The organism is Blastococcus sp. CT_GayMR20 (assembly GCF_004570345.1).
Window position 1 is genome coordinate 1 of record NZ_SPQM01000025.1, and the last position, 42,722, is coordinate 42,722.

Here is a 42,722-nt window from a genome sequence, read left to right on the forward strand (position 1 = left end):
GGCCGCGCCGATCATCACCTGCGGGTTGGAGGTGTTGGTGCAGGAGGTGATGGCCGCGATCACGACGTGTCCGTGGTCGACCTCGGTCTCCGTGCCGTCCTCCATGACGACGCGCGTCGGCTTCGAGGGCCGGTCGCCCGTCACCGGGCCGTGGGAGGCGCCGTGCGGCTTGCCCGACTCACCGTTGCCGTGCGCGAAGGGGCTGGCCGGGTCCGAGGCCGGGAAGGTCTCCTCGACCGCCTCGTCGACGGCGGACCCGGCGTCGCGGGGCGCGTCGTCGTCGTCCTTCTGCATCTCGTCGATCGGCGCGTACGTGGGCAGCGCCTCCCGGAACGAGGCCTTGGCGTCGGTGAGCGCGACGCGGTCCTGCGGGCGCTTGGGGCCGGCGATCGACGGGACGACGGTGGCCAGGTCGAGCTCGAGGTACTCGGAGAAGGCCGGCTCGCGGGACGGGTCGTGCCAGAGGCCCTGCTCCTTGGCGTAGGCCTCCACCAGGGCGACCTGCTCCTTCGAGCGGCCGGTCAGCTCCAGGTAGGTGACCGTCTCCTCGTCGATCGGGAACATCGCCGCCGTGGAGCCGAACTCCGGGCTCATGTTGCCGATCGTGGCGCGGTTGGCCAGCGGGACGGCGGAGACGCCGGCGCCGTAGAACTCCACGAACTTCCCGACCACGCCGTGCTGGCGCAGCATCTCGGTGATCGTGAGGACCAGGTCGGTCGCGGTGGCCCCGTCCGGCAGCTCGCCGGTGAGCTTGAAGCCGACCACGCGCGGGATGAGCATCGACACGGGCTGGCCGAGCATGGCCGCCTCGGCCTCGATGCCGCCGACGCCCCATCCCAGGACGCCGATGCCGTTGACCATCGTGGTGTGGGAGTCGGTCCCGACGCAGGTGTCGGGGTAGGCGATGACCCGGTCCCCCTCCTGCCGCGGGAAGATCACGCGCGCGAGGTGCTCGATGTTGACCTGGTGCACGATCCCGGTGCCCGGGGGGACGACCTTGAAGTCGCTGAACGCGCCCTGACCCCAGCGGAGGAACTGGTAGCGCTCCCCGTTGCGCTGGTACTCCAGGTCGACGTTGCGCTCGAACGAGTCCGGCGTGCCGAAGATGTCGGCGATGACCGAGTGGTCGATGACCATCTCGGCGGGCGCGAGCGGGTTGATCTTCTGGGGGTCGCCGCCGAGCTCGGCCATGGCCTCGCGCATCGTGGCGAGGTCGACGATGCAGGGCACGCCGGTGAAGTCCTGCATGACCACGCGCGCCGGGGTGAACTGGATCTCCTGGTCCGGCTCCGCGTTCGGGTCCCAGTTGGCGATCGCCCGGATGTGGTCGGCGGTGATGTCCTCGCCGTCCTCGGTGCGCAGCATGTTCTCCAGCAGGACCTTGAGGCTGAAGGGCAGCTTCTCGGAGCCCTCCACCGCGTCGAGCCGGAAGATGTCGTAGTCGTTGCCGTCGACGGTGAGCGTCGCCCGGGCTCCGAAGCTGTCCTTGCTGGCTGCCACTCTTCTGCGCCTACCCCTCGGTCGTTCCTCGCGCTCGGTTGTCCACCCGCGATCATCCCAGGTCAGCGCCCGCGGCATCGGGTGAGGCGACCCTTGCTTCACCCGGTGACCTCGATCACCCGTCCGGAAACCTCGGTGCCTACGGTGGAACGGTGACCGGCGCAGTCCCGCACCCGCTCCCCGCGTGGCTGACGAGCGCCCGGCGGATCACCGTGCTGACCGGTGCCGGGATCTCCACGGACAGCGGCATCCCCGACTACCGGGGTCCGAACGGCGTGTGGACCAAAGATCCGGACGCCGAGAAGCTCGTGACCCTGTCGTACTACCTCGCCGACCCCGACATCCGGCGCCGGTCGTGGCTCCTGCGCCAGGCCATGCAGCGCGCCGACCCGCAGCCGAACGCCGGCCACGCGGCCCTCGTGGACCTCGAGCGGCAGGGGCGGCTGCGCGCGCTGGTCACCCAGAACATCGACGGGCTGCACCAGGCGGCCGGGTCGGATCCGGCGCTGGTGCACGAGATCCACGGCACGGTGCACGAGGTCGTGTGCGTCGACTGCGACGACCGGACGACGATGCGGGCGGCGCTGGACCGGGTCGCGGCGGGGGAGCCCGACCCCGTGTGCCTGGTGTGCGGCGGCATCCTGAAGTCGGCCACCGTCTACTTCGGGCAGCTCCTCGACGAGCGGGTGGTGGCGGCGTGCACCGCGGCTGCCGCTGACTGCGACCTGTTCCTCGCGGTCGGCACGTCGCTGCAGGTGTGGCCGGCCGCGGGGCTGTCCGACGTCGCCGTCGGCGCGGGCGCCCGGCTCGTCGTCGTCAACGCGCAGGCGACGCCCTACGACGACGTCGCTGATCTCGTCGTCCGTGAGCCGATCGGCACGGCGTTGCCGGGAGTGGTCGCGCGCGCCTGACCGTGGCGGTTAGCGTGACAGGCATCAGATCCTCCGCACCCCGGGAGCCGGCATGCGCGTGCCCTTGACCACCCGCGACTTCCTCGACCGGGCGGAGCTCGTCTACGGCGACCGCGTCGGGATCGTCGACGAGCCGACGCAGCCCGCGCCGTCCCTGGGGGACGTGAGCTACCGCGAGGTCGCCCGCCGCGGCCGGGCCCTGCAGGCCGGGCTGGACGAGCTGGGCATCGGGGAGGGCGAGCGGGTCGCGATCGTCAGCCACAACTCCGCGCGCCTGCTGGAGCTGCTGCTGTCGGTGCCGTCGTCGGGGCGGGTGGCGGTGCCGATCAACTTCCGACTGTCGCCCGAGGAGGTCAGCTACATCGTCGGCCACTCCGGCGCCCGCGTGCTGCTGGTCGACCCGGAGCTCGAGTCGACGCTGAAGGGCATCGAGGCCGAGCACCGGTTCGGCACGGGCGAGGAGTACGAGCAGCTGCTGCGCTTCGACACCGAGCCGCGCGCGTGGGCCGAACCGGACGAGGAAGCGACCGCGACGATCAACTACACCAGCGGGACGACCGCCCGGCCCAAGGGCGTGCAGATGACCCACCGCAACCTGTGGGTCAACGCGGTCACCTTCGGCATGCACATGCAGGTGAGCGACCGCGACGTCTACATGCACACGCTCCCGATGTTCCACTGCAACGGCTGGGGTCTGCCGTACACCATGGCCGGGCTCGGGGCGCGCCAGGTCGTGATCCGCAAGATCGACGGCGCCGAGATCCTCCGCCGGGTCGACCGGCACGGGGTCACCGTGCTGGCCGGGGCGCCCGCCGTCTGGAACGCCGTCCTCGAGGCCGCCGCCGACTGGGACGGCGAGATCCCCGGCCGGGACAGGGTGCGGATCATCGTGGCCGGCGCCCCGCCGCCGTCGAAGACCATCGCCCGGGTCGAGGCCGAACTGGGCTGGGAGTTCAACCAGATCTACGGACTCACTGAGACCGCGCCGCTGCTGACGATCAACCGCCCGCGCGCCGAGTACGACGAGCTGGACGCCGACGAGCGCGCCAAGCGGCTGTCCCGCGCCGGCGTCCCGGCGCTCGGCACCCGGCTGCAGGTCAGCGAGTCCGGCGAGGTCCTGGCCCGGGGCAACACGGTGCTCGCCGGCTACTGGGAGAACCCGGACGCGTCGGGGGAGGCCCTGGAGGGCGGCTGGTTCCACACCGGTGACGGGGGCACGATCGACGACGGCGGCTACCTGACGATCTCCGACCGCAAGAAGGACGTGATCATCACCGGCGGCGAGAACGTGTCGTCCATCGAGGTGGAGGACGTCGTCTTCAGCCACCCGGCCGTCGCGGAGGTCGCCGTCATCGGCGTCCCCGACGACAAGTGGGGCGAGATGGTGACCGCGATCGTCGTCGTGGGGGAGGGCGAACAGGTCACCGAGGAGGAGATCATCGCCCACTGCCGCGGCAAGATCGCCGGCTACAAGATCCCCAAGCGCATCCATTTCCGCGACGAACTGGCGCGGACGGCGACCGGCAAGATCCAGAAGTTCAAGCTCCGCGAGTCGTTCTGGAAGGACTCCGAGCGCCAGATCAACTGACGGACCCCCTCCTCCCCACCCCTCGGCCTGCTCGGGGCGGTGCCCGGGAGGGCGAGGACGGGGTCCGTCAGCTCCCCCTTCGGGGTGAGACGCGTTCAACGGATCACCCGATCCGGTCGATCTCGAACCCAGCGGTGCCCTCCCGGGTGCCGCTGGGTCGAGTCGGAAGAGGTCGGGCGACGTGGACAGCGGTACGCGGAGCAGTTCTGTGCGGCGCCTGGTCGGCGCCGCCGTCGGAGCCGCGATCCTGATCGGTCTGACCCCCGCGGTGGCCGATGCGGCCCCGCGCCGTCCGAGCGACTCCGAGATCGCGACCGCGGAGGCCAAGGCCCGCGAGGTCGAGGCGCGGATCGGCGAGCTCTCCGGTGCGCTCGAGGCGGCCCAGGACCAGGTGGACGCAGCCCGGTCGCGATCGGTGATCGCACTCGACGAGTACCAGGCGATGCAGGCGGCCTACGAGGTCGCCCAGCAGCAGGCGGACGCCGCGGCCGCCGCCGCCGCCCAGGCCACGGCCGACCTCGGCGTGGCGCGGGCGAACCTCGTCGCGTTCGCGCGCCGCAGCTACATGGACGGCAGCACCTACTCCGGTGCTGCCGCACTGATCACCGCCGGTGACCCCGCTCAGCTCATCGAGCGGGCCGCCCTCCTCGAGGCGGCCGGCAGCCACCGCAGCGACGTCCTGGACGTCGTCACCGTCCTCCAGGAGCAGGCGACCGCGGCCGACACCGTGGCCCGCGAGGCGGTCACGGCGGCTGCCGGACTGCAGAAGCACGCCGAGGAGAAGCTGGTCGAGGCGCAGGCGGCCGAGATCGACGCCCGGGCCCAGGCTGGCGCCCTGGCCTCCCAGCAGGCGCAGCTGACGACCGAGCTCGCCGCCGCCGAGCAGGAGCTCGAGTCGCTCGTCGGCGCACAGGCCGCCGCCGACCGCACCGCGCAGATCAGCCGGCCCGCTCCCGCCCCGCCGCGCGCTCCGGCGCCGCCCTCGGGCAACCAGAACCAGGCCGGCTCCGGCGACGCGTCGGCCGCGTCGACGGCGATCGACGCCGCCATGGGCTACCTCGGCACGCCGTACGCCTGGGGTGGCGGCGGGACCCGCGGACCCGGACCGGGCCTCGACCCGGACGAGGGGGTCGTCGGCTTCGACTGCAGCGGTCTGACCCAGTACGCCTATGCCCAGGCCGGGATCTCGATCCCGCGCAACAGCCGCGCGCAGTACGCGGCGCTGCCCAAGGTGGCCAGCAACGCGCTGCGCGCCGGCGACCTGGTGTTCTGGGCCGACGACCCGTCCGACCCCGACACGATCCGGCACGTGGCGATCTACCTGGGCAACAACAAGGTGGTCCAGGCGCCGCAGAGCGGCGACGTCGTCAAGGTGTCGACGATGTGGTGGGGCGACTACGCCGGCGCGGTGCGGCCCAGCGCCTGAGCCTCTTCGGTACTCGGACCCGGGAGCGGTCACCGGGTCCGGACGTCAAGGCGTCGGGCAGCCACGGGGGGAGCTGCCCGACGCGTTGCCAACGGTAGCAGCCGCTCCGGCTCACGGGCAGGGGTGTGGACGCGCGTCTCCGGCACTTTTCGGATCGACTTCTCGGCACACCGGCGACGCCTCCCCACGGCTCCCCGGCGCCCGGCCACCCGTCCCAGGAACCTGTAGGACACTGGCCCCAGGACGGGACGCACCGTCCCGTCGACGGCTCTCCTACGCCGGGGGGTCAGTGACCGGCACGACCAGGGAGTTCCGTGAGCACCGCTGCCAGCACGCCGATCGAGACGTCTCCCGCGGGTTCGGCCGCACCGGTGCCACCGTCGGTGGACGCCCAGCGGCTGGAACGGGTGCTGTTCGAGATCAAGCGGGTCATCGTCGGCCAGGACCGGCTCGTCGAGCGGATGCTCGTCGCGCTGCTGGCCAAGGGGCACGTGCTGCTCGAGGGCGTGCCCGGCGTCGCGAAGACCCTCGCGGTGGAGACGCTCGCCCGCGCCGTCGGCGGTTCGTTCGCCCGCCTGCAGTTCACCCCTGACCTCGTGCCCGCCGACATCATCGGCACCCGCATCTACAAGGCCGGCCAGGACGCCTTCGACGTCGAGCTGGGCCCGGTCTTCGCCAACTTCGTCCTGACCGACGAGATCAACCGCGCGCCGGCGAAGGTGCAGTCGGCGCTGCTGGAGGTCATGGCCGAGCGGCAGGTCTCCATCGGCGGCGTGACCCACCCGCTGCCGAACCCGTTCCTGGTGCTGGCCACGCAGAACCCGATCGAGTCCGAGGGCGTCTACCCGCTTCCCGAGGCCCAGCGCGACCGCTTCCTCATGAAGGTGCTCGTCGACTACCCGACCCCGGAGGAGGAGCGCGAGATCGTCTACCGCATGGGCTCCGAGCCGCCGGTGGCCGAGACGGTGCTCGGTCCCGACGAGCTCAAGCGCCTCCAGGGGACGGCGTCCCAGGTCTTCGTCCACCACGCGCTCGTCGACTACGTCGTCCGCCTCGTCGTCGCGACCCGGTCCCCGCGGGAGCACGGCATGGAGGACGTCGCCACGTGGGTGTCCTACGGCGCGAGCCCCCGGGCCTCGCTGGGCCTGATCGCCGCGAGCCGCGCGCTGGCGCTGGTCCGCGGGCGCGACTACGTGCTGCCGCAGGACGTCCTCGACGTCACCGCCGACGTGCTGCGGCACCGGCTGGTGCTGTCCTACGACGCGCTGGCCGACGGGGTGCCCGCCGACCACATCGTCAAGCGGATCGTGCAGACCGTTCCGCTGCCGCAGGTGGCGCCCCGGCAGAACGCCGGCGGCTTCGGGCCGAGCGCGCCGGGCGGCCCGCACGTTCCGCAGGTCCCGCAGTTCGGTCCGCCTCAAGGCCTCCAGCCCGGCGGGCCGCAGGACGTCGGGCGGCACGGCGCGCCGGGCTCCAACGGGTTCGCGCAGGGGCCGGCGCAAGGGCCGCACCCGGCGTGATCCTCCGTCGTCGCGGCGCGGCACTGCAGCCGACCGCCGCCGAGCCCGCCCCGGAGCACAAGGGGCTGCTCCTGCACCCGGCGACGCCGGGCTCCGGGATCGAGCCCGGCTCGGGCGACGGTGCTCCGCCGCGCTTCACCGACGGTCCCGCCGACGTGCTGCTGCGCCGGCTCGAGCTCACCGTCCGGCGGCGTCTCGACGGGCTGCTGCAGGGCGACCACCTCGGGCTGGTGCCCGGGTCGGGCTCCGAGGCCGGTGACTCGCGCACCTACCACCCGGGGGACGACGTCCGGCGCATGGACTGGCCGGTGACGGCGCGCACCCAGGTGCCGCACGTCCGAGAAACCATCGCCGACCGCGAGCTCGAGACGTGGGCGGTCGTCGACCTGTCCGCGAGCCTGGACTTCGGCACCGCCAACTGCCAGAAGCGAGACCTCGCGATCGCCGGGCTCGCCGCCGTCGGCCACCTCACCGTGCACGGCGGCAACCGGCTGGGCGCCGTCGTCACGACGGGGGAGCGGGTCGACCGGTTCCCGGCCATGCCGGGCCGGCTGGCCGCCGAGCGGCTGCTGCGCTCGGTCGTCGCCACGCCCCGGGCGGCCGGGGGACGGCGCGGCGACCTGGCCGCCGCCATGGAGACGCTGATGCGGCCGCCGCGCCGGCGCGGGCTGGTCGTGGTCATCTCCGACTTCCTCGGCGACAGCGACTGGGAGCGCCCGCTGCGGCGGTTGTCCGCCCGGCACGAGCTGCTCGCGATCGAGGTGGTCGACCCGCGGGAGCTGGAGCTCCCGGACGTCGGCCTGCTGACCGTCGTCGACCCGGAGAGCGGCCAGTCCCTGGAGGTGCCGACCGGCAACCCGGAGGTCCGCGCCCGGTTCGCCGAGGAGGCGGCCGCCCAGCGCGCGGAGATCGCGACCGCGCTGCGCCGGACGGGTGCAGGGCACCTGCAGCTACGGACCGACCGGGACTGGCTCATGGACGTCGTCAGATTCGTGGCCGATCGACGCCGGGCCGGCAGCGGAGGGGCTTCCCGATGACCTTCCAGTCCCCGCTGTGGCTGCTGGCCCTGCTCGGCGTCGTCGCGCTGGTCGCCTTCTACGTGCTGCTGCAGCTGCGCCGGAAGGCCTACGCCGCCCGCTTCACCAACGTGGCGCTCCTGGGCGCGATCGTCCCCAAGCGACCGGGCTGGCGACGGCACCTCGCCTTCGGCGTCATCGCCCTCGGCCTGGCGACGCTCGTCGTGTCCCTCGCCGTCCCGAGCACCGAGGTGCGGGTGCCGCGCGAGCGGGCGACGGTCGTCATGGCGGTGGACGTGTCGCTGTCCATGCAGGCCACCGACATCGAGCCCGACCGCTTCCGGGCGATGCAGACCGCGGCCAAGGAGTTCGTCGAGGTCCTTCCCGAGAGGATCAACCTCGGCCTGGTGTCCTTCGCCGGCACGGCCACGACGCTCGTGCCGCCCACCACCGACCGGGCGCAGGTCGAGAGCGCGATCGACAACCTCGACCTCGCCGAGTCGACGGCGATCGGCGAGGCGGTGTTCACCTCGCTGACCGCGATCGAGAACTACCAGTCCAGCCTCGAGGCGGACGAGGCCGAGGAGGTGCCGGCGCGGATCGTGCTGCTGTCGGACGGCTACAACACGGTCGGCCGCGAGGACACCCAGGCGATCGACGCGGCGCGCGCCGCCGGTGTCCCGGTCTCGACGATCGCCTTCGGCACCGACTACGGCACCCTCGACCTCGACGGCGAGACGGTGCCGGTGCCGGTCGACCGGCAGACGCTCGAGGAGATCGCCGACCAGACCGGCGGGAGCTACAGCGAGGCCGCCAGCGCTGCCGAGCTCGAGCAGGTCTACGCCGACCTGGGGAGCCAGATCGGGTACACGACCGAGCCGCAGGACATCAGCCCGTGGTTCGTCCGCACCGGCGTCGTCCTCGCGATGCTGGGCGCCGTCCTCAGCCTGCTCTGGACCAACCGCCTGATCTGAGCACGGCGCGGGTCAGGCCGGGCGCTCGCTGCCCGGCAGGACGGGCACCAGCAGGTGGGAGTCGTAGCGGCCGCCGGTGTGCACCCGGTGCGTGCCGCGATTCACCGTGTCCTCGTGGCGTGCGTAGGTGAGGGGCTTCGGGTAGCGCATGACGTCACTGCCCTGGACCACGAGCAGCAGCCGCTCACCCGCCTCGAAGCGGGTTCCCGACGGCAGGACCTCGATGTCGAGACGGACGACCTCGTCGGGCCGGACCGGCAGCTCGCGCTGGTGGGCGAGCACGGGCAGGTACTCGGTGGAGCGCTCCTCGTCCAGTTCCCGGTGCGAGGCGCGCTGCCATCCGACGGCGACCGGGCCGTCCTCGAACTGGGCGTAGTACGGGAACCCGACGGGCCGGCCCTCTGTGTCGAGCTTGAACAGCGCCACGAAGACGTCCATGTCGTCGCCCTCGGAGGCGGACACGTGCAGCGCAGCCGTGATGTGGCCGACCAGCTCCACCGGCTCGGTGAAAGCGATCTCGAAGGTGGCCCGGTGCGGGTTCAGCCCGCTGCCCAGGCCGTCGTAGCCCACGCTCTCCTCGCTCTCGACGGGGGACCAGCCGAGGGAGCCGTCACCCGACCGCAGGTGGAGCTTCCGGTACTGGACCGCCTCCAGCGGCCATTGGGTGGCGGTCCGGTGCTCGCCGTCGTAGTAGGAGTTGCGCACCTCGACGCGCACGCGCGGCCAGTCCTGGATCCCGGTGTCCTTGCCGAGCAGGAAGTGGTCGAAGAACGCCCGCTGCCGCTCGACCTGCTCGGGCTCGTAGTAGTACGCCCACTTCTTGCGCCCGTGGACGTCCAGCCACTTCTGGGAGGAGGACATCCGCCGGAACCCCTCGAGGGTGCCGCGGGTGTGCAGACCCTGGTCGGACCAGCTGGCCACGACGAACGCCGGCACCCGGATCTCCTCCAGCCGGGCGCTCTTCGACTGCCAGAACGCGTCGTAGAACGGATGTGCCGCCGTCTCCGCCTCGAGGTCCTCGATCTCGGTGACGCTGGCGCCCCAGCGCTCCCAGATGTAGGGCCAGAAGGAGGTCTCCGGGACCCCGCCGTGGCGGGCGACCTCCCGGTAGGTGTCGCTCCAGCCCTCCCAGGGGTTGATCGCCGCGAGGTGCGGCGGATCGAGCTCGGCGACCCGCCACTGCGACACCGTCAGGTACGAGACGCCGGACAGTCCCACCTTCCCGGCGCTCCACGGCTGCGTCCCCGCCCACTCGACGAGGTTCGCGAACGCCTGCGCCTCCTGCGGCGAGCAGTAGGTCGCGGGGCCCTCGCAGTACCAGGTGCCCGGGATGTCGGCGATGACGATCGCGTAGCCGTGCGGGACCCAGTACTCCGGGTCGGGGGCCTCGAACGTGGTCAGCTCGCCGGTGTGCTCGGGCAGCACACCGGCGGCCGGGTAGATCACACCGATGGGCGCCGGGTTGTGCTTGCCGTACGGCGACCAGCTGATCAGCGGTGCGGCGGGGACGTCGGTGTCCGGCCGGTAGACGTCGACGTAGATCCGCTCGCCGGAGGGCCCGACCGGAACGGCGACGTCCCGCTCGATCACCATCCCGGGCCGGTGCTCCTGGCGGTACTGCGGCGGGCGGCCTGCCCTCGACTCCGGCGTGCTGCGCGGAGCCCGGAACAGCAGGTCGACGTCGTCGGGCGTCACAGGTCTCCTCGGAAACTACGGGTTCAGCGGGTGGGGTCGAGGACGAGCTTGCCGGTCGAGCGCCGGGAGAGCAGGTCCTCGTGCGCCTGCCGGACGTCCGACAGCGGGTAGCGACCGCCCACGACGGGCGTCAGCAGACCGTCGGCCACCATCGGCAGCAGTTCGTTCATCGCCGCGTCCATCATCTGGGGGCGCGCCATGCAGTGGGCCAGCCAGAAGCCGATGACGGCTCGGCTGGTGCCCATGAGCGAGGGCGCCTGCACCGGCTTCGGCGGCACCCGCCCGGCCATGCCGTACGCCACCAGCCGCCCGAACGGGGCCAGTGCCGACATGGCGCCGTCGAACACGTTGCCGCCGGTCATCTCCAGGACGATGTCCACCTTCTTGCCGCCGTTGGCCTCCCGCAGGGCCCCGGTGAAGTCCTTCGGGTCGTTCTCGGCGAGCGCCGGGTCGACCGTGGCGTGGGCGCCCAGCTCCTCGCACAGCGCTCGCTTCTCCGGGCTCGACGCGGTCGCGATGACCCGGCCGGCACCCCAGTGCCGGGCCAGCTGGACGGCGAGGCTGCCCACGCCACCCGCGCCGGCGATGACGACGACCGACTCGCCCTCGGCCAGGTGCGAGCTCGTGCGGAGCAGGTGCCAGGCGGTCGCCCCCTGGAGGACGACGGCCAGTGCCTGCTCGTCGCTGACGCCGTCCGGCACCGGCCAGGTGAGGACGTCGTGCGCCACCGCCTTCTGGGCGTATCCGCCCCCCTCCAGAAGGCCGACCACGCGCTGGCCGCCACCCACCGGGGTGCCGACGAACTCCGCGCCGGGGATCAGCGGCAGCTGCTGCTGGGCGAGGTAGGAGTTCTCGATCTGGTGGGTGTCGGCAAAGTTGACTCCTGCGGAGCTCACCTCGTAGAGCTGCTGACCAGGCCCTGGAACCGGGTCAGGTAGATCGACCATGTCCATGACTTCGGGGCCGCCGAAGCGGGTGATCTGCACGGCTCGCATCGCCCGAGACTAAGGGGCTCCTCCTCCTCGCCGACGGTGGGCGGGAATGCCCAGGGCGAGGGGAGGGAATCGCGCAGCCACGCACGTCCTCGGGCCGACGCTGAGACGTCGACCGCCGATCTCAACCGCGCACGCGCACCGACGGGCAGATCACGCACTCTGCGAGGACCGACCCTGCCGGTCGGCCGCTAGTCATCCGCATCCGGGGCCGAGCCGTCCGGGCCCCGCCCCGAGGTTCCGGACGAGCGTCCGGGGCCGACGGCCGGAGCCGCCCCGCCGAGTTCCTTGCTCACCGTCGGATCGGCGTCGTCGGGCTGCGGTACCCGTGGGTCGTCCGGAAGTCGGATGTCCACCTCGTCGGCAGGCGCTGCCGCGGGCGCGTCGTCCTGCGGGGGGATGCTTTCGCCGTCCATGCCGTGGAACTACCCCGGGCGTCGTCCGGAACTCAGGCCGCCGTCCAAGATCGGCAGACCTGCCGACGTCCTGGGGGCACCGATCGCATGCACCCCACGCTTCAACGTGTTCACGGCGGGTCCGCCGCAGCGGGTGCGGCCGTCGGAGGCGGCTCGGGAAGCGCGTTCGGGACGACGTCCGGCTCGATGTCGGGCCGCACGGCCGGCACCGCATAGGCCCAGACGAGGTGCCGCACAACCGGGCCCGTGTTCCCGGCGAGGTAGGCCCGGGCCCGTTCCTCCAGGGCGGCGTCGGCGACCGTGCCCCGTTCGACGTGCTGGCGGAGGTGCTCACGCCACGTGCTGACGGTGAACGTCTCCAGGAACAACTCGGGATCCTCGGCGTCCTGGAACACGCCCCACAGGTAGGCGCCGGTGCGGCGCCGGGCACGGGCGAGGTCCCGCATCACGTCGAGGAAGTCGCGGACGTCGGCGTCCCGCACCCGCCACTCCACGGTGACGAGCACCGGCCCGGCGTCCGGGGCCCAGTCCAGGGACGGCGGCCGAGGCCACGGGAGTTCGCTGTGCCGGACGTCGTGGTCGGACTGCAGCGGGACCAGGAGCAGTCCCAGGAGTGCGGCCAGCACCAGTCCCCCCGCCGGCAGGAGGAACGCCGCGGTGAGCCCGAGGGTGTCCGCGACCGCGCCCCACATCACCGCCCCGAGCGCCTGCCCGCCCATGAACACGAGCTGGAAGTAGGCCAGCGCCCGGGCCCGGGCCCAGGTGGGGAGCAGCAGCTGGGCGGTGGCGTTGAGCGTGGACTGGACGGCGATCCAGCTGAGGCCCCCCAGCACCAGGGCGGCCACGACCACCACCGGTGAGGGGTGCACGCCCACCACGGCCACGGCCGCCGCGAAGCCCAGCATCGCGGCGGGCACGACCACGCCCGAGCCGCGCCGGGCGCGGAGCCGCGGCAGCACCGCGGTGCCGAGGACCGCCCCGGCCCCCACCGCGACGAGCAGCCCCCCGTACCCGTTCGGCCCCATCCCCATGGGTCCGCGGGCCACGGCCGGCAGCAGTGCCCAGAGACCGCTGGCGAACACCATGAAGAGGGCCGAGCGGGCGAGCACGCTGGTGAACGCGGGCGCACTGCGGACGTACCGCAGCCCCGCCCGGATGGCCTGGCCGATCGGCTCCGCGCCCAGCAGCCGCCGGGTGGCCGGCCGTGGCCAGCGGTGCAGGACGGCGAGCACGCCCAGGAAGGACGCGGAGTTCAGCGCGAACGCGGCGGCGGGACCGGCCGCGGCCACCAGCAACCCGCCGATCGCCGGCCCGACGGCGCGGGCGACATTGGCGTTGGCGCCGTTGAGCAGCGCCGCGAGCGGGAGCTCCTCCCGGGGCACCAGTTCGGGCTGGACCGCCTGGAAGCACGGCGCGGCGAGCGCCTGCCCCACCGCCAGGACGGCAGTGAGGGCGAGCAGCCGGTTCGGCGTCACCCCACCCGCCGCCGTCAGCACGGCCAGCGCGGCGGAGGCCAGCAGCATCAGCGTCTGGCTGAGCAACAGCACCCGCCGACGGTCGAGGATGTCCCCGAGCGCTCCGGCGGGAACGACGAGGAGGAAGACGGGCAGCGTGGCCGCCGTCTGCACGAGGGCGATCTGCAGGGCGCTGCCGCCGAGGTCCCCCATGAGCCACTGCGCGCCCACCGTCTGGGCCCAGGTGCCGGTGTTGGCGACGAACTGGGCGATCCACAGCGCGCGGAACCAGGTGTGCCGCAGCGGCGCCCAGGCGGACGGCAGCGCCGCCCGGGAGGGGTCGGGGGCAGGGGTGTCCCGGCGGACGTCGACGACGTCGACCATTCCGGGGCCCTACCCGCCGCGTCCGCGCGCACGCCCCGATCGGGGGCTCGGGCCGTCCACTCAGCTGATCGCGGCGAGCCCGCGCTGTACCGCGGTCTCGCCGGCGGCCAGGCGGTCCCGGACCACGGGCAGCAGATGGCCCTCGGCGTCGAGCATGTCCCGCCAGCCGCGCAGCGGGACCCAGCCCAGCAGCTTGTCCGCCTTGACGCAGGAGATCCCCGATGCGTCGGGCCGCGGCACCGGCCGCAGTCGCACGGCCTCCCCGAAGTGCCGTCGGACGAGGTCGTGCAGCGGAAGGCCGTTGGCGTTGTCCGAGGCCGCCGCGTAGACGACCTCGTGACCACCGGTCTCGGCGGTCACGGCGGCGAGCAGGAGCTCGGCCAGGTCGTCGACGACGACGTAGGACCAGAACGAGGCGCTCGTGTCCTCCCCTCGTGCCCGCACGATCGGGCCGACGTTGCGCTCGATGTTGCCCTCCCACTGGATCCACGTCGGCCGGATCGACACGGCGGTGATGTCCGAGCGGGAGACGGCAGCGTCCATGAGCAGTTCGCCGAACCACTTCGACAGCGCGTAGGTGTCCTGCGGCGCCACGGGATGCAGCTCGTCGATGGGCGCGTACGCGGCGTGGAAGTACCGCGTCGGGTACGAGAAGCCCGGCACGGTCTCGCTGGAGATGTGGACGAAGCGGCGCACGCCGGCCCGTTCGGCGGCCTCCAGCGTGGCGTAGGTCGCCATCAGGTTGGTCTGGAGGATCACGTGCGGCGGGTTCTTCACCGGGCTGGGGATCCCGGCGGCGTGCACGACGGCGTCGTGGCCGGGCAGGACGGCCGCGGCATGCCCGGCATCGGTCAGATCCGCCTGGATGTACCGGACCTGACCCGCCCGCTCGTAGACCGGCGGCAGCCGGTCGACGGCAGTCACCTCGTGTCCGGCCCGCAGGAGGACGTCCAGCGTGGCGGCGCCGAGCTTGCCGCGGGCCCCGGTCACGAGGATGCGCATGTCGGGGGGTGCCCCTCGGTCCAGGAGGCCTCGCCCCGCCGGTCAGCTGACATAGCGGCGCGCCGTCGAGAGCCGTTGCGCCTGCTCCAGCGCCGCGAAGCGGGCCTCGGCGTGCGGCGGCAGGATCCGGCGCTCACGCACCACCCACGGGATGCCGCGGACTGCGTCCAGGACCGCGAGCACGGTCACCCGGTCCCGTGGCACGGTGCGCAGCAGGTGCAGCGTCCGGCGCACCGCGGGACGCAGCGGACGGCGGAGCCATGTCGTCCAGAGGGTGTTGCGGATGCCGTGTCGACGCCGCAGGTGGGCATCCCGCGCCCGGCTCGCCCGGTGGTGGACGGTCAGCTCCGCCAGGTAGCAGAGCTCCCAGCCCGCGGCAGCCAGGTCGGCGGCCATCAGCTCCTCCTCACCGCCCAGCCACAGCCGCTCGGAGAAGCCGCCGACCTCGAGGAAAGCCTCCCGGCGCAGCACCGTGGCTGCGGCGAGGAAGGAGCCGAGCGCCGGACCCGGCAGCCAGGGGGCACCCCGGACGGGAGAGTCCCGCAGCTCCGCGACGATCGGGTCCTCGATGCCGCCCGGTTCGACGACGATGCGCCCCGTTGCCGCGGCCAGCCGGGGATGGGCGTCGAACAGGTCGCCGGCCCTCGCCAGCGAGCCCGGCTCCCACCACGTGTCGTCGTCGCAGAAGGCCACATACGGGGTCGTCAGTCGGGAGACGCCGACGTTGCGGCCGACGGCACCGAGGTTCTCCGGGCTGGCGATGAGCTCCACGTCCGGGAACCGCTCCCGGACCGCCGCCGCCGTGCCGTCCGCGGAGCCGTTGTCGACGACGACGACGTGCGGCCGCTCGGGCAGGGCGAGCAACCGGGCGACGGCGAGCAGCAGTTCCTCACGCCGCTGATGGGTGATCACGACGACGGCCACGCGAGGATCCGGCCCGGCCCGCAGTCCTGTCCCCGTGCCCGCCGGGACGCTGCCGGTGCTCATCCGGCCGCGCTCCGGTGCGCCCCCGTGGCGGTCCGAGCGAGGAGCTCGGCGTAGAGCCGCTCGTAGCCGAGGGCCATGACCCCGGGGCTGAAGCGACTGCGGGCGGTCGCGGCGCAGGCCTCGGGGTCCAGCTCGGCCAGCCGGCCGAGCGCCGCGGTGAAGTCCGCCTCATCCTCGGCGAGATACCCGGTGACCTTGGGCTCGACGAGGGAGGGCAGGCACCCACGGGCCATGGCCACGACCGGCGTGCCGGCGGCCAGCGCCTCGCAGACCGCGGTACCGCCGGGCTCCTCCCAGCGGATGGGGAAGAGCACCGCCCGGGACCGCCGGAGCAGGTCGGCCTTCTCGCTCCCGGCCACGCTGCCGATCCAGCGGGCCCGGTCCCCGTCGAGAAGAGGTGCCACGTGGTCGAGGAACCAGCGGACGTCGGGGTAGCCGCGCACCGGGCTCGTGGGGTCGGCCAGCGCGGTCTCCAGGGCGGCACGGTCGGGCTGACCACCGACCGGTCCGGCGAGCACCACCGGCACCCCGGCCGCCCGGCAGGCCCGCAGCGCGATGTCGATGCCCTTGGCCTCGCACAGCCGGGACAGCACCAGCACCGAGTCCATCCGCTCCTCCGGCGCCGCCGGCCGGCCGTCGGGGATGGGGACGGAGAGCGGCACGGAGCCGAGGGTCTGGCGGCGCAACGTGGCCGGGCCCCGCTCGATCTGGGAGTCGGAGACACCGGCGAAGAAGACCCGCCCTCGTCCGTCGAAGGATTCGTAGAAGTCGGCATTGCGCCGCAGGTCCCAGTGCAGCGTGTGCAGCACGGGCGGGGCGGCGTCACCGAGGGCACCGAGCACCGCGGGGCCGACCACCTCCAGGTGCGTGTGGACCAGATCGAAGGGCTGCCCCGCGGCGGCGTGCCGGCCGATCTCCTCGACCACGACCTGCGCATGCGCCTGCGCGGCCCCGACCACCTCCGGGTACGGCGCCGCGAGACGGGCGAACTGTCCCCCGGGAAAGCGCCACACCCGGCCGTCGGCGTCCTGCTCGCTGTCTCCCACGGTCGCCAGGACGACGCGGTGCCCGCGACGGCGGAGCTCCGTGGTCAGCGTGGCGACGACGGTCTCCAGACCGCCGTAGCCCCGGGGAGGGACCGGCAGCCACGGGCCGGCGTCCATGAGGATCTTCATGTCGACCAGCCGGGTAGACCGGCGGCGCGGCGGGCGGCATAGGCGGGCACCGTCCGCATCGGCGGCCGCTCGACCACGCCGACGTCCCAGGTCACGGCCTCGATCCCGCCACCGGTCCGCACGTACTGGACCAACTGGTCGCTGGGCACGCCGATGCCGGGGCAGCGGGCCAGCGCGGTCTGCACGATCTGGCCGGCCATGCGTCCCAGCGCGGCGTCGGGCTGGTGCGAGTGCCGCCGCGTGCCGAGGTCGACCTGCGCCAGGGCGTCCACCCCGGCCAGCTCGGCGAGGTCGATGAGGAGGCCGAACTCCACGCCGTAGTGCGAGACGAACGGCACCTGCTCCAACAGGTCGCGCCGGCCCGCGTACTCACCCGACAGCGGCTGGACGAACCCGGACAGCTGCGGCCACAGCGCGCCCAGCAGTGGCCGGGCGGTCAGCTCGGTCACCCGTCCGCCGCCACTCGGCACCAGTCCCTCGGTGGTCGACAGCGGCCGGTCGTAGAGCCCCTTGACGTAACCGACGGTGGGGTCGGTGAGGAGGGGGCCCAGCAACCCGACCACGAACTGCGGATCGAAGGAGATCAGGTCGGAGTCGATGAAGACGACCAGATCCCCGTCGGTGACGTGCAGCGACTTCCACAGCGCCTCACCTTTGCCGGTGACGCGACCACACTCGGGCAGCACGTCGTCGACCCGCACCACCCGGGCCCCGGCACTCGCGGCAGTGGCCACGGTCTGGTCCGTCGAGCCGCTGTCGACCACGACCAGCTCGTCGACCAGTGGCTGCCGCTCCACGAGCTCACGGTGGATCTCCTCGACGATGGCGCCGACGGTCCGTTCCTCGTTCAGAGCGGGGAGCACGACACTGACCGTTCGGCCCCGAGCCCGCTTGGCGGCCGCCAGCACGGCCGCCCGGTAGTCCGTGGCGGTGTAGGTCCGGCGGCTGAGCCACCGGGCGACGTCCTTGCGCATGCGGTGTCCTTCCCGTCGAGCGACGACCGGTACGCCACCGCATCTCGGCGGCGGGGAGGCATGGCTGTTCCCGAGCGTCCGCGCGGGACGGCGTCTCCCCGCGGAGGCGATCCAGGAGGCAGGATCGGCACGGTGACCCTCGACGACGGCACCTTCCCGTCGTGACCGTCCGCGTGGGGCTCGTGGGGGCAGGTGGGGTCGGCGCCCGGCATGCCCGCACCCTGGCCGGTTTCGACGACGTCGAGCTCGTCGCGATCTGCGACCCCGTGGCGGCGTCCGCCGAGGTTCTCGCCAGAGAGGTGGACGCCCGGCACGTCCCCGACCTCGCCGGGCTGCTCACCCTCGGACTGGACGCTGTCTGGCTGTGCGTGCCACCGTTCGCGCACGGGGACCTGGAACTGTCGATCGTGCGCGCCGGGTTGCCGTTCTTCGTCGAGAAGCCCCTGGCGGCCGATCTGACCGTGGCCGAGCACGTGGCCGCGGCGGTCTCTGCCGCCGGGCTGCCGACGGCGACGGGATACCACTGGCGGCACCTGGACACCGTCGAGCGGGCTCGCTCGGCGCTCGCCGGCACCCCCGTACGCCTCGTGGCGGCGCGCTGGTGGAGCACCACACCTCCCCCCTCCTGGTGGAGCCGGCGGGACCTGTCCGGCGGCCAGGTCGTCGAGCAGGCGACCCACCTGCTCGACCTCGTCCGGCTGCTGGCGGGGGAGGTGGTGGAGGTGGTCGGCGCATCCGCGCCGTCCTCGGCCGGCGGACGGGACGTCCCCGACGCAGGCGCGGCCGTGCTGCGGCTGGCATCCGGCGCCGTCGGGACGGTCAGCGTCTCCTGCGTCCTGCCGGCGCTGACCGCTGGCGGCCTGGAGGTGGTCGGCGACGGCGTGGCGCTGGAGCTCACCGAGACCGTCCTGCGCGTGCGCACGCGGGACGGCGAGGTGCGCGCGGAGCCGGAGGTCGACGCCAGGAGAGCCGTGGACCGGGCGTTCGTGGACCTGCTCTCCGGCGCGGGCGCGTCACCGGGGATCGTCGACGTGGCCGAGGCGCTGCGGACCCACCGGCTGGCCTGGGCCGTCTCCGAGGCCGCCCGCACGGGGGTCGCCGTCCGGGTCGGCGACCGATGAGGAGCGCCGTTCCCGTCAGGACCCTCGTGGTACCGCGGGCCGGGGAGCTGGAGATCGTGGAGACCGTCCTGCCACCGCTCCCGGACGGCCTGTTCCTGGGACGGACGCTGTTCACCGGGCTGTCGGCCGGCACCGAGCTCACCTGGTACCGCGGGACCAGCCCGTACTTCCGCGCCGGCTGGGACGCCGAGCTGGGCATGTTCGACCGCGACCGGCCGACCACGCCCTTCCCGGTAGAGCGGCTGGGCTACATGGAGGTCGCCCGCGTGACCGACAGCCGGACCACCGCGGTGCGCGAGGGCGCCCTGGTGGCCATGGCCTACGGACACTCGACGGCCGTGCACGGCGATCCGCTGACCCAGCACGTCGTGCCGCTGCCGCCGGCCCTCGACCCGCTGCTGGGCGTGTACGCGGCCCACCTCGGGCCCATCTGCGTCAACGGGCTGCTGCACGCTGCCGCGGACGTCGGTGGCAGCGAGCTCGCGGACGGGGTGGTCGGCCGGCTGGTGGTGGTGACGGGCGGCGGGCCGATCGGCCTCCTGGTCGGGTTGCTGGCACAGCTGCACGGTGCCGCGGAGGTCGTCGTCGTCGATCCGACCCCGGAGCGTCGCGGGGCCGCGCTCGCGCTCGGCCTCGACGCCGTCGACGACACCCCGGATCTGGCGCGCGAACTCAAGATCCGGTGGCGGCACGGACCGGCCGATCACGGAGCCGACGTGGCGTTCCAGTGCCGTGGCACGGGCGCGGCCCTGGCCACCGCGCTGCGCTGCCTCCGGCCGCAGGGCACGGTGATCGACCTGGCCTTCTACACCGGGGGCGCCGACGACGTCGCACTCGGCGAGGAGTTCCACCACAACGGACTGTCGCTGCACTGCGCCCAGATCGGCCGCGTCCCGCGCGGCCTGGCGCACCGCTGGGACCGCCGCCGCCTCTCGGCGGAGACGCTCGCCCTGCTCGACGTCCATGGCGCGAGGATCAGGGCGGCACTGGTGACCGACGTCGTCCCTTTCGACGAGGCACCCCATCTGTTCGTCGAACTCAGCGCGCGGCGTCGCCATGTGATCACAGCAGTACTGCGGGTGCAGGAACCGTGAGGGAGTCATCAAGGGCCATCCCTCCTGTGCCACCGCGCAACCCAGGTCCCGGCAGCGTCGGCGTGCCCGGGTGTCCATGACACCCGGGCCGTGGACGACCCGTCGATCGGCAGAAATACGTATGTGCGCACGAGCCGCCCCGCAATGACCCCGCGCACCTGGTCAAGATGGGCAGTTGTGCCGACGGCGCGCGGCACCGGCTCGGGGATCCTGGAGAAACCGCGGCCGTGCCACGCACGCCGGTGGTCCCGTGTACGCGTCGAGGAGAGGTGACCGCGTGCTCCATCCCGCGTCACGGGGCGTCTGCACCGCCGTCGGCGCCTCGCAGACTGCGGGCGGCGCTGCCCCTGAGCCCCTGTCCCTGAACCCGTGACGACGCCCGGGCGAGCAGGAGCCGTGCACCCGGGCGTGTTCGGGGAGGGGCCTGCCGTCATCGGGCACCGCGGCCTCGGCTGCGGCGTCGTCGCCGGGCATCAGCAGAATTCCCTGAGCTCCTTCGCTGCCGCCGTACACAGCGGGGCGAGATGGGTGGAGGCCGATGTCCGACGGCTCGGCGACGACGTCCTGGTGGTGGCCCACGACGCCGCCTACCCCGACGGCACCCGGCTCGACGCCGTGACGGGGGCGGAGGCCGACCGTCGCGGCACGCTGCGCCTCAGCACCCTGCTGGACGAGCTTCCTCGCCGGGTCGGCCTCAACCTCGACCTCAAGTCCTCGATCGACGACTGCCTGCGGTCACCCGGGCAGACCACCGCAGGCCTGCTCGCGCCGGTCGTGGCGGCGGAGGCGACGCGGCGGCCCCTGATGGTCTCCTCGTTCGACCCGGCAGCCCTGTGGCATCTGCGTGCGACGGCGCCACGCGTGCCCCTCGGACTGCTGACCTGGTACCGGTTCCCCGTGGAGATGGCCGTCGCGGCCTGTGTCCACATGGACGTGGAGGTGCTGGCGCTCCACGTCGGCTCCCTCCGGGAGGCGACGGCGGGTGGTCAGATCGACTCGGGGGTCCTGGCCCGTCTGCTGGCACTGCTCCACCGCTGCGGCCGGCAACTGCTGGTCTGGTGCCCGCAGATCGCGTTGGCCCGGTTGCTGGTGTCCGCCGGCACCGACGCCGTGGTCGTGGACGACCTGCCGGAGGCGCTGGTGGCACTGAGCCCTTCCCCATAGCCGGGAACCGGGCCGATTCACGCCACGCGATCGCCGGGGCACCAGACCAGCAGTTGCCGGCCGCAGCGGTGGAGCAGTGCCAGCAGACGGGCCAGGACCCCCGAGTCGATCTGACCACCCGCCGTCGCCTCCCGGAGGGAGCCGACGTGGAGCGCCAGCACCTCCACGTCCATGTGGACACAGGCCGCGACGGCCATCTCCACGGGGAACCGGTACCAGGTCAGCAGTCCGAGGGGCACGCGTGGCGCCGTCGCACGCAGATGCCACAGGGCTGCCGGGTCGAACGAGGAGACCATCAGGGGCCGCCGCGTCGCCTCCGCCGCCACGACCGGCGCGAGCAGGCCTGCGGTGGTCTGCCCGGGTGACCGCAGGCAGTCGTCGATCGAGGACTTGAGGTCGAGGTTGAGGCCGACCCGGCGAGGAAGCTCGTCCAGCAGGGTGCTGAGGCGCAGCGTGCCGCGACGGTCGGCCTCCGCCCCCGTCACGGCGTCGAGCCGGGTGCCGTCGGGGTAGGCGGCGTCGTGGGCCACCACCAGGACGTCGTCGCCGAGCCGTCGGACATCGGCCTCCACCCATCTCGCCCCGCTGTGTACGGCGGCAGCGAAGGAGCTCAGGGAATTCTGCTGATGCCCGGCGACGACGCCGCAGCCGAGGCCGCGGTGCCCGATGACGGCAGGCCCCTCCCCGAACACGCCCGGGTGCACGGCTCCTGCTCGCCCGGGCGTCGTCACGGGTTCAGGGACAGGGGCTCAGGGGCAGCGCCGCCCGCAGTCTGCGAGGCGCCGACGGCGGTGCAGACGCCCCGTGACGCGGGATGGAGCACGCGGTCACCTCTCCTCGACGCGTACACGGGACCACCGGCGTGCGTGGCACGGCCGCGGTTTCTCCAGGATCCCCGAGCCGGTGCCGCGCGCCGTCGGCACAACTGCCCATCTTGACCAGGTGCGCGGGGTCATTGCGGGGCGGCTCGTGCGCACATACGTATTTCTGCCGATCGACGGGTCGTCCACGGCCCGGGTGTCATGGACACCCGGGCACGCCGACGCTGCCGGGACCTGGGTTGCGCGGTGGCACAGGAGGGATGGCCCTTGATGACTCCCTCACGGTTCCTGCACCCGCAGTACTGCTGTGATCACATGGCGACGCCGCGCGCTGAGTTCGACGAACAGATGGGGTGCCTCGTCGAAAGGGACGACGTCGGTCACCAGTGCCGCCCTGATCCTCGCGCCATGGACGTCGAGCAGGGCGAGCGTCTCCGCCGAGAGGCGGCGGCGGTCCCAGCGGTGCGCCAGGCCGCGCGGGACGCGGCCGATCTGGGCGCAGTGCAGCGACAGTCCGTTGTGGTGGAACTCCTCGCCGAGTGCGACGTCGTCGGCGCCCCCGGTGTAGAAGGCCAGGTCGATCACCGTGCCCTGCGGCCGGAGGCAGCGCAGCGCGGTGGCCAGGGCCGCGCCCGTGCCACGGCACTGGAACGCCACGTCGGCTCCGTGATCGGCCGGTCCGTGCCGCCACCGGATCTTGAGTTCGCGCGCCAGATCCGGGGTGTCGTCGACGGCGTCGAGGCCGAGCGCGAGCGCGGCCCCGCGACGCTCCGGGGTCGGATCGACGACGACGACCTCCGCGGCACCGTGCAGCTGTGCCAGCAACCCGACCAGGAGGCCGATCGGCCCGCCGCCCGTCACCACCACCAGCCGGCCGACCACCCCGTCCGCGAGCTCGCTGCCACCGACGTCCGCGGCAGCGTGCAGCAGCCCGTTGACGCAGATGGGCCCGAGGTGGGCCGCGTACACGCCCAGCAGCGGGTCGAGGGCCGGCGGCAGCGGCACGACGTGCTGGGTCAGCGGATCGCCGTGCACGGCCGTCGAGTGTCCGTAGGCCATGGCCACCAGGGCGCCCTCGCGCACCGCGGTGGTCCGGCTGTCGGTCACGCGGGCGACCTCCATGTAGCCCAGCCGCTCTACCGGGAAGGGCGTGGTCGGCCGGTCGCGGTCGAACATGCCCAGCTCGGCGTCCCAGCCGGCGCGGAAGTACGGGCTGGTCCCGCGGTACCAGGTGAGCTCGGTGCCGGCCGACAGCCCGGTGAACAGCGTCCGTCCCAGGAACAGGCCGTCCGGGAGCGGTGGCAGGACGGTCTCCACGATCTCCAGCTCCCCGGCCCGCGGTACCACGAGGGTCCTGACGGGAACGGCGCTCCTCATCGGTCGCCGACCCGGACGGCGACCCCCGTGCGGGCGGCCTCGGAGACGGCCCAGGCCAGCCGGTGGGTCCGCAGCGCCTCGGCCACGTCGACGATCCCCGGTGACGCGCCCGCGCCGGAGAGCAGGTCCACGAACGCCCGGTCCACGGCTCTCCTGGCGTCGACCTCCGGCTCCGCGCGCACCTCGCCGTCCCGCGTGCGCACGCGCAGGACGGTCTCGGTGAGCTCCAGCGCCACGCCGTCGCCGACCACCTCCAGGCCGCCAGCGGTCAGCGCCGGCAGGACGCAGGAGACGCTGACCGTCCCGACGGCGCCGGATGCCAGCCGCAGCACGGCCGCGCCTGCGTCGGGGACGTCCCGTCCGCCGGCCGAGGACGGCGCGGATGCGCCGACCACCTCCACCACCTCCCCCGCCAGCAGCCGGACGAGGTCGAGCAGGTGGGTCGCCTGCTCGACGACCTGGCCGCCGGACAGGTCCCGCCGGCTCCACCAGGAGGGGGGAGGTGTGGTGCTCCACCAGCGCGCCGCCACGAGGCGTACGGGGGTGCCGGCGAGCGCCGAGCGAGCCCGCTCGACGGTGTCCAGGTGCCGCCAGTGGTATCCCGTCGCCGTCGGCAGCCCGGCGGCAGAGACCGCCGCGGCCACGTGCTCGGCCACGGTCAGATCGGCCGCCAGGGGCTTCTCGACGAAGAACGGCAACCCGGCGCGCACGATCGACAGTTCCAGGTCCCCGTGCGCGAACGGTGGCACGCACAGCCAGACAGCGTCCAGTCCGAGGGTGAGCAGCCCGGCGAGGTCGGGGACGTGCCGGGCGTCCACCTCTCTGGCGAGAACCTCGGCGGACGCCGCCACGGGGTCGCAGATCGCGACGAGCTCGACGTCGTCGAAACCGGCCAGGGTGCGGGCATGCCGGGCGCCGACCCCACCTGCCCCCACGAGCCCCACGCGGACGGTCACGACGGGAAGGTGCCGTCGTCGAGGGTCACCGTGCCGATCCTGCCTCCTGGATCGCCTCCGCGGGGAGACGCCGTCCCGCGCGGACGCTCGGGAACAGCCATGCCTCCCCGCCGCCGAGATGCGGTGGCGTACCGGTCGTCGCTCGACGGGAAGGACACCGCATGCGCAAGGACGTCGCCCGGTGGCTCAGCCGCCGGACCTACACCGCCACGGACTACCGGGCGGCCGTGCTGGCGGCCGCCAAGCGGGCTCGGGGCCGAACGGTCAGTGTCGTGCTCCCCGCTCTGAACGAGGAACGGACCGTCGGCGCCATCGTCGAGGAGATCCACCGTGAGCTCGTGGAGCGGCAGCCACTGGTCGACGAGCTGGTCGTGGTCGACAGCGGCTCGACGGACCAGACCGTGGCCACTGCCGCGAGTGCCGGGGCCCGGGTGGTGCGGGTCGACGACGTGCTGCCCGAGTGTGGTCGCGTCACCGGCAAAGGTGAGGCGCTGTGGAAGTCGCTGCACGTCACCGACGGGGATCTGGTCGTCTTCATCGACTCCGACCTGATCTCCTTCGATCCGCAGTTCGTGGTCGGGTTGCTGGGCCCCCTCCTCACCGACCCCACCGTCGGTTACGTCAAGGGGCTCTACGACCGGCCGCTGTCGACCACCGAGGGACTGGTGCCGAGTGGCGGCGGACGGGTGACCGAGCTGACCGCCCGGCCACTGCTGGGCGCGCTGTGGCCGCAGCTGTCCGGGTTCGTCCAGCCGCTGTCGGGTGAGTACGCGGGCCGGCGCGACCTGTTGGAGCAGGTGCCGTTCGTCTCGCACTACGGCGTGGAGTTCGGCCTCCTCATCGACCTCGCCGAGCTGGCCGGGGTGGACGCCCTGGCGCAGGTCGACCTCGGCACGCGGCGGCACTCGCACCAGCCCGACGCCGCGCTGGGACGCATGGCCGGCCAGATCGTGCAGACCGCGCTGGCCCGCTGCCCCGGCATCGGCGTGCCCAGCGACCAGTTGGTCCAGTACGTGCGGACCGGTGGCGGGATCGAGGCCGTGACCTGGGACGTCGGCGTGGTCGAGCGGCCGCCGATGCGGACGGTGCCCGCCTATGCCGCCCGCCGCGCCGCCGGTCTACCCGGCTGGTCGACATGAAGATCCTCATGGACGCCGGCCCGTGGCTGCCGGTCCCTCCCCGGGGCTACGGCGGTCTGGAGACCGTCGTCGCCACGCTGACCACGGAGCTCCGCCGTCGCGGGCACCGCGTCGTCCTGGCGACCGTGGGAGACAGCGAGCAGGACGCCGACGGCCGGGTGTGGCGCTTTCCCGGGGGACAGTTCGCCCGTCTCGCGGCGCCGTACCCGGAGGTGGTCGGGGCCGCGCAGGCGCATGCGCAGGTCGTGGTCGAGGAGATCGGCCGGCACGCCGCCGCGGGGCAGCCCTTCGATCTGGTCCACACGCACCTGGAGGTGGTCGGCCCCGCGGTGCTCGGTGCCCTCGGTGACGCCGCCCCGCCCGTGCTGCACACGCTGCACTGGGACCTGCGGCGCAATGCCGACTTCTACGAATCCTTCGACGGACGAGGGCGGGTCTTCTTCGCCGGTGTCTCCGACTCCCAGATCGAGCGGGGCCCGGCCACGTTGCGCCGCCAGACCCTCGGCTCCGTGCCGCTCTCCGTCCCCATCCCCGACGGCCGGCCGGCGGCGCCGGAGGAGCGGATGGACTCGGTGCTGGTGCTGTCCCGGCTGTGCGAGGCCAAGGGCATCGACATCGCGCTGCGGGCCTGCCGGGCGGCCGGGGTGCCGGTGGTGCTCGCCGGACCGGTCGGTGGTCAGCCCGACCGTGCCGCCCTGGAGACCGCGCTGGCCGACCCCACGAGCCCGGTGCGCGGCTACCCCGACGTCCGCTGGTTCCTCGACCACGTGGCACCTCTTCTCGACGGGGACCGGGCCCGCTGGATCGGCAGCGTGGCCGGGAGCGAGAAGGCCGACCTGCTCCGGCGGTCCCGGGCGGTGCTCTTCCCCATCCGCTGGGAGGAGCCCGGCGGTACCGCGGTCTGCGAGGCGCTGGCCGCCGGCACGCCGGTCGTGGCCATGGCCCGTGGGTGCCTGCCCTCCCTCGTCGAGCCCAAGGTCACCGGGTATCTCGCCGAGGATGAGGCGGACTTCACCGCGGCGCTCGGCCGGCTGGCCGAGCTGGACCCCGAGGCCTGCGCCGCGACCGCCCGCAGTCGCTTCAGCCCCGGGGTCATGGCCCTCGGCTACGAGCGGCTCTACGCCGAGCTCCTCGCTCGGACCGCCACGGGGGCGCACCGGAGCGCGGCCGGATGAGCACCGGCAGCGTCCCGGCGGGCACGGGGACAGGACTGCGGGCCGGGCCGGATCCTCGCGTGGCCGTCGTCGTGATCACCCATCAGCGGCGTGAGGAACTGCTGCTCGCCGTCGCCCGGTTGCTCGCCCTGCCCGAGCGGCCGCACGTCGTCGTCGTCGACAACGGCTCCGCGGACGGCACGGCGGCGGCGGTCCGGGAGCGGTTCCCGGACGTGGAGCTCATCGCCAGCCCGGAGAACCTCGGTGCCGTCGGCCGCAACGTCGGCGTCTCCCGACTGACGACCCCGTATGTGGCCTTCTGCGACGACGACACGTGGTGGGAGCCGGGCTCGCTGGCGAGGGCCGGCGACCTGTTCGACGCCCATCCCCGGCTGGCCGCGGCAACGGGGCGCATCGTCGTCGAACCGGGCGGCATCGAGGACCCGATCGTCGCGGAGCTGCGGGACTCTCCCGTCCGGGGTGCCCCCTGGCTGCCGGGTCCGGCGCTCGGCTCCTTCCTCGCCGCAGCCACGGTGCTGCGCCGGGAGGCTTTCCTCGAGGTCGGCGGCTTCTCCGAGCGGCTGTGGCTGGGCGGTGAGGAGGAGCTGATGGCCGCCGACCTGGCTGCCGCGGGCTGGGAGCTCTGCTACCTGGCGGAGCTGACCGTCCACCACCGGGCGAGCCGGGCGCGGGATGCCCACCTGCGGCGTCGACACGGCATCCGCAACACCCTCTGGACGACATGGCTCCGCCGTCCGCTGCGTCCCGCGGTGCGCCGGACGCTGCACCTGCTGCGCACCGTGCCACGGGACCGGGTGACCGTGCTCGCGGTCCTGGACGCAGTCCGCGGCATCCCGTGGGTGGTGCGTGAGCGCCGGATCCTGCCGCCGCACGCCGAGGCCCGCTTCGCGGCGCTGGAGCAGGCGCAACGGCTCTCGACGGCGCGCCGCTATGTCAGCTGACCGGCGGGGCGAGGCCTCCTGGACCGAGGGGCACCCCCCGACATGCGCATCCTCGTGACCGGGGCCCGCGGCAAGCTCGGCGCCGCCACGCTGGACGTCCTCCTGCGGGCCGGACACGAGGTGACTGCCGTCGACCGGCTGCCGCCGGTCTACGAGCGGGCGGGTCAGGTCCGGTACATCCAGGCGGATCTGACCGATGCCGGGCATGCCGCGGCCGTCCTGCCCGGCCACGACGCCGTCGTGCACGCCGCCGGGATCCCCAGCCCGGTGAAGAACCCGCCGCACGTGATCCTCCAGACCAACCTGATGGCGACCTACGCCACGCTGGAGGCCGCCGAACGGGCCGGCGTGCGCCGCTTCGTCCACATCTCCAGCGAGACCGTGCCGGGCTTCTCGTACCCGACGCGGTACTTCCACGCCGCGTACGCGCCCATCGACGAGCTGCATCCCGTGGCGCCGCAGGACACCTACGCGCTGTCGAAGTGGTTCGGCGAACTGCTCATGGACGCTGCCGTCTCCCGCTCGGACATCACCGCCGTGTCGATCCGGCCGACGTGGATCCAGTGGGAGGGCAACATCGAGCGCAACGTCGGCCCGATCGTGCGGGCACGAGGGGAGGACACGAGCGCCTCGTTCTGGTCCTACGTCGTCGTCGACGACCTGGCCGAGCTCCTGCTCGCCGCCGTGACCGCCGAGACCGGTGGTCACGAGGTCGTCTACGCGGCGGCCTCGGACAACGCCAACGGCCTTCCGCTGCACGACCTCGTCCGACGGCACTTCGGGGAGGCCGTGCGACTGCGGCCGGTGCCGCGGCCCGACGCATCGGGGATCTCCTGCGTCAAGGCGGACAAGCTGCTGGGCTGGGTCCCGCTGCGCGGCTGGCGGGACATGCTCGACGCCGAGGGCCATCTGCTGCCCGTGGTCCGGGACCGCCTGGCCGCCGGCGAGACCGCGGTACAGCGCGGGCTCGCCGCGATCAGCTGAGTGGACGGCCCGAGCCCCCGATCGGGGCGTGCGCGCGGACGCGGCGGGTAGGGCCCCGGAATGGTCGACGTCGTCGACGTCCGCCGGGACACCCCTGCCCCCGACCCCTCCCGGGCGGCGCTGCCGTCCGCCTGGGCGCCGCTGCGGCACACCTGGTTCCGCGCGCTGTGGATCGCCCAGTTCGTCGCCAACACCGGCACCTGGGCCCAGACGGTGGGCGCGCAGTGGCTCATGGGGGACCTCGGCGGCAGCGCCCTGCAGATCGCCCTCGTGCAGACGGCGGCCACGCTGCCCGTCTTCCTCCTCGTCGTTCCCGCCGGAGCGCTCGGGGACATCCTCGACCGTCGGCGGGTGCTGTTGCTCAGCCAGACGCTGATGCTGCTGGCCTCCGCCGCGCTGGCCGTGCTGACGGCGGCGGGTGGGGTGACGCCGAACCGGCTGCTCGCCCTCACTGCCGTCCTGGCGGTGGGGCAGGCGCTCGCCGCGCCGTGCTTCCAGGCGGTCCAGCCCGAACTGGTGCCCCGGGAGGAGCTCCCGCTCGCGGCGCTGCTCAACGGCGCCAACGCCAATGTCGCCCGCGCCGTCGGGCCGGCGATCGGCGGGTTGCTGGTGGCCGCGGCCGGTCCCGCCGCCGCGTTCGCGCTGAACTCCGCGTCCTTCCTGGGCGTGCTCGCCGTCCTGCACCGCTGGCCACGGCCGGCCACCCGGCGGCTGCTGGGCGCGGAGCCGATCGGCCAGGCCATCCGGGCGGGGCTGCGGTACGTCCGCAGTGCGCCCGCGTTCACCAGCGTGCTCGCCCGCTCGGCCCTCTTCATGGTGTTCGCCAGCGGTCTCTGGGCACTGCTGCCGGCCGTGGCCCGCGGACCCATGGGGATGGGGCCGAACGGGTACGGGGGGCTGCTCGTCGCGGTGGGGGCCGGGGCGGTCCTCGGCACCGCGGTGCTGCCGCGGCTCCGCGCCCGGCGCGGCTCGGGCGTGGTCGTGCCCGCCGCGATGCTGGGCTTCGCGGCGGCCGTGGCCGTGGTGGGCGTGCACCCCTCACCGGTGGTGGTCGTGGCCGCCCTGGTGCTGGGGGGCCTCAGCTGGATCGCCGTCCAGTCCACGCTCAACGCCACCGCCCAGCTGCTGCTCCCCACCTGGGCCCGGGCCCGGGCGCTGGCCTACTTCCAGCTCGTGTTCATGGGCGGGCAGGCGCTCGGGGCGGTGATGTGGGGCGCGGTCGCGGACACCCTCGGGCTCACCGCGGCGTTCCTCCTGCCGGCGGGGGGACTGGTGCTGGCCGCACTCCTGGGACTGCTCCTGGTCCCGCTGCAGTCCGACCACGACGTCCGGCACAGCGAACTCCCGTGGCCTCGGCCGCCGTCCCTGGACTGGGCCCCGGACGCCGGGCCGGTGCTCGTCACCGTGGAGTGGCGGGTGCGGGACGCCGACGTCCGCGACTTCCTCGACGTGATGCGGGACCTCGCCCGTGCCCGGCGCCGCACCGGCGCCTACCTGTGGGGCGTGTTCCAGGACGCCGAGGATCCCGAGTTGTTCCTGGAGACGTTCACCGTCAGCACGTGGCGTGAGCACCTCCGCCAGCACGTCGAACGGGGCACGGTCGCCGACGCCGCCCTGGAGGAACGGGCCCGGGCCTACCTCGCCGGGAACACGGGCCCGGTTGTGCGGCACCTCGTCTGGGCCTATGCGGTGCCGGCCGTGCGGCCCGACATCGAGCCGGACGTCGTCCCGAACGCGCTTCCCGAGCCGCCTCCGACGGCCGCACCCGCTGCGGCGGACCCGCCGTGAACACGTTGAAGCGTGGGGTGCATGCGATCGGTGCCCCCAGGACGTCGGCAGGTCTGCCGATCTTGGACGGCGGCCTGAGTTCCGGACGACGCCCGGGGTAGTTCCACGGCATGGACGGCGAAAGCATCCCCCCGCAGGACGACGCGCCCGCGGCAGCGCCTGCCGACGAGGTGGACATCCGACTTCCGGACGACCCACGGGTACCGCAGCCCGACGACGCCGATCCGACGGTGAGCAAGGAACTCGGCGGGGCGGCTCCGGCCGTCGGCCCCGGACGCTCGTCCGGAACCTCGGGGCGGGGCCCGGACGGCTCGGCCCCGGATGCGGATGACTAGCGGCCGACCGGCAGGGTCGGTCCTCGCAGAGTGCGTGATCTGCCCGTCGGTGCGCGTGCGCGGTTGAGATCGGCGGTCGACGTCTCAGCGTCGGCCCGAGGACGTGCGTGGCTGCGCGATTCCCTCCCCTCGCCCTGGGCATTCCCGCCCACCGTCGGCGAGGAGGAGGAGCCCCTTAGTCTCGGGCGATGCGAGCCGTGCAGATCACCCGCTTCGGCGGCCCCGAAGTCATGGACATGGTCGATCTACCTGACCCGGTTCCAGGGCCTGGTCAGCAGCTCTACGAGGTGAGCTCCGCAGGAGTCAACTTTGCCGACACCCACCAGATCGAGAACTCCTACCTCGCCCAGCAGCAGCTGCCGCTGATCCCCGGCGCGGAGTTCGTCGGCACCCCGGTGGGTGGCGGCCAGCGCGTGGTCGGCCTTCTGGAGGGGGGCGGATACGCCCAGAAGGCGGTGGCGCACGACGTCCTCACCTGGCCGGTGCCGGACGGCGTCAGCGACGAGCAGGCACTGGCCGTCGTCCTCCAGGGGGCGACCGCCTGGCACCTGCTCCGCACGAGCTCGCACCTGGCCGAGGGCGAGTCGGTCGTCGTCATCGCCGGCGCGGGTGGCGTGGGCAGCCTCGCCGTCCAGCTGGCCCGGCACTGGGGTGCCGGCCGGGTCATCGCGACCGCGTCGAGCCCGGAGAAGCGAGCGCTGTGCGAGGAGCTGGGCGCCCACGCCACGGTCGACCCGGCGCTCGCCGAGAACGACCCGAAGGACTTCACCGGGGCCCTGCGGGAGGCCAACGGCGGCAAGAAGGTGGACATCGTCCTGGAGATGACCGGCGGCAACGTGTTCGACGGCGCCATGTCGGCACTGGCCCCGTTCGGGCGGCTGGTGGCGTACGGCATGGCCGGGCGGGTGCCGCCGAAGCCGGTGCAGGCGCCCTCGCTCATGGGCACCAGCCGAGCCGTCATCGGCTTCTGGCTGGCCCACTGCATGGCGCGCCCCCAGATGATGGACGCGGCGATGAACGAACTGCTGCCGATGGTGGCCGACGGTCTGCTGACGCCCGTCGTGGGCGGTCGCTACCCGCTGTCGGACGTCCGGCAGGCGCACGAGGACCTGCTCTCCCGGCGCTCGACCGGCAAGCTCGTCCTCGACCCCACCCGCTGAACCCGTAGTTTCCGAGGAGACCTGTGACGCCCGACGACGTCGACCTGCTGTTCCGGGCTCCGCGCAGCACGCCGGAGTCGAGGGCAGGCCGCCCGCCGCAGTACCGCCAGGAGCACCGGCCCGGGATGGTGATCGAGCGGGACGTCGCCGTTCCGGTCGGGCCCTCCGGCGAGCGGATCTACGTCGACGTCTACCGGCCGGACACCGACGTCCCCGCCGCACCGCTGATCAGCTGGTCGCCGTACGGCAAGCACAACCCGGCGCCCATCGGTGTGATCTACCCGGCCGCCGGTGTGCTGCCCGAGCACACCGGCGAGCTGACCACGTTCGAGGCCCCCGACCCGGAGTACTGGGTCCCGCACGGCTACGCGATCGTCATCGCCGACATCCCGGGCACCTGGTACTGCGAGGGCCCCGCGACCTACTGCTCGCCGCAGGAGGCGCAGGCGTTCGCGAACCTCGTCGAGTGGGCGGGGACGCAGCCGTGGAGCGCCGGGAAGGTGGGACTGTCCGGCGTCTCGTACCTGACGGTGTCGCAGTGGCGGGTCGCCGAGCTCGATCCGCCGCACCTCGCGGCGATCAACCCCTGGGAGGGCTGGAGCGACACCTACCGGGAGGTCGCCCGCCACGGCGGGGTCCCGGAGACCTCCTTCTGGCCCTACATCTGGGAGCGCTGGGGCGCCAGCGTCACCGAGATCGAGGACCTCGAGGCGGAGACGGCGGCACATCCGTTCTACGACGCGTTCTGGCAGTCGAAGAGCGCCCGGCTGGAGGAGATCCGGGTGCCGGCGTTCGTCGTGGCCAGCTGGTCCGACCAGGGTCTGCACACCCGCGGCACCCTCGAGGGGTTCCGGCGGATGTCCTCCTCCCAGAAGTGGCTGGACGTCCACGGGCGCAAGAAGTGGGCGTACTACTACGAGCCCGAGCAGGTCGAGCGGCAGCGGGCGTTCTTCGACCACTTCCTGCTCGGCAAGGACACCGGGATCCAGGACTGGCCGCGCGTGCGCGTCGAGGTGCGCAACTCCTACTACGACGGCGAGCACCGGACCGCCACCCAATGGCCGCTGGAGGCGGTCCAGTACCGGAAGCTCCACCTGCGGTCGGGTGACGGCTCCCTCGGCTGGTCCCCCGTCGAGAGCGAGGAGAGCGTGGGCTACGACGGCCTGGGCAGCGGGCTGAACCCGCACCGGGCCACCTTCGAGATCGCTTTCACCGAGCCGGTGGAGCTGGTCGGCCACATCACGGCTGCGCTGCACGTGTCCGCCTCCGAGGGCGACGACATGGACGTCTTCGTGGCGCTGTTCAAGCTCGACACAGAGGGCCGGCCCGTCGGGTTCCCGTACTACGCCCAGTTCGAGGACGGCCCGGTCGCCGTCGGATGGCAGCGCGCCTCGCACCGGGAACTGGACGAGGAGCGCTCCACCGAGTACCTGCCCGTGCTCGCCCACCAGCGCGAGCTGCCGGTCCGGCCCGACGAGGTCGTCCGTCTCGACATCGAGGTCCTGCCGTCGGGAACCCGCTTCGAGGCGGGTGAGCGGCTGCTGCTCGTGGTCCAGGGCAGTGACGTCATGCGCTACCCGAAGCCCCTCACCTACGCACGCCACGAGGACACGGTGAATCGCGGCACGCACCGGGTGCACACCGGCGGCCGCTACGACTCCCACCTGCTGGTGCCCGTCCTGCCGGGCAGCGAGCGCCCGGCCTGACCCGCGCCGTGCTCAGATCAGGCGGTTGGTCCAGAGCAGGCTGAGGACGGCGCCCAGCATCGCGAGGACGACGCCGGTGCGGACGAACCACGGGCTGATGTCCTGCGGCTCGGTCGTGTACCCGATCTGGCTCCCCAGGTCGGCGTAGACCTGCTCGAGCTCGGCAGCGCTGGCGGCCTCGCTGTAGCTCCCGCCGGTCTGGTCGGCGATCTCCTCGAGCGTCTGCCGGTCGACCGGCACCGGCACCGTCTCGCCGTCGAGGTCGAGGGTGCCGTAGTCGGTGCCGAAGGCGATCGTCGAGACCGGGACACCGGCGGCGCGCGCCGCGTCGATCGCCTGGGTGTCCTCGCGGCCGACCGTGTTGTAGCCGTCCGACAGCAGCACGATCCGCGCCGGCACCTCCTCGGCCTCGTCCGCCTCGAGGCTGGACTGGTAGTTCTCGATCGCGGTCAGCGAGGTGAACACCGCCTCGCCGATCGCCGTCGACTCGGCGAGGTCGAGGTTGTCGATCGCGCTCTCGACCTGCGCCCGGTCGGTGGTGGGCGGCACGAGCGTCGTGGCCGTGCCGGCGAAGGACACCAGGCCGAGGTTGATCCTCTCGGGAAGGACCTCGACGAACTCCTTGGCCGCGGTCTGCATCGCCCGGAAGCGGTCGGGCTCGATGTCGGTGGCCTGCATGGACAGCGACACGTCCACCGCCATGACGACCGTCGCCCGCTCGCGCGGCACCCGCACCTCGGTGCTCGGGACGGCGAGGGACACGACGAGCGTCGCCAGGCCGAGGGCGATGACGCCGAAGGCGAGGTGCCGTCGCCAGCCCGGTCGCTTGGGGACGATCGCGCCCAGGAGCGCCACGTTGGTGAAGCGGGCGGCGTAGGCCTTCCGGCGCAGCTGCAGCAGCACGTAGAAGGCGACCAGCGCGACGACGCCGAGCAGGGCCAGCAGCCACAGCGGGGACTGGAAGGTCATCGGGAAGCCCCTCCGCTGCCGGCCCGGCGTCGATCGGCCACGAATCTGACGACGTCCATGAGCCAGTCCCGGTCGGTCCGTAGCTGCAGGTGCCCTGCACCCGTCCGGCGCAGCGCGGTCGCGATCTCCGCGCGCTGGGCGGCCGCCTCCTCGGCGAACCGGGCGCGGACCTCCGGGTTGCCGGTCGGCACCTCCAGGGACTGGCCGCTCTCCGGGTCGACGACGGTCAGCAGGCCGACGTCCGGGAGCTCCAGCTCCCGCGGGTCGACCACCTCGATCGCGAGCAGCTCGTGCCGGGCGGACAACCGCCGCAGCGGGCGCTCCCAGTCGCTGTCGCCGAGGAAGTCGGAGATGACCACGACCAGCCCGCGCCGGCGCGGCGGCCGCATCAGCGTCTCCATGGCGGCGGCCAGGTCGCCGCGCCGTCCCCCGGCCGCCCGGGGCGTGGCGACGACCGAGCGCAGCAGCCGCTCGGCGGCCAGCCGGCCCGGCATGGCCGGGAACCGGTCGACCCGCTCCCCCGTCGTGACGACGGCGCCCAGCCGGTTGCCGCCGTGCACGGTGAGGTGGCCGACGGCGGCGAGCCCGGCGATCGCGAGGTCTCGCTTCTGGCAGTTGGCGGTGCCGAAGTCCAGGCTCGCGGACAGGTCGACGACCGCCCACGTCTCGAGCTCGCGGTCGGCGATGGTTTCTCGGACGTGCGGCACCTGGGTGCGCGCCGTCACCGGCCAGTCCATGCGCCGGACGTCGTCCCCCGGGTGGTAGGTGCGCGAGTCACCGGCCTCGGAGCCCGACCCGGGCACCAGCCCGAGGTGGTCGCCCTGCAGCAGCCCGTCGAGACGCCGCCGGACGGTGAGCTCGAGCCGGCGCAGCAGCACGTCGGCGGGACCGTCGGTGAAGCGCGGCGGAGCACCGTCGCCCGAGCCGGGCTCGATCCCGGAGCCCGGCGTCGCCGGGTGCAGGAGCAGCCCCTTGTGCTCCGGGGCGGGCTCGGCGGCGGTCGGCTGCAGTGCCGCGCCGCGACGACGGAGGATCACGCCGGGTGCGGCCCTTGCGCCGGCCCCTGCGCGAACCCGTTGGAGCCCGGCGCGCCGTGCCGCCCGACGTCCTGCGGCCCGCCGGGCTGGAGGCCTTGAGGCGGACCGAACTGCGGGACCTGCGGAACGTGCGGGCCGCCCGGCGCGCTCGGCCCGAAGCCGCCGGCGTTCTGCCGGGGCGCCACCTGCGGCAGCGGAACGGTCTGCACGATCCGCTTGACGATGTGGTCGGCGGGCACCCCGTCGGCCAGCGCGTCGTAGGACAGCACCAGCCGGTGCCGCAGCACGTCGGCGGTGACGTCGAGGACGTCCTGCGGCAGCACGTAGTCGCGCCCGCGGACCAGCGCCAGCGCGCGGCTCGCGGCGATCAGGCCCAGCGAGGCCCGGGGGCTCGCGCCGTAGGACACCCACGTGGCGACGTCCTCCATGCCGTGCTCCCGCGGGGACCGGGTCGCGACGACGAGGCGGACGACGTAGTCGACGAGCGCGTGGTGGACGAAGACCTGGGACGCCGTCCCCTGGAGGCGCTTGAGCTCGTCGGGACCGAGCACCGTCTCGGCCACCGGCGGCTCGGAGCCCATGCGGTAGACGATCTCGCGCTCCTCCTCCGGGGTCGGGTAGTCGACGAGCACCTTCATGAGGAAGCGGTCGCGCTGGGCCTCGGGAAGCGGGTAGACGCCCTCGGACTCGATCGGGTTCTGCGTGGCCAGCACCAGGAACGGGTTCGGCAGCGGGTGGGTCACGCCGCCGATGGAGACCTGCCGCTCGGCCATGACCTCCAGCAGCGCCGACTGCACCTTCGCCGGCGCGCGGTTGATCTCGTCGGTCAGGACGAAGTTGGCGAAGACCGGGCCCAGCTCGACGTCGAAGGCGTCCTGGCCGGCCTTGTAGATGCGGGTGCCGATGATGTCGGCGGGCACGAGGTCAGGGGTGAACTGCAGGCGGGCGAACGAACCGCCGACGGCGCGGGCGAGCGTCTCCACCGCGAGGGTCTTCGCGACGCCGGGCACGCCCTCGAGCAGCACGTGCCCCTTGGCCAGCAGCGCGACGAGCATCCGCTCGACGAGCCGGTCCTGGCCGACGATGACCCGCTTGATCTCGAACAGCACCCGTTCCAGCCGCTGGGCGTCCACCGACGGTGGCACCGGTGCGGCCGAACCCGCGGGAGACGTCTCGATCGGCGTGCTGGCAGCGGTGCTCACGGAACTCCCTGGTCGTGCCGGTCACTGACCCCCCGGCGTAGGAGAGCCGTCGACGGGACGGTGCGTCCCGTCCTGGGGCCAGTGTCCTACAGGTTCCTGGGACGGGTGGCCGGGCGCCGGGGAGCCGTGGGGAGGCGTCGCCGGTGTGCCGAGAAGTCGATCCGAAAAGTGCCGGAGACGCGCGTCCACACCCCTGCCCGTGAGCCGGAGCGGCTGCTACCGTTGGCAACGCGTCGGGCAGCTCCCCCCGTGGCTGCCCGACGCCTTGACGTCCGGACCCGGTGACCGCTCCCGGGTCCGAGTACCGAAGAGGCTCAGGCGCTGGGCCGCACCGCGCCGGCGTAGTCGCCCCACCACATCGTCGACACCTTGACGACGTCGCCGCTCTGCGGCGCCTGGACCACCTTGTTGTTGCCCAGGTAGATCGCCACGTGCCGGATCGTGTCGGGGTCGGACGGGTCGTCGGCCCAGAACACCAGGTCGCCGGCGCGCAGCGCGTTGCTGGCCACCTTGGGCAGCGCCGCGTACTGCGCGCGGCTGTTGCGCGGGATCGAGATCCCGGCCTGGGCATAGGCGTACTGGGTCAGACCGCTGCAGTCGAAGCCGACGACCCCCTCGTCCGGGTCGAGGCCCGGTCCGGGTCCGCGGGTCCCGCCGCCACCCCAGGCGTACGGCGTGCCGAGGTAGCCCATGGCGGCGTCGATCGCCGTCGACGCGGCCGACGCGTCGCCGGAGCCGGCCTGGTTCTGGTTGCCCGAGGGCGGCGCCGGAGCGCGCGGCGGGGCGGGAGCGGGCCGGCTGATCTGCGCGGTGCGGTCGGCGGCGGCCTGTGCGCCGACGAGCGACTCGAGCTCCTGCTCGGCGGCGGCGAGCTCGGTCGTCAGCTGCGCCTGCTGGGAGGCCAGGGCGCCAGCCTGGGCCCGGGCGTCGATCTCGGCCGCCTGCGCCTCGACCAGCTTCTCCTCGGCGTGCTTCTGCAGTCCGGCAGCCGCCGTGACCGCCTCGCGGGCCACGGTGTCGGCCGCGGTCGCCTGCTCCTGGAGGACGGTGACGACGTCCAGGACGTCGCTGCGGTGGCTGCCGGCCGCCTCGAGGAGGGCGGCCCGCTCGATGAGCTGAGCGGGGTCACCGGCGGTGATCAGTGCGGCAGCACCGGAGTAGGTGCTGCCGTCCATGTAGCTGCGGCGCGCGAACGCGACGAGGTTCGCCCGCGCCACGCCGAGGTCGGCCGTGGCCTGGGCGGCGGCGGCGGCCGCGGCGTCCGCCTGCTGCTGGGCGACCTCGTAGGCCGCCTGCATCGCCTGGTACTCGTCGAGTGCGATCACCGATCGCGACCGGGCTGCGTCCACCTGGTCCTGGGCCGCCTCGAGCGCACCGGAGAGCTCGCCGATCCGCGCCTCGACCTCGCGGGCCTTGGCCTCCGCGGTCGCGATCTCGGAGTCGCTCGGACGGCGCGGGGCCGCATCGGCCACCGCGGGGGTCAGACCGATCAGGATCGCGGCTCCGACGGCGGCGCCGACCAGGCGCCGCACAGAACTGCTCCGCGTACCGCTGTCCACGTCGCCCGACCTCTTCCGACTCGACCCAGCGGCACCCGGGAGGGCACCGCTGGGTTCGAGATCGACCGGATCGGGTGATCCGTTGAACGCGTCTCACCCCGAAGGGGGAGCTGACGGACCCCGTCCTCGCCCTCCCGGGCACCGCCCCGAGCAGGCCGAGGGGTGGGGAGGAGGGGGTCCGTCAGTTGATCTGGCGCTCGGAGTCCTTCCAGAACGACTCGCGGAGCTTGAACTTCTGGATCTTGCCGGTCGCCGTCCGCGCCAGTTCGTCGCGGAAATGGATGCGCTTGGGGATCTTGTAGCCGGCGATCTTGCCGCGGCAGTGGGCGATGATCTCCTCCTCGGTGACCTGTTCGCCCTCCCCCACGACGACGATCGCGGTCACCATCTCGCCCCACTTGTCGTCGGGGACGCCGATGACGGCGACCTCCGCGACGGCCGGGTGGCTGAAGACGACGTCCTCCACCTCGATGGACGACACGTTCTCGCCGCCGGTGATGATCACGTCCTTCTTGCGGTCGGAGATCGTCAGGTAGCCGCCGTCGTCGATCGTGCCCCCGTCACCGGTGTGGAACCAGCCGCCCTCCAGGGCCTCCCCCGACGCGTCCGGGTTCTCCCAGTAGCCGGCGAGCACCGTGTTGCCCCGGGCCAGGACCTCGCCGGACTCGCTGACCTGCAGCCGGGTGCCGAGCGCCGGGACGCCGGCGCGGGACAGCCGCTTGGCGCGCTCGTCGGCGTCCAGCTCGTCGTACTCGGCGCGCGGGCGGTTGATCGTCAGCAGCGGCGCGGTCTCAGTGAGTCCGTAGATCTGGTTGAACTCCCAGCCCAGTTCGGCCTCGACCCGGGCGATGGTCTTCGACGGCGGCGGGGCGCCGGCCACGATGATCCGCACCCTGTCCCGGCCGGGGATCTCGCCGTCCCAGTCGGCGGCGGCCTCGAGGACGGCGTTCCAGACGGCGGGCGCCCCGGCCAGCACGGTGACCCCGTGCCGGTCGACCCGGCGGAGGATCTCGGCGCCGTCGATCTTGCGGATCACGACCTGGCGCGCCCCGAGCCCGGCCATGGTGTACGGCAGACCCCAGCCGTTGCAGTGGAACATCGGGAGCGTGTGCATGTAGACGTCGCGGTCGCTCACCTGCATGTGCATGCCGAAGGTGACCGCGTTGACCCACAGGTTGCGGTGGGTCATCTGCACGCCCTTGGGCCGGGCGGTCGTCCCGCTGGTGTAGTTGATCGTCGCGGTCGCTTCCTCGTCCGGTTCGGCCCACGCGCGCGGCTCGGTGTCGAAGCGCAGCAGCTGCTCGTACTCCTCGCCCGTGCCGAACCGGTGCTCGGCCTCGATGCCCTTCAGCGTCGACTCGAGCTCCGGGTCGACCAGCAGCACGCGGGCGCCGGAGTGGCCGACGATGTAGCTGACCTCCTCGGGCGACAGTCGGAAGTTGATCGGCACCGCCACCCGCCCCGACGACGGCACCGACAGCAGCAGCTCCAGCAGGCGCGCGGAGTTGTGGCTGACGATCGCGACCCGCTCGCCCTCCCCGATGCCCAGCTCGTCCAGCCCGGCCTGCAGGGCCCGGCCGCGGCGGGCGACCTCGCGGTAGCTCACGTCCCCCAGGGACGGCGCGGGCTGCGTCGGCTCGTCGACGATCCCGACGCGGTCGCCGTAGACGAGCTCCGCCCGGTCGAGGAAGTCGCGGGTGGTCAAGGGCACGCGCATGCCGGCTCCCGGGGTGCGGAGGATCTGATGCCTGTCACGCTAACCGCCACGGTCAGGCGCGCGCGACCACTCCCGGCAACGCCGTGCCGATCGGCTCACGGACGACGAGATCAGCGACGTCGTCGTAGGGCGTCGCCTGCGCGTTGACGACGACGAGCCGGGCGCCCGCGCCGACGGCGACGTCGGACAGCCCCGCGGCCGGCCACACCTGCAGCGACGTGCCGACCGCGAGGAACAGGTCGCAGTCAGCGGCAGCCGCGGTGCACGCCGCCACCACCCGCTCGTCGAGGAGCTGCCCGAAGTAGACGGTGGCCGACTTCAGGATGCCGCCGCACACCAGGCACACGGGGTCGGGCTCCCCCGCCGCGACCCGGTCCAGCGCCGCCCGCATCGTCGTCCGGTCGTCGCAGTCGACGCACACGACCTCGTGCACCGTGCCGTGGATCTCGTGCACCAGCGCCGGATCCGACCCGGCCGCCTGGTGCAGCCCGTCGATGTTCTGGGTGACCAGCGCGCGCAGCCGCCCCTGCCGCTCGAGGTCCACGAGGGCCGCGTGGCCGGCGTTCGGCTGCGGGTCGGCGCGCTGCATGGCCTGGCGCAGGAGCCACGACCGGCGCCGGATGTCGGGGTCGGCGAGGTAGTACGACAGGGTCACGAGCTTCTCGGCGTCCGGATCTTTGGTCCACACGCCGTTCGGACCCCGGTAGTCGGGGATGCCGCTGTCCGTGGAGATCCCGGCACCGGTCAGCACGGTGATCCGCCGGGCGCTCGTCAGCCACGCGGGGAGCGGGTGCGGGACTGCGCCGGTCACCGTTCCACCGTAGGCACCGAGGTTTCCGGACGGGTGATCGAGGTCACCGGGTGAAGCAAGGGTCGCCTCACCCGATGCCGCGGGCGCTGACCTGGGATGATCGCGGGTGGACAACCGAGCGCGAGGAACGACCGAGGGGTAGGCGCAGAAGAGTGGCAGCCAGCAAGGACAGCTTCGGAGCCCGGGCGACGCTCACCGTCGACGGCAACGACTACGACATCTTCCGGCTCGACGCGGTGGAGGGCTCCGAGAAGCTGCCCTTCAGCCTCAAGGTCCTGCTGGAGAACATGCTGCGCACCGAGGACGGCGAGGACATCACCGCCGACCACATCCGGGCGATCGCCAACTGGGACCCGAACGCGGAGCCGGACCAGGAGATCCAGTTCACCCCGGCGCGCGTGGTCATGCAGGACTTCACCGGCGTGCCCTGCATCGTCGACCTCGCCACGATGCGCGAGGCCATGGCCGAGCTCGGCGGCGACCCCCAGAAGATCAACCCGCTCGCGCCCGCCGAGATGGTCATCGACCACTCGGTCATCGCCGACATCTTCGGCACGCCGGACTCGTTCGAGCGCAACGTCGACCTGGAGTACCAGCGCAACGGGGAGCGCTACCAGTTCCTCCGCTGGGGTCAGGGCGCGTTCAGCGACTTCAAGGTCGTCCCCCCGGGCACCGGGATCGTGCACCAGGTCAACATCGAGCACCTCGCGCGCGTGATCTTCCCGCGGCAGGAGGGGGACCGGGTCATCGCCTACCCCGACACCTGCGTCGGGACCGACTCCCACACCACGATGGTCAACGGCATCGGCGTCCTGGGATGGGGCGTCGGCGGCATCGAGGCCGAGGCGGCCATGCTCGGCCAGCCCGTGTCGATGCTCATCCCGCGCGTGGTCGGCTTCAAGCTCACCGGCGAGCTGCCGGACGGGGCCACCGCGACCGACCTGGTCCTCACGATCACCGAGATGCTGCGCCAGCACGGCGTGGTCGGGAAGTTCGTGGAGTTCTACGGCGCCGGCGTCTCCGCCGTCCCGCTGGCCAACCGCGCCACGATCGGCAACATGAGCCCGGAGTTCGGCTCCACGGCGGCGATGTTCCCGATCGACGAGGAGACGGTCACCTACCTGGAGCTGACCGGCCGCTCGAAGGAGCAGGTCGCCCTGGTGGAGGCCTACGCCAAGGAGCAGGGCCTCTGGCACGACCCGTCCCGCGAGCCGGCCTTCTCCGAGTACCTCGAGCTCGACCTGGCCACCGTCGTCCCGTCGATCGCCGGCCCCAAGCGCCCGCAGGACCGCGTCGCGCTCACCGACGCCAAGGCCTCGTTCCGGGAGGCGCTGCCCACGTACGCGCCGATCGACGAGATGCAGAAGGACGACGACGACGCGCCCCGCGACGCCGGGTCCGCCGTCGACGAGGCGGTCGAGGAGACCTTCCCGGCCTCGGACCCGGCCAGCCCCTTCGCGCACGGCAACGGTGAGTCGGGCAAGCCGCACGGCGCCTCCCACGGCCCGGTGACGGGCGACCGGCCCTCGAAGCCGACGCGCGTCGTCATGGAGGACGGCACGGAGACCGAGGTCGACCACGGACACGTCGTGATCGCGGCCATCACCTCCTGCACCAACACCTCCAACCCGCAGGTGATGATCGGCGCGGCC

General features: G+C 73.2%; 34 protein-coding genes. 17 read left to right on the forward strand and 17 right to left on the reverse strand.

What is annotated here, in order from left to right:
• A partial coding sequence (gene acnA / locus E4P40_RS08555; protein WP_135158288.1) for an aconitate hydratase AcnA occupies positions 1–1,500 on the reverse strand: 1,500 nt, incomplete at its 3' end.
• A gap of 152 nt (positions 1,501–1,652) precedes the next feature.
• Between acnA (E4P40_RS08555) and E4P40_RS08560 the strand changes: the two genes are divergently transcribed.
• The 6 genes from E4P40_RS08560 (at position 1,653) to E4P40_RS08585 (ending at position 8,935) form a co-directional block, all read left to right on the forward strand.
• Entirely contained in the window at positions 1,653–2,411 is a 759-nt protein-coding gene (locus E4P40_RS08560; RefSeq protein ID WP_135158289.1) for a Sir2 family NAD-dependent protein deacetylase, read from the forward strand.
• Between the two features lie 52 nt (positions 2,412–2,463).
• Positions 2,464–3,999, forward strand: a complete 1,536-nt coding sequence (locus E4P40_RS08565; RefSeq protein WP_135158290.1) for a long-chain-fatty-acid--CoA ligase — start codon at positions 2,464–2,466, stop codon at positions 3,997–3,999.
• 208 nt (positions 4,000–4,207) lie between these two features.
• Positions 4,208–5,425, forward strand: a complete 1,218-nt coding sequence (locus E4P40_RS08570) for a C40 family peptidase (RefSeq protein ID WP_245160214.1) — start codon at positions 4,208–4,210, stop codon at positions 5,423–5,425.
• A 383-nt stretch (positions 5,426–5,808) separates the two neighbouring features.
• The gene (locus E4P40_RS08575; RefSeq protein WP_348519639.1) at positions 5,809–6,945 is read left to right on the forward strand and encodes a MoxR family ATPase; all 1,137 of its coding nucleotides are present in this window, start codon (positions 5,809–5,811) and stop codon (positions 6,943–6,945) included.
• Positions 6,942–7,982, forward strand: coding sequence for a DUF58 domain-containing protein (locus E4P40_RS08580; RefSeq protein WP_135158291.1), 1,041 nt, complete (start codon positions 6,942–6,944; stop codon positions 7,980–7,982). The genes E4P40_RS08575 and E4P40_RS08580 overlap by 4 nt, the downstream gene beginning before the upstream one ends.
• Positions 7,979–8,935, forward strand: coding sequence for a VWA domain-containing protein (locus E4P40_RS08585; RefSeq protein WP_135158292.1), 957 nt, complete (start codon positions 7,979–7,981; stop codon positions 8,933–8,935). Before E4P40_RS08580 ends, E4P40_RS08585 begins: the two co-directional genes overlap by 4 nt.
• A gap of 12 nt (positions 8,936–8,947) precedes the next feature.
• Here E4P40_RS08585 and E4P40_RS08590 read toward each other — a convergent pair whose 3' ends face one another.
• From E4P40_RS08590 to E4P40_RS08620, 7 genes are all read right to left on the reverse strand, one after another.
• Positions 8,948–10,630: a CocE/NonD family hydrolase gene (locus E4P40_RS08590; protein ID WP_135158293.1), complete on the reverse strand. Its 1,683-nt coding sequence runs from the start codon at positions 10,628–10,630 to the stop codon at positions 8,948–8,950.
• Positions 10,631–10,653: 23 nt separating this feature from the next.
• Entirely contained in the window at positions 10,654–11,625 is a 972-nt protein-coding gene (locus E4P40_RS08595; RefSeq protein ID WP_135158294.1) for an NADPH:quinone oxidoreductase family protein, read from the reverse strand.
• 523 nt (positions 11,626–12,148) lie between these two features.
• The gene (locus E4P40_RS08600; protein ID WP_135158295.1) at positions 12,149–13,876 is read right to left on the reverse strand and encodes an MFS transporter; all 1,728 of its coding nucleotides are present in this window, start codon (positions 13,874–13,876) and stop codon (positions 12,149–12,151) included.
• Positions 13,877–13,936: 60 nt separating this feature from the next.
• Positions 13,937–14,878 carry an NAD(P)-dependent oxidoreductase gene (locus E4P40_RS08605; protein WP_135158296.1) on the reverse strand — a complete coding sequence of 314 codons (942 nt, stop codon included), beginning with the start codon at positions 14,876–14,878 and terminating at the stop codon, positions 13,937–13,939.
• A gap of 42 nt (positions 14,879–14,920) precedes the next feature.
• On the reverse strand, positions 14,921–15,865 hold the full coding sequence (locus tag E4P40_RS08610; protein WP_135158297.1) for a glycosyltransferase: 945 nt from the start codon (positions 15,863–15,865) through the stop codon (positions 14,921–14,923).
• Positions 15,862–17,040, reverse strand: coding sequence for a glycosyltransferase (locus E4P40_RS08615; RefSeq protein ID WP_135158298.1), 1,179 nt, complete (start codon positions 17,038–17,040; stop codon positions 15,862–15,864). The genes E4P40_RS08610 and E4P40_RS08615 overlap by 4 nt, the downstream gene beginning before the upstream one ends.
• On the reverse strand, positions 17,037–18,014 hold the full coding sequence (locus E4P40_RS08620) for a glucosyl-3-phosphoglycerate synthase (protein WP_135158299.1): 978 nt from the start codon (positions 18,012–18,014) through the stop codon (positions 17,037–17,039). The genes E4P40_RS08615 and E4P40_RS08620 overlap by 4 nt, the downstream gene beginning before the upstream one ends.
• Positions 18,015–18,175: 161 nt before the next feature.
• Here E4P40_RS08620 and E4P40_RS08625 point away from each other — a divergent pair, with 161 nt between their 5' ends.
• The 3 genes from E4P40_RS08625 to E4P40_RS08635 all read left to right on the forward strand — a co-directional run bounded on the left by E4P40_RS08625 (position 18,176) and on the right by E4P40_RS08635 (position 21,393).
• A complete protein-coding gene (locus tag E4P40_RS08625; RefSeq protein WP_135158300.1) occupies positions 18,176–19,135 on the forward strand; it encodes a Gfo/Idh/MocA family oxidoreductase in 960 nt (319 codons plus the stop codon).
• 26 nt (positions 19,136–19,161) lie between these two features.
• Positions 19,162–20,229: a zinc-binding dehydrogenase gene (locus tag E4P40_RS08630; RefSeq protein ID WP_245160216.1), complete on the forward strand. Its 1,068-nt coding sequence runs from the start codon at positions 19,162–19,164 to the stop codon at positions 20,227–20,229.
• Between the two features lie 396 nt (positions 20,230–20,625).
• Positions 20,626–21,393, forward strand: a complete 768-nt coding sequence (locus tag E4P40_RS08635; protein ID WP_167762157.1) for a glycerophosphodiester phosphodiesterase — start codon at positions 20,626–20,628, stop codon at positions 21,391–21,393.
• Positions 21,394–21,410: 17 nt separating this feature from the next.
• On the opposite strand, the gene E4P40_RS08640 is transcribed toward E4P40_RS08635, so the two are convergent.
• The 3 genes from E4P40_RS08640 to E4P40_RS08650 all read right to left on the reverse strand — a co-directional run bounded on the left by E4P40_RS08640 (position 21,411) and on the right by E4P40_RS08650 (position 24,547).
• Complete coding sequence (locus tag E4P40_RS08640) at positions 21,411–22,097, reverse strand: glycerophosphodiester phosphodiesterase (protein ID WP_167762158.1); 687 nt, start codon at positions 22,095–22,097, stop codon at positions 21,411–21,413.
• Positions 22,098–22,493: 396 nt separating this feature from the next.
• The gene (locus tag E4P40_RS08645; protein ID WP_245160216.1) at positions 22,494–23,561 is read right to left on the reverse strand and encodes a zinc-binding dehydrogenase; all 1,068 of its coding nucleotides are present in this window, start codon (positions 23,559–23,561) and stop codon (positions 22,494–22,496) included.
• Between the two features lie 26 nt (positions 23,562–23,587).
• On the reverse strand, positions 23,588–24,547 hold the full coding sequence (locus E4P40_RS08650) for a Gfo/Idh/MocA family oxidoreductase (RefSeq protein ID WP_135158300.1): 960 nt from the start codon (positions 24,545–24,547) through the stop codon (positions 23,588–23,590).
• A gap of 161 nt (positions 24,548–24,708) precedes the next feature.
• On the opposite strand from E4P40_RS08650, the gene E4P40_RS08655 reads away from it, so the two are divergent.
• From E4P40_RS08655 to E4P40_RS08685, 7 genes are all read left to right on the forward strand, one after another.
• Positions 24,709–25,686: a glucosyl-3-phosphoglycerate synthase gene (locus E4P40_RS08655; protein WP_135158299.1), complete on the forward strand. Its 978-nt coding sequence runs from the start codon at positions 24,709–24,711 to the stop codon at positions 25,684–25,686.
• The gene (locus tag E4P40_RS08660; protein WP_135158298.1) at positions 25,683–26,861 is read left to right on the forward strand and encodes a glycosyltransferase; all 1,179 of its coding nucleotides are present in this window, start codon (positions 25,683–25,685) and stop codon (positions 26,859–26,861) included. Before E4P40_RS08655 ends, E4P40_RS08660 begins: the two co-directional genes overlap by 4 nt.
• On the forward strand, positions 26,858–27,802 hold the full coding sequence (locus E4P40_RS08665; RefSeq protein WP_135158297.1) for a glycosyltransferase: 945 nt from the start codon (positions 26,858–26,860) through the stop codon (positions 27,800–27,802). The genes E4P40_RS08660 and E4P40_RS08665 overlap by 4 nt, the downstream gene beginning before the upstream one ends.
• A gap of 42 nt (positions 27,803–27,844) precedes the next feature.
• On the forward strand, positions 27,845–28,786 hold the full coding sequence (locus tag E4P40_RS08670) for an NAD(P)-dependent oxidoreductase (RefSeq protein WP_135158296.1): 942 nt from the start codon (positions 27,845–27,847) through the stop codon (positions 28,784–28,786).
• 60 nt (positions 28,787–28,846) lie between these two features.
• A complete protein-coding gene (locus E4P40_RS08675) occupies positions 28,847–30,574 on the forward strand; it encodes an MFS transporter (RefSeq protein ID WP_135158295.1) in 1,728 nt (575 codons plus the stop codon).
• A 523-nt stretch (positions 30,575–31,097) separates the two neighbouring features.
• A complete protein-coding gene (locus E4P40_RS08680; RefSeq protein WP_135158294.1) occupies positions 31,098–32,069 on the forward strand; it encodes an NADPH:quinone oxidoreductase family protein in 972 nt (323 codons plus the stop codon).
• Between the two features lie 23 nt (positions 32,070–32,092).
• Positions 32,093–33,775, forward strand: coding sequence for a CocE/NonD family hydrolase (locus E4P40_RS08685; RefSeq protein WP_135158293.1), 1,683 nt, complete (start codon positions 32,093–32,095; stop codon positions 33,773–33,775).
• Positions 33,776–33,787: 12 nt separating this feature from the next.
• On the opposite strand, the gene E4P40_RS08690 is transcribed toward E4P40_RS08685, so the two are convergent.
• The 6 genes from E4P40_RS08690 to E4P40_RS08715 form a co-directional block, all read right to left on the reverse strand.
• Complete coding sequence (locus E4P40_RS08690; protein WP_135158292.1) at positions 33,788–34,744, reverse strand: VWA domain-containing protein; 957 nt, start codon at positions 34,742–34,744, stop codon at positions 33,788–33,790.
• Positions 34,741–35,781, reverse strand: coding sequence for a DUF58 domain-containing protein (locus E4P40_RS08695; protein WP_135158291.1), 1,041 nt, complete (start codon positions 35,779–35,781; stop codon positions 34,741–34,743). Before E4P40_RS08695 ends, E4P40_RS08690 begins: the two co-directional genes overlap by 4 nt.
• Positions 35,778–36,914, reverse strand: coding sequence for a MoxR family ATPase (locus E4P40_RS08700; RefSeq protein WP_348519639.1), 1,137 nt, complete (start codon positions 36,912–36,914; stop codon positions 35,778–35,780). The genes E4P40_RS08695 and E4P40_RS08700 overlap by 4 nt, the downstream gene beginning before the upstream one ends.
• A 383-nt stretch (positions 36,915–37,297) precedes the next feature.
• Positions 37,298–38,515 carry a C40 family peptidase gene (locus tag E4P40_RS08705; RefSeq protein ID WP_245160214.1) on the reverse strand — a complete coding sequence of 406 codons (1,218 nt, stop codon included), beginning with the start codon at positions 38,513–38,515 and terminating at the stop codon, positions 37,298–37,300.
• A gap of 208 nt (positions 38,516–38,723) precedes the next feature.
• Entirely contained in the window at positions 38,724–40,259 is a 1,536-nt protein-coding gene (locus E4P40_RS08710) for a long-chain-fatty-acid--CoA ligase (RefSeq protein WP_135158290.1), read from the reverse strand.
• Positions 40,260–40,311: 52 nt separating this feature from the next.
• Entirely contained in the window at positions 40,312–41,070 is a 759-nt protein-coding gene (locus tag E4P40_RS08715; RefSeq protein WP_135158289.1) for a Sir2 family NAD-dependent protein deacetylase, read from the reverse strand.
• 152 nt (positions 41,071–41,222) lie between these two features.
• On the opposite strand from E4P40_RS08715, the gene acnA (E4P40_RS08720) reads away from it, so the two are divergent.
• On the forward strand, positions 41,223–42,722 hold a 1,500-nt coding region (gene acnA, locus E4P40_RS08720; protein WP_135158288.1), incomplete at its 3' end, for an aconitate hydratase AcnA.

Coding starts and splice junctions, on each gene's coding strand:
- E4P40_RS08565 (WP_135158290.1), top strand. CDS start 2,464: ATGCGCGTGCCCTTGACCACCCGCGACTTCCTCGACCGGGCGGAGCTC.
- E4P40_RS08585 (WP_135158292.1), top strand. CDS start 7,979: ATGACCTTCCAGTCCCCGCTGTGGCTGCTGGCCCTGCTCGGCGTCGTC.
- E4P40_RS08595 (WP_135158294.1), bottom strand. CDS start 11,625: ATGCGAGCCGTGCAGATCACCCGCTTCGGCGGCCCCGAAGTCATGGAC.
- E4P40_RS08600 (WP_135158295.1), bottom strand. CDS start 13,876: ATGGTCGACGTCGTCGACGTCCGCCGGGACACCCCTGCCCCCGACCCC.
- E4P40_RS08605 (WP_135158296.1), bottom strand. CDS start 14,878: ATGCGCATCCTCGTGACCGGGGCCCGCGGCAAGCTCGGCGCCGCCACG.
- E4P40_RS08610 (WP_135158297.1), bottom strand. CDS start 15,865: ATGAGCACCGGCAGCGTCCCGGCGGGCACGGGGACAGGACTGCGGGCC.
- E4P40_RS08615 (WP_135158298.1), bottom strand. CDS start 17,040: ATGAAGATCCTCATGGACGCCGGCCCGTGGCTGCCGGTCCCTCCCCGG.
- E4P40_RS08620 (WP_135158299.1), bottom strand. CDS start 18,014: ATGCGCAAGGACGTCGCCCGGTGGCTCAGCCGCCGGACCTACACCGCC.
- E4P40_RS08655 (WP_135158299.1), top strand. CDS start 24,709: ATGCGCAAGGACGTCGCCCGGTGGCTCAGCCGCCGGACCTACACCGCC.
- E4P40_RS08660 (WP_135158298.1), top strand. CDS start 25,683: ATGAAGATCCTCATGGACGCCGGCCCGTGGCTGCCGGTCCCTCCCCGG.
- E4P40_RS08665 (WP_135158297.1), top strand. CDS start 26,858: ATGAGCACCGGCAGCGTCCCGGCGGGCACGGGGACAGGACTGCGGGCC.
- E4P40_RS08670 (WP_135158296.1), top strand. CDS start 27,845: ATGCGCATCCTCGTGACCGGGGCCCGCGGCAAGCTCGGCGCCGCCACG.
- E4P40_RS08675 (WP_135158295.1), top strand. CDS start 28,847: ATGGTCGACGTCGTCGACGTCCGCCGGGACACCCCTGCCCCCGACCCC.
- E4P40_RS08680 (WP_135158294.1), top strand. CDS start 31,098: ATGCGAGCCGTGCAGATCACCCGCTTCGGCGGCCCCGAAGTCATGGAC.
- E4P40_RS08690 (WP_135158292.1), bottom strand. CDS start 34,744: ATGACCTTCCAGTCCCCGCTGTGGCTGCTGGCCCTGCTCGGCGTCGTC.
- E4P40_RS08710 (WP_135158290.1), bottom strand. CDS start 40,259: ATGCGCGTGCCCTTGACCACCCGCGACTTCCTCGACCGGGCGGAGCTC.